Below are 57,671 nucleotides of genomic sequence, written 5' to 3'. Positions count from 1 at the left end.
GCAACAGAAGAAGTCACCAATTTTGCCGAAATTATACCTGCAACTACTATTCATGAAGTGAGTTTTAGTAATGAGACTGAAACAGCAGCTAGCAATGTTGGGTTAAACCAAGAAGAATTGTTTGCCAAATTACAAAACTATAAAAAGCTATTGGATAATGGTTTGATCCTGCAAGGCGAGTACGATGCCTTCAAAAAAGAAATTTTGAGTCAGATGTAATCTATCGAATTAAAATGAAGTGCCCTGTTTTGTTCATGCAAAGCAGGGTTTTTTTATGATTTTTTTGTTGTGTAACATAAGTTACTGTTCGCTAACGGTTTGAAGGCTAACTTTGTAGGGTAATATTAAATTAAATCATTATGACTACAACCGTAATTATTGGTGGAAGTTTTGCTGGAATGACTGCTGCACTTGAAATAAAACGAAAAGGGAAAGACCAACATAAAGTAATTTTAATAGATAAATCACCATTGTTTTTATTCATCCCTTCTTTAATTTGGGTTCCTTTTGGGAGAAGAGATATCAAGGATATTTCATTTAAGAAAGAAGGAATATTGACCAAAAAGGGAATCGATTTTGTAAATGAAGAAGCCACAAAAATTGATGCCACTGCGCAAGTTGTCTATACAGACAAAGGAACTTACCACTACGATAATCTCGTTATAGCAACAGGACCAAAAGTTAAATATGACATAGCTCCTGGAGTTGAAGAGTTTTCGCATTATGTGGGTACACCTAATGGAGCGATGAAAATAAGAACAGCGCTACAAGAATTCAAAAAGAATCCTGGGCCAATCGTTATTGGTGCTACTCAAAATGCGGGTTGTATGGGAGCGGCGTATGAGTTTTTATTCAATATCGAAAAATGGTTGCGAGAAGAAAATATTCGTAAAAAAGTTGATTTGTACTGGATTACACCAGAAGATTATTTGGGACATTTTGGTATAGACGGTATGCCTATGGGCGAATCCATGCTGAAAGGATTTATGAAAATGTTCAATATTCATTATAGAACCGAAGTAGGAGTAAAAGAAGTTCAGAAAAACAAAGTAATCTTGTCTAATGGTGAAGAACTGCCTAGTGATTTCACTATGTTGATGCCGCCTTTTATTGGAGTAGATTTGGTGACCAATTCTCCTGATTTACATGCTACACCGGCGGGTTATATTCCTGTAGGAGACGATTATCGTCATCGTGATTACAAGAATATTTGGGCAGCAGGAATCGCTGTCGATGTGAAATTACCTTTTACACCTAAATCGGTTCCTTTTGGGTCTCCCAAAACGGGGTATCCTTCTGATGAAACGGGGAAAATTGTAGCTGAAAATATTGTTCGAGTAGCCAAAGGTCAAAGCCAATTGGTAAAAAAAGAATGGGGTAGAATTCCTGGACTTTGTATCATGGATGCAGGAAAAAAAGAAGTGATTATTTTTTCAACTTCCTTGTTCAAACCACGATCGTTTGCCATTATGATTCCGAATATTATTTTCGATTTTAATAAAGTGATTTTAGAAAAATATTTTCTTTGGAAAAGTAAAAAAGGGTATGCCTTTTTGCCTTAATTCGTTGTTGGTTAAAAAAAAACGTCCGAAAGGGCGTTTTTTTGTTGAGATTAAAGACTAAGATTACAAAGTACTTTTTTGTTTTTCTACAAAAGTATTCGATTGTAATTCCAGTAGGTCTGTTGCGTTTTTTCGTTGCAATTCATACAATCGTTTGTCTTCTGCAATATCCGCATATACTTTGTCGTGCATGCTGGCGCTGGTTTGTACCAAAAGAGTACGTTGGTATTTATCTTGTTCTATGGTAGCTTTTAGCGCAGTTTCGAGGTCTTCTAGTTTATAATCATATTCGCCTTTGGGAGATAATAATTTGGCAATAATTGGCGAAGTTTCAATTGCCAAAAACAGGAGCATAATAAAAAAAGAAGGCAGCCAAGGCAGACTATTCAAAGCATTGATTCTCGCCATTAGTCCATCAAAACCATCAATGATGGGTTGGGTTTGAGTTACCTTTTTGTCCAAGTCGGCTTCCAGTTTTTTGTTTTCTTTTTCTAACACCGCAATTTTGGCCAGATTGTTTTTTTGTAAGGTATCCAATTCTTTCTTAGACAAATCGTGTTTGGCAATTTTTTCTTTAAACACTGGGCCTTTTCCTAGTTTTTTGGTGCCCGCTGTTCCTTCGGCTTCAGCAATGTAGGTTTCATAAAGGGTATTGACTTCTTTCTCTTTCTTGCTGATTTCGGTTTTCAAATTGGTAATCTCGGCTTTGTTTTTATCCAAATCGGTTTTGAAATAAGCAGCGACTTCTTTTTTGTTCTTCAAGGCCATCGCATTTTTCTCTTTCAAAAGTACCGTGTTGATTTCTTTTTCGAAGATTTTAATTTCTAAGGGTTTTGAAATGACAATTGCAATGATAATTGCTAATAAAATACGAGGAGTGGCTTGCAAAAATTCGGCACTAAGATTATCTCTTTTTCTAATGGTCGATACGATAAATCGATCCAAATTGAAAATAAGTAAACTCCAAACTAGCCCAAAAGCGATTGCTGGATATACACTGTCGAAAACAGTAAATAGGGCATAGGCACTCGCCAAAAAAGCCATCACAGCTGTAAAAAATACGGTGGCTCCAATACCCACAAATTTGGTTTTTTCGCCTTGGGAGCAACCTTCTAGCAGGTTTTTGTCAGCTCCTGAACATAAAATAAAAAAGGATTGTAACATGATTGATTGATTTTTTGATTGATGGGTACAAATTTAACGCCAAAAACAATTCAAACGATAAATTACTGATTGTATTTTAGTTATAGTTTGTGGCTGACTATGATTTTTTTTCAAAAAAAAGAGCTGCTCTTTTCAGAACAACTCTTTTTGGTTTAGGTTGGTTTATTTTGGTTTTGTTTTGGTATGCTTATGCTTTTGGTGCTCCAGCTAAAATTTCTTCGTTGGCGAATTCTTCGAATTTTTCAAAATTTGCTTTGAATTTTTGAGCTAGTTCCACTGCTTTAACGTCATATAATGCTTTGTCTTCCCAAGTATTTCTTGGATTTAAGATTTCAGCTGGTACGTTTGGACATTCTTGTGGAATCGCAATTCCAAATACGTCATGATTTACAAAAGGAACCGCATCCAATTCACCATTTAAGGCTGCAGTAATCATAGCACGAGTGTATTTTAATTTCATTCGACTTCCTGTTCCATAGGCACCACCTGTCCATCCTGTGTTGATCAACCATACGGTAACATTGGCGTCTTTCATTTTTTTGCTCAACATCTCAGCATATTTTGTAGGATGCAATGGCATGAATGGTGCACCAAAACAAGCAGAGAAATTAGGCTGTGGTTCTGTTACTCCAGCTTCAGTTCCTGCTACTTTAGCAGTATAACCCGATATAAAGTGATAAGCCGCTTGGCCAGGAGTTAGTTTTGATATTGGTGGAATAATTCCAAATGAATCAGCCGTTAAAAAGAAAATATTTTTTGGGTTTTTACCAATAGATCCTGGTTGAATATTGTCAATATGCGTAATTGGGTAGCTTACTCGTGTGTTTTGTGTAATAGAAACATCATCAAAATCTACTTCGTTAGTACCTGATTTAAACACAACATTCTCTAAAATTGCCCCTCTAGTGATGGCTCTAAAAATATCGGGTTCATTTTCTTCTGACAAGTTGATTACTTTGGCATAACAACCACCTTCAAAGTTGAAAACAGTGTTCTCGTTCGTCCAACCGTGTTCGTCATCACCAATTAATTTTCTTTCTGGATCGGCAGATAAAGTTGTTTTTCCTGTTCCTGAAAGACCAAAGAAGATAGCAGTATCTCCATTTTTACCTACATTGGCACTGCAGTGCATTGGTAAGGTGTTTTTGTAAACAGGTAAGATGAAGTTTAAGGCAGAGAAAATTCCTTTTTTCATTTCTCCTGTATACCCTGTACCTCCGATAAGTGCTATTTTTTTAGTAAAATCTAAAATAGCAAAATTGCTCTGACGTGTTCCGTCAACTGTTGGATTGGCCTCAAAACTTGGCGCACAAACCACAGTCCATTCTGGAGTAAAGCTTTCTAATTCTTGTTCAGTTGGTCGTAAAAACATATTGTAGCAAAATAAGTTTGCCCAAGGAGTTTCGGTTACTACGCGTACATTCAATTTGTAATTTGAATCGGCACATACATAAGCATCTCTTACAAAAACCTCTTTGTTAGATAAGTGAGCCGTTACTTTTTGGAATAAAGCATCAAAAGCAGCTGGCTCGAAAGGGATATTTACTTTTCCCCACCATACTTTATCTTCAGTGATACTATCTTTTACAATAAAACGGTCTTGTGGAGAGCGACCTGTAAATGTTCCTGTGTTGATGGCTAAGGCTCCTGTGGAGTTTTCTGTCCCTTGACCTGAAGCAATAGTTAAATCGTGTAATTCATCTGGAGTTAATTGATACTGAATTTTGGCATTCTCAATTCCTAATTTTTCTAACGAAATCGATTTCGTAAAAAGGGTGTTAGTGTCCATAAAATGTAGTTAGTTTTTATTTGTTTGGATGTAAAAGTATAAATTAATTTTTAAAGCGATTTTTTGTTTTATATTTTCTTTTTATTGTTTTTAAAAAAGTCAAACAATAAAGCGGCCCAAGCTGAAATGAGAAGGACACCTCCGATGGGAGTAATGAAGCCTATTTTTTTAAAATCAAAAGTTGTTAATGAATTTGTTGCTAAAAAATAGATGGAACCCGAAAATAATAGAACTCCAAAAAGCGTAAGATAATAAATGATTTTTTGTTTTTTTTCAGTAAGCGAAGTACTTAGGCCAATGAATAAAAGGAATAAAGCATGGTACATTTGATAGCGAACACCCGTTTCGAAGGTAAGGAGTTCTTCCGTTGAAAGTACTTTTTTTAAGGCATGGGCGCCAAAAGCACCCAAAATGATAGCTATCATTCCTAAAAGGGCAGCAGTCGTAATTACTTTTTTACTCATAGTTCCTATTTAGAATCTGCTGCAAAAGTATTTATTACATTTCAAACAAAAAGGGGTATTGCTGTTTTATTTTTAATTTTTTCGTGTTTTAACACAATCTATTTGTTATGAATACAACAAAATAGTATGTTTGTGTTAAATAATTATATTTTTATGAGAACAATACTCATTATTGGAGCAGGAAGGTCTGCTTCTTCCTTGATTCAATATTTACTTGCAAAGTCTGAAACAGAGCAATTGCATCTGATCATTGGTGACTTATCACTAGAATTAGCTCAGAAAAAAACCAACAATCATCCCAATGCGACTCCAATAGCTTTAGATATCTTTAATACGCAACAACGACAAGAAGCGATTCAAAATGCCACTATTGTTATCTCTATGTTGCCCGCGCATTTGCATATAGAAGTTGCGAAAGATTGTGTTTTGTTCCAAAAACATATGGTTACGGCTTCTTATATCAGTGAAGCTATGCAAGCTTTGGATGCAGAAGTCAAAGCCAAAGGGCTCATTTTTATGAACGAAATTGGTTTGGATCCTGGTATCGATCATATGAGTGCCATGAAAGTTATTGATGAAATCAAAGAAAAAGGCGGAAAAATGTTGTTGTTCGAGTCCTTTTGTGGTGGATTGGTCGCACCAGAATCGGATACCAATATTTGGAATTACAAATTTACATGGGCACCAAGAAATGTGGTGTTAGCTGGTCAAGGTGGTGCGGCCAAATTCATTCAAGAAGGTGCCTACAAATACATACCGTATTGCAATTTGTTTCGCAGAACCGAATTTTTAGAAGTCGAGGGGTACGGTAGATTCGAAGCTTATTCAAATCGTGATTCTTTAAAATATCGTTCGGTGTACGGATTAGATGATGTGCTTACTTTATATAGAGGTACTATTCGCAGAGTAGGATTTTCTAAGGCTTGGAATATGTTTGTGCAATTAGGAATGACCGATGATAGTTACATAATGGAAGGCTCAGAAGAAATGACCTATCGACAGTTTGTGAATTCCTTTTTGCCTTATCACCCCACCGATTCCGTTGAACTGAAAATGCGACACATTCTCAAAATAGACCAAGACGATATTATGTGGGATAAGTTAGTAGAATTGGATTTATTTAGCCGAATCAAAAAGGTCGGTTTAAAAAATGCTACACCAGCTCAAATTTTAGAAAAAATCCTTTCTGATAGTTGGACCTTACAACCCGAGGATAAAGATATGATAGTTATGTATCACAAATTTGGTTACGAATTGAATGGTATCACTTCTCAAATCGATTCCAAAATGGTATGTATTGGCGATGACCAAATGTATACAGCGATGGCAAAAACAGTTGGGCTTCCTGTTGCAATGGCCGCTTTATTGATTTTAAATGGTAAAATACAAACTAGCGGTGTACAACTTCCTATCCAAAAAGAAGTTTACGAACCCATCCTGAAAGAATTAGAATCATACGGCGTTGTTTTTAATGAACAAGTCATGCCTTATATGGGCTATAACCCAGATAAAGTTTTCAATTAGTTTTCTTTTTAATTATTTTTTTGATTTAATTTGTTAAACGCTTCTCTAAACTTGTGCTTGAAGAGAAGCGGTTTTTTTGGAGCAGTAGCATTAGGCTTTTTTGGACCCGCTTTTTCTGCAGGTTACATCCAAAAAAAAATCCGCTCATTCTGGAGAACGAGCGGATGTTTGTGTGAAAAGAGCTTTTAGTAATCTCATATTGAGTTGAAAACTATGTGGTTTCAGTACATATCGCTTTAGTATCTAAATATCCAAACCGCAGATTCGCAAATTAGTATAATTTTTAAAATTTGCGAATCTGCGGTTTATACTATTTTAACCTCGTAGACTTTCAGTAAATCAAACCAAATCAATTGCCTTTCAGTCTGTAGTATTTATTTACTCAACTCTACAAAATATTTATAGAAAAGTGGAATAGTTTCGATTCCCTTTAGGTAATTGAAAATTCCGAAATGTTCGTTTGGTGAATGAATTGAATCGGAGTCTAAACCAAATCCCATCAGGATCGTTTTGCTTTTCAATTCTTTTTCGAATAATGCAACGATAGGAATGCTTCCACCGGAACGAACCGGAATGGCTGGTACACCAAAGGTTTGTGTATAGGCTTTGTTGGCTGCTTGGTAACCAATGCTGTCGATTGGAGTAACATAACCTTGGCCACCGTGATGCGGTTTTACTACAACACTCACGCCAGCTGGAGCAATACTTATAAAGTGTTTGGTGAACAAATCGGTAATCACTTCCCAATCTTGATTTGGCACTAAGCGCATCGAGATTTTTGCATAGGCTTTGCTTGCAATTACTGTTTTTGCGCCTTCTCCTGTATAACCTCCCCAGATTCCATTCACATCGAGTGTTGGACGGATAGAATTACGCTCATTCGTGGTGTAGCCAGTTTCGCCATAGACATCATTGATGTCAAGTGCTTTTTTGTAGTTTTCCAAGCTAAAAGGGGCTTTGCCCATTTCGGCTCTTTCTTCCAGAGATAATTCTTCGACATTGTCATAGAATCCTGGAATGGTGATATGATTGTTCTCGTCGTGAAGCGAAGCAATCATTTTGGATAAGATATTGATGGGGTTGGCCACCGCACCACCATATAAACCAGAATGTAAATCGCGGTTAGGACCAGTCACTTCTACTTCTACATAACTCAAACCACGTAATCCTGTAGTGATGGAGGGTTGCTGATTAGAAATCATTCCAGTATCTGAAATTAAAATCACATCGTTTTTTAATTTCTCTGTATTGTTTTCTACAAATGTTTTTAAGTTGACACTGCCTACTTCTTCTTCACCCTCAATCATAAATTTTACATTACAAGGTAAAGTATTGCTTTGAATCATGTATTCAAAAGCCTTTACGTGCATGTACATTTGACCTTTGTCATCGCAGGCACCACGAGCAAAAATTGCTCCTTCTGGGTGAATCGCTGTGGGTTTGATTATGGGTTCGAAAGGAGGAGAGGCCCACAATTCGATTGGGTCTGCAGGTTGTACATCGTAATGTCCGTAAACTAAAACCGTTGGTAGGTTTTTGTCTATTATTTTTTCACCATAAACAATTGGATAACCTGCTGTTTCGCAAATTTCAACGAAATCGCAACCTGCTTTTTCTAAACTTACTTTTACGGCTTCTGCTGTGTCTAGTACATCTTGTGAAAAAGCTGTATCGGCACTAACAGAAGGAATTTTCAATAATTCGATTAACTCATTGATAAAGCGTTCTTTATTTTCTTGAACGTAACTTGTTCTGTTTTCCATTTGGATGTTTAATTTTAGCTTTTCAAAAGTACAAAAAATAGAATAACATTTTTTTGTAAATATTACTTTGAAAATAGGAACTTATGCTTATATTTGCACCCACCAACGCGGATATGGCGAAATTGGTAGACGTGCCAGACTTAGGATCTGGTGCCGCAAGGCGTGTAGGTTCGAGTCCTATTATCCGCACATAAAAAAAGCTTCTCATTTGAGAAGCTTTTTTTATGTTTTAAAGTGTACTCAAAAATTGAGTAGTTCGAATCATGTCACTTTCAGTAGCTAAATCAATTTTATTTTCTTTTAAGTAGGATTTGATTTCATTGACATGTGCAGGATATAAAGCCAGTAATTTGGATTTTGAAGTTGGGAATTCAATGATTTTTTTGTCTTTTTGTTCCAATAGATAGGTGCTATTAATGGAAGTAAATCGTGGTTTACTGTTCAATTCAAATGAAGTTTTGGCTACTTTGCCTTCTTTAAAATCGATTTTGTCATGTCGTAACAAAGCGGTTGTTTTGTTATTCATTAATTCAAAAGCATAAATTAAGACTTTTTCATTTGATTTATCATCTATTGTGATTAATCTAAGTTTTTTTCGGTCATAATTCATATAGATAACACCGTACGCTGGGTCTTTTGAAACGGTGTATATTTCTCCTGGAGCTTTTTCTACTTCAACGACATCGTCGTATGCATTATAACGTAAATTCATTTTTGATTGTATTCCTTCTATTTCAGAAGGTACAAAGTCTTTGTAAATATATGGCGTGCCTTCTATATCTTTGAAGAAAGTAGCTCTATAGTCTTTGTTGGCTTGCATCACACCTAAATTATAATAAATTGGTGCAATGTTTTGATCGGTTCCACCCAATGTTTGAGCAAATGAAAAGTTGCCAATCATAATAAGTACATAAATAATTGCCTGATGTTTCATGATTTTTTTTTAATGTTACCAACTGATACACAATATTACACATTTTTTATTTAGGTGATTTATGCTTTTTGATATTTACTCCATGAAAGTTTATTTTAAATTAATAGAGTTTAAATATAAAACAGATAAAGTATGCAATTAGGCCAATTTTTTTTGTGACAATAAAGGATATTGAATTGGTGTTGCTATTCATTCATATGATATGATACAATCTTTTGATAAAACTATTTCTTCATTAAAAAAAAACAGAAGTACCGTATAAGTTTATGATTTGTAAGTAATTAGTGTGGATAATAAAGGGATATTAAAGCATTCAATATCCCTTTATTATTTTTTTTATTGTATGGACTGAACAAATTTTGCTAATTCTATGATGTTTTTTTCGTCATCAAAATCAATTTTTTTGCTTTTGAAGAAATCGTTGATTGCATCTTTTTTGGTAGGAAAGAGTTCAAGAATTCCTCTTTTGTTTCCTGGAATAAGTGTAATTTGATTAGCTGTTAAATTCCAATAATATTCTGGTTTTAATTTTATAAATTGTGCAGGAGAAGGTTCCTGATAAGAACTAGTTGCTTCTTTTGCATTTTGAAGCTTCACTTGATTTTTTCTGTAAACTTCAATTTCTTTGGTTTCCAAAATTTGGATCAAATACCCGAAAATTTCTACTTCATTCTTAATGTATCTTAGCAATTTGATTTTGTTTGCTTTTCCTAGAGGATTGATGGTTAAGTAAGGATCTGCTTTGGTTAGATTATAATTCTTCAAATTGTCAAATTGAACTTCAATTATATCATTTAAAATATTATATCGAATTAAAATTTTTTCTGGAACACCTGAAATTTCAGCAAGAACAAAATCCTCATCAAGATATGGTGATCCTTCAATTTTCTTCAAATCCAATTTATTGTAATCGGGATTTCGAAATAATGCTCCTGGGGATGTTTGTTCTATTCTATGAACTTCTGATTGTGCAGTTGAAATAGAATAAGTCAAGATAGCTAGTACAGTTAAAATTGTTTTTTTCATAATTATTCTATTTTTTATCAATCCAATTATCAATTTTTGTTTCTAGTAATGCCAAAGGCAAGCAACCGGATTCTAATACTTTTTCATGGTATTTTTTAATGTCAAATTGACTTCCCATTTTCTTTTTGGCTTTTTCTCTAAGCTCCATGATTTTCAGTTGACCCATTTTGTAAGAAAGGGCTTGTCCTGGAATGGCCATGTAGCGTTCTATTTCGGCAATAATACTTGCTTCGCTCTCGGCTTCGTTTTCTAGCGAATATTGAATAGCTTGCTCTCTTGTCCAACCTTTGCTGTGCAATCCCGTATCTACTACCAAACGGATGGCGCGATGCATTTCGTTGCCTAACATTCCGAAGTATTGATAAGGATCTTGATACAATCCCAATTCTTTGCCTAAACTTTCGGTGTACAACGCCCAGCCTTCGCCATAGGCACCAAACCAATTGTATTTTCTGAAATCAGGCAAATTCTCATTTTCTTGTTGTAACGAAACCTGAAAATGATGCCCTGGGATGGCTTCATGCAAAAATAAATCTTCGTCACCATATACATTATAGCTTTTAACATCGGGTATAGGTACGTAAAAAATTCCCGGACGACTACCATCTGCTGTGCCTTGATTGTATTCGGCACTAGCTGTTTTTTCTCGAAACGCTTCGGTTCTTCTTACCTCAAATTTGGTTTTGGGTTGCAAGGAAAAGAATTGATTGACTTTCGGTTCAATGATTTTATGTATGCGATTGAAATTAGCAATCACTTCTTCAGGTTGATTAAAAGGCATCAACTCTTTTTTGTTTCGCACTTCTTCAAAAAAAGCCAATAAGCTTCCTTTGAATCCCACTTGTACTTTTACTTTTTCCATTTCCCCTCGAATTCGAGCTACTTCTTTCAATCCTAATTCGTGAATGGCTTCTGGAGTGCTTGTGGTAGTAGTCCATTGTTTGGCATAACTGCTATACAATTTCTTGCCAATAGCAAGACTTCCTATGCCACTTGTAGTTCTGGAAGCGGGTAGGTATTCGGTTTTCAAAAAAGCAGTCATTTTTTGATATTGTGGAACCAGTTTTGTGGTGATTACCGTTTTGTATTTGTTGGCTATATCCTCTTTGGTGTTAGCCGAGAACGAAGCGGGCATGAGTTTTACCGCGGAATAAAATAGATTGTCTTCTACTTTATTGGTAGGCATAGTTTCGAATTGTGGAATCATTTTTAGGGTTAAGGCTTTGGGTAATACCACGCCTTCTTTGATGCCTTTTTTCATGTACACCATTGCCGAATCGATCCATTGGCTGTATAATTCCATTCTTTTTAGGAAATTGGCGTAATCTTTCTCCGTTTTGAACGCCTGTGCTCCAGTACCGCCAGCCATTTGTCCAATAGTTAAATGCGTGCCTTCAAACTGACTAATAGGCATTAAATTAGTAGGGTATTGCAACATTTCTTTGCCCATTGCAATTTCCCATTTCATAATCTCATAGCTGTTGAGTTCTTCTTCGGAAAGAGACGTGGTGTCTATAGTTTGTAATGCCGTTCCGTATTTTGTATAAAAAGCTTCTTGTTTTTTTCGGAACGAATCGGTCATTTCAAATTGCAATTGGTCGTTGTATTCGTTTTGACCGTTTTGAGTAGCGCTTAGTGGATTTAACACATTTTTGTCATCAAAATAACTCTTGGTTAATGCCGTAAAGTCGGTTGACTTCACTTTTTTATTGCAGCTAATTAAAAATATAGATAGTGCAAAAGCAAATAGAAATAGTTTTTTTCTCATTTTGATTAGTTTAGATTATCGTAAAGCTACTTTATTTTTTTTAAAATTTTATCCATGATACACTCTCGAAGCGATAATTTTTTCATTTTTAACTTCTAACACTTCGGCTACTAACAAATCAGTCTCGTTTTCTACCTTTCGGATATACTCCATAAATACTCGATCGCCATTAGCGGTGAGTGATGTTACTTTATAGTGTAAACTAGGAAGTCTCTCAAAAGCTACTTGCCACCAAGATCGTAAGGCCTCTTTACCCGAAATCAAACCTTGGGTTTCAGGTTGACGTACTTTGAGTTTTGGACTAAAATGAACGGCTTCATCATCATAAAGGGAAAGTATTTTTTCTAATTCTTTATTGTTAAAACAATCAAACCATTTGTAGGCTATAGAATTTAGTTTTTCTGAAGTCATAAATTGTTGTAATTAAAAAAATCCCATTGCAACTAGATTGTAATGGGATTGTCTGTTTTAAACGTTTTTCAAATTGATAATTTCTTGATCCGTAAGTAATCGCCAATTGCCTCTCGGTAAATTCTTCTTGGTCAGGCCAGCAAACGAAACACGATCGATGCGCAACACATCATAACTGAATTGTTCAAAAATAGAACGCACCACTTTTACATTCGCAGAACGCAGTTTTAAACCTACTTCGCTTTTGGGTTCATTTTCAATATAAGTCACTTCTTCAACAAAAACGCGGTGCCCATCAATAACAACCCCTTTGCTGATTTTTTCTAAATCTTCAAATTTTAAGTTTTTATCTAAAGAAACTTGGTAGATTTTGGATGATTTCTGATTCGGTAAAGTGAATTTTCGAATCATATCAGTGTCATTGGTAAACAATAACAAACCTGTAGTGTTTTTGTCCATTCTACCAATCGGTGCAATTTTGGAGGTAGTAGATCCTTTTACCAATTCCAATACATTGCGGTATTCTTGACCTTCATCAAGGGCTGTGGTAAAGTTTTTAGGTTTGTTCAACAAGATGTATACTTTCTTCTCTGGAGTCAACACTTTTCCGTCAAAGTTCACCACATCCGTTGGTTTTACTAAGTATCCCATTTCGGTTACAGGAACACCATTTACCTTTACATTACCAGATTGAATGTAAATATCCGCATCACGTCTCGAACAAACGCCCGAGTTCGAAATGTATTTATTCAAACGAATTTCGTCTTTTTCTTTAAGTCTTTTAGCTACTTGATTGGGTTTTTTAACCACTTTGTTGGCCTCTTCTATTTTGGCAGTTGGTTTTGCTTTTTTAGGTCCTTGTGCCCTTTTTTGCATCGCAGGTTTTGGCTTATTCGAATTGGGTCTTGAACCTGCTGGCCTTGCTCCGCCTCGTTTGTTGTTGCCTTCCTTATTATTCATAATAATCTTTAATTTGGTGCAAAGATACTATTTATATCCTTGTGAAACGATTTTCGATAATTAGAAAACGATAACTAACTAATTTATTAGTAGTTAAGTAGTTTTTTTAGTAAGTCGATTTGCTTTAGGAGCTATTTCCTGCTGTCCACTATATCTTTACTGCCGAACCCCGGCAGTAAAGGATGCCGTTCCCATCAGGGCTAGGAATCCTGCACTAAAGAACGTTTTGTTCCAAAGAAATTACTGCTTTAATAACCAGTTTTTACCGTGCCAAAGCACACTTGGGTTAATCAATACAATACAAAAAACGCCCGCTACAATCAAAAATTTTAAGATATTGTGTAATCTAACATACTGAGCCTTGCTATTGGAACGCCATAGAAAACTCAAAAAAAATAGTAGGGCAATCAAACAACTGTAAAAATAACTATCCATATAGCCCACATCATACAATTCAATCAAAATATACACAGGGACCAACGTTAAAACTGTCAATGCTGTGCTGATTTTTTTGGACCAATTTTCTCCATACAACACAGGAATGGTTTGGTAACTATTTACTAAATCGCCTTTCAAATTTTCCAAATCTTTGATTAGTTCCCGAATCAAAATCAATAAAAACAAAAAGGAAGCATGAGCAAAGATTACCGCAAAATGGTCTTTATGCCTTTCCAAATCTTCAATAGAAGTAGGTTTGTAGTAATACAAAAGGATCGCAAAAAATGGCCAAACTGCTAGCAAAGCGGCCGATACATTTCCAATAAAAACCATTTTTTTTAACTTGTGGGAATACAGCCAAATCAAAAAAATGTAAAAAGAAAAAAACAAAAAAGCTCTCCAAGAAATAAATAGCGCCATTAACGCCACGATAAAGTTCAAGGAAAAATACACTTGAAGTTTCGTCTTTTGACTCACAAATCGGTCCAACATCGATTTGTTGGGTCGGTTGATTAAGTCCTTTTGACTGTCGTAGAAGTTATTGATGATGTATCCTGAGGCTATGGCAATCGCTGAAGCAAAAACTAAAATAAAGATGTTATAATCCAATAAAATGCCTAGTGCACGTTGCTCAGGAGCCATAATAAAAATAGCAGACAAATATTGTGCTATAATAATGATGGGAATGTTATATCCTCGAATAACAGAGAACAAACTAACGATTTTTAATAACAATAGCTTTTGCTCTCGTTGCATCATCAATGGCTTCTGAAAGTTTTTTAGAATTGGTATACCACTTCAAGTTTGTAATCTTTTAAAGCTGTTTTAGCGCGTTCCAAGTCTTGTGTAAAACCCAAGATGTAGCCACCCCCTCCTGAACCACAAAGTTTTAAATAGTAGTCATTCGTTTCTATTCCTTGTTGCCAAACTCTGTGAAATTCTTCTGGGATCATTGGTTTAAAATGACTCAACACCACTTTTGATAACTTTTTGGTGTTGGTAAATAAGGATTTGATATCACCTCCCAAGAAATTTTCAACGCAGGCATCGGTATATTTTACAAATTGTGTTTTAAGCATGGTTCTGAAACCTTGATCTTTTAGATTTTCCATGAATATGTTTACCATAGGAGCGGTTTCTCCTACAATGCCAGAATCTAGCAAAAACACAGCGCCTTTGCCGTCAAAACTTTGAGTTGGAATGCCTGTTGCTTCAATATTGTCTTTAGAGTTGATTAAAATCGGAATGCTTAAATAGCTATTTAATGGGTCTAAACCAGAACTTTTTCCATGGAAAAAGCTTTCCATTTGAGAGAAAATGTTTTTCAAGGCTAATAATTTCTCACGCGTTAAGTTTTCTAAAACCGTGATTTTATGTTGTGCGTATTTGTCATAAATAGCCGCTACCAAAGCCCCACTACTGCCTACACCATAGCCTTGCGGAATGCTAGAATCAAAAAACATTCCCTCGTTTACGTCTTTTTGCAAAGTTGCAATATCAAATTGAACCAAATCCGGTTGCTCTGTTTGTAAGGACTCCAAATAGGTTACAAATCGTTTCAAATGACCATTTGACGCTATCGCATCTAGTGAAGGATGCTCCTCTTTTTTAAGGGCACCGTTGTAAAAGTTATAGGGAATAGACAATCCTTTCGAGTCTTGAATAATTCCGTACTCTCCGAAAAGTAATATTTTTGAGTAAAATAAAGGTCCTTTCATACGTATAGTGCTATTATTTTATTTTCTTAATTTTTGTTGGGTCTTGTCTGGTGTCGAACACGGCTACCACAACGATATGTTTATTGTTAAAATGATAAAAAAGAGTAGTTTGCTTAGTAATCACTCCTTTTCGGATTTTTCTATTAAAACGAGAAACAGGAAATAACTCTGGATTATCAACTAGTAGCTGTAAAATATCATTTATTTTGTTAGCAAATTTTATTTTGGTGTTTTCATTCCATTTTGATTGCAAGAAATCAAAAATAGTTTTCATTTCTGATTGCGCTTTTGGCGTGATTACAACCGTTCTTTTCATTACTTCAAATAAGGTTTGATAAATTCATCAAACGAAACGAACTCACCATTTTCATATTCTTTCAATGACGCATTGATTTCAAACTGTTGCTCTTGTGTCAATTCTTCCCAAAAATCTTTATTCGAAGCATTGAAAATCTTTTTTATAGAAGCTATAATAGTCGCATCATTGGTTGCTTCCAATAATTTGATTAATTCCAGTTTTTCTAATTCGATATCCATAACCGTTGCATTAGAGATAGGTTTCAAAGATAGCAAAAAACAGTTTACAATGTTGCGGCACCAAACCCAATTTGGTCACAAAGGTACTGACCATTTTGACAATAGCCAACTAATTCATTCTTAATAAATTGTAAAACCTTTTCTTTGGTATGTTCTGGGTACAAAACATGTACATTCGCCCCGGCATCTAAGGTGAAACAAACGGGTATGTTGGTTTCCTTTCTAAACTTCCAAATGGTGTTGATAATCTGTAGGGTGTTTGGTTTCATCAAAATGAAATACGGCATAGAAGTCATCATCATCGCGTGCAAGGTCAAGGCCTCGCTTTCTACAATTTTGATGAAGGCCTCCAAATCACCTGTTTCGAATATTGGAATCAATTGGTCAATATTCTCATGCGCTTGTTCAAAACGACGTTCAGCAAAAGGATGATTATGCATCAAATCATGACCCACTGTACTCGATACTTGTTTTTCGCCTTTGTCAACCAATAAAATCGTGTCTTGATAGTTTTCAAAAACCGAGTGTACTTTTCCTGAAAAAGGCACTCCAAAAAGGTTGGAACTTCCTTCAATATTCTCTTGATTGCCCCAAACTACCAAATTTCCTTTTATACTTCTACACGCACTACCTGAGCCTAAACGAGCTAAAAAAGACGCTTTTTGATAGAAATATTCTTCAGTCATTTCAGGGTGTAATTCTTTTTCAATACTCATAAAATTCATTGCCAAAGCCGCCATCCCCGAAGCCGAAGAAGCAATTCCAGAACTGTGCGGAAAGGTGTTTTGGGTATTGATGGTGAAATGATAGTCTTTCAAAAAGGGCATATAAGGTGCTATTCGCTCCAAAAATTTCTGAATTTTTGGCTTAAATTCTTCTTTGGGCTGCCCTTCAAAAAGCAAGTCAAAAGACCAATTGTCTTGATTTACTTTTTTTTCAAAAGCTACACTGGTTATAGTTTTACAGTTATTTAGTGTAAAACTTATAGATGGATTGGCCGGTATTTGATGTCCCAAATCGTCTCTTTTTCCCCAATACTTAACTAAAGCAATGTTACTTGGAGCACTCCATTGAAAAATGCCTTTTTCTATGTTGTGTGTATAAGGCGTTGTTGGAATAAAATCGTTGGTAGCAGTCATAGAAGATAAAATTTGCGCAAAGATACTTTTTTTGGCTATTTCTTTATTTGTTTATTGGCTATTCTTTTGAATCCTTTTTCCTATTTTTGGAATCTTTAAAAATCATTCTAATGAATAAAATTACCCGAATTCTTACCGTAGTAGTCACTTGTTTGGTAATAGGTTATTTTTCAAGTACAGTTACCAAAGCCGCTATTTTAGATTGGTATCCTACATTAGTAAAACCTTCTTTTAATCCACCTAATTGGGTTTTTGCGCCCGTTTGGAGTTTGTTGTATGTGATGATGGGTGTTGCCGCGGGTTTGGTTTGGGATAAAATTGAATGGAATCGACCGATTGTCAAAAAAGCTTTGACGCTTTTTGCGATACAATTGGCCTTAAATGCTTTGTGGTCGTATTTGTTTTTTGGATTGCATAATCCTTTTTTAGCAGGAATCGAGATTGTCTTATTGTGGTTGATGATTTATGAAACCTATCTTCAGTTTGCTAAAATCAATAAAATGGCAGGCTATTTATTGTTGCCTTATTTGGCTTGGGTAAGTTTTGCTACTGTATTAAATATAAGTATTTGGTGGTTGAATAAATAATTGTAAAAACAATTACCCCACAGCATTCGCCACAATAAACCCACTCGTCCAAGCATTTTGAAAATTGAATCCGCCTGTGATGGCGTCGATATTGACAATTTCGCCTGCAAAATAAAGGTTGGGGTGGATTTTACTTTCCATGGTTTTAAAGTTGATCTCCTTTAAATCAATGCCGCCAGCAGTAACAAATTCTTCTTTGAAAGTGCTTTTACCATTGATTTGGAAAACACCATTGGTGAGCTGTTGTGCCAAGTGTTGCAATTGCGTTTTGGACAAATCGGCCCATTTGGTTTCAGCGCTGATACCAGCAGCCAATACCAAACTTTCCCACAAACGATTGGTGAGTTCAAACGGTGATTTTTTGGCGACTGTTTTTTTGGCTTGTTCTTGTTTAAGGGTTTTCAATTGCGAGATGGCTTGTTCGGTATCGATAGTATTGAGCCAATTCACCAAAAGGGTAAATTGATAGTTTTTGTCGTGCAAAATGCGGGCACCCCAAGCGGATAGTTTCAAAATAGCGGGGCCGCTCATACCCCAATGGGTAATCAAAAGTGGTCCAGTGGCTTCGAGTTTGGTGTCTTTTACTCTCACGGTTACTTTTGCTGAAACGCCTGGCAATTCTTTGATTCGGGTGTCTTTGCTGTTAAAGGTGAATAAAGAGGGCACGGGTGGAATGATAGCATGACCTAAGGTTTGGAGCATGTCCCAAATTTTGGTATTACTTCCCGTAGCTAAAATCAACTTCTCGGCTTGATAATTTTGATTTTGGGTGTCAATTTTCCAGTAGTTGTCTTTTTTGAAAATGGATTGCACACTCTGGCCCGTGAGTACTTTTATACCTAATTGTTGGGTGGCTTTAAGAAAACAATCAATAATGGTTTGCGATGAGTTCGAAACGGGAAACATTCGACCGTCTTCTTCAATTTTGAGGGCTACACCGTGGCGTTCAAACCACTCGATCGTGTCACCAGAGCAAAATTGATGGAAAGGACCTCGCAATTCTTTTTCGCCTCTTGGGTAAAATTTTACGAGTTCGTTAGGTTCAAAACAAGCGTGGGTTACATTGCAACGACCGCCACCCGAAATGCGCACTTTGCCCAGCACTTCGGCACCACGTTCTAAAATGGCCACTTTGGCTTTTGGATTTCTTTCTACTATGTTGATGGCAGTAAAAAAACCTGCAGCGCCACCCCCCACAATTAAACAGTCGTACATCATCGTAATCTTTCGGGGAAATTACAAAAAATTCCATCGACACCCAATGCGATCATCTTTTTAATGTCCTCAGGGTTGTTTACGGTGTACGTGTTGATTTTAAATCCTTCTTGGTGAATGCGTTTTACATTTTCGGGCGTGAGGGTTTTGAACCAAGGATTGATGGAGGTTGCCTTTAATTGATGTGCTATTGGGAGTGCGTCTAGCGGATTTTCTTCAGTTAAGACGTCGATGGCTATTTTGGAATCGAGTTTTCGATAGGTTGCTAATTCGTTCCAAAGGAAACTGGAGATGATAAAATCTTTTGTCTTCCAACCTTTTTTAATAAAAGCCTTGACGATTTTGTGTGTAGCTTCGGCAGTATTTTTGCCTTTTAATTCGATATTTAAAGGGACTTTTCGGTCGATGGTGGAGATGATTTCTTCTAGCGTTGGAATGTGATGTCCGCCTTTTACGATTACTTTTTGCAAGGCTTCGTAAGTATAGTTTTCTATCGGACCTTTTGCATTGGTGAGGCTGTCCAAAATATCGTCGTGAAACACCATAACTTCACCAGTTTTGATGACAAACACATCAATCTCGATGCGGTCGACGCCCATCGCTACTGCTTTTTTAATCGCGGGAACGGTGTTTTGGGTTTCGTGTCCCATAGCACCTCTATGGCCTATGTTGAGTGGTTTGTGCATGGTTTTACAACTACTTACTAAAATAAAGATAATCAAAAGATAGGCGGGAAGTTTCATTTTTTTTCTTTTGGTCTAAAATAGGAAAAAGCAATTACTTCTTTGATAAATAGTAAGTTATCATTGTTTTATGTTTTTTGTGAAATTAACCGCAAGGTTCGCAAAGATTTACGCAAGGAACGCAAGGTAAAAAGTATTTTCTAGCGTTACTTTGTGGGAAAAGTAACCCCAAGGTGCGCAAAGACTTACCCAAGGAATACAAAGTACAAAAGTATTTTTTCTCTCTCTTTATAAAAAAAATAACCGCAAATTCGCAAATTTATTTTCCTAACAGAGGATTAAAATTTGCGAATTTGCGGTGTTTGAATTCTTATGAAATTTCTATTTTTTAGCCTCTAAAAGCACAAAAGTAAAATTAGAATTGATAGTCACTTTTCCATTGGTCACTTTTGCTTCTTGATTAGAATAGGCATCGCGAAGTAGCGTTCCCTCTGCGAAAATGGTGCCAACGGGTATTTCTTTGGTTCCAAGATTCACATCTAAAGCAATGACCACTTGGTCAGTAAAGTTTCCATTTGAAAAATAACGGCTAAAGGTATAAGGAGTTGCCGCAATTTGTTTGTGAACTCCAGCGCCAATTGCAGGATGGTTTTTTCTGAATTGTCCTAATTTTTGCCAATGTGCCAATGTTTTTTGCGTTTCAGGATTGGTTTTGATGGCTTTCCAATTCATAAACGAGCGCAAAGTGGCATCTCCCTGTGTGCCTTCGATAACCAATGAACGCCCAGATTCATCACCATAATACACTTGCGAAATTCCAGGTGAAAGCAATAGTTTTGTCCCGCTTTCGATAGTTTTTTCTCTTTTCGCATCGAATGGACCACCATCATCGTGAGAGGATAAATAATTCAAAACGCTATACCCTTGCAACTCATTGTTCAGTTTGGAAGAGTATTTAGAAAAGATGAATTCATAGTCTTTTTGAGCATCCCATTTGAACTCAAAATTGATCATATTGTTGAAGCCATTTTGAAAATAATTGATTTTTTTGTCTCCAAAATCAAATTCTTGTCCACCACTAATGCCATAGTTGTACACTTCTGCTATGGTAAAGAAATTGTTGTTGTCTAACACTTTAGATGGGTTGTTTTTCTTCCAAACTTCAGATGCATATTGGCATTCTTTTTGGAATTCGCCCCAAACTTTAGCGTCGGTGTGTTTTACCGTATCAGCACGGTAGCCATCGATTCCAAATTCAACGATATAATCCGTCAACCATTTGATGATGTAATATTTTGGTGCTCTTGGGTAGCCCGTTCTTTTGAAAAATGCATCTAAAGAAGCCATTTCTTTTTCGTAACGGCCTTCTTTTTTCCATTTATCTATTAAGAAAGGAGGTAGCGCTACTTCTTTTTCGCTTTCGGTTTTTACGTCTGGAAGATTGGCTACTAGCGTACAAGCTGTGGTTCCATCGAAAGTTTTGTAATCGCATTGAGGAGATGTTCTTACCCAGTCGCTAGGCCAAACGGGATCCTTGGCTGTTACGGGTCCGGTGTGATTGATCACGCCATCTAACACAATACGGATTCCTTTGGCGTGTGCTTTGCTAACCAAATCTGCTAAGTCTTTTTTGGTGCCATAATTGGGATCTAAAGCCGTCCAATCTTTGGCCCAATACCCGTGAAATCCATAACTTAAACCCGTTCCTTCGTCTACAGCATCGTGAATCTGTTCTACAATTGGCGTAAACCAAATAGCATTGATTCCGAGTTTAGTAAAGTAACCTTCTTCGATTTTTTGGGTAATACCTTTAATAGTTCCTCCTTCAAATCCACGCAATTTTCCTGTAGTTTTGGTTCGGTCGAAATGAATTTCTTTCTTATCGTTGTCGTCATTAAAACGGTCCGTCATCAAGAAATACAAATTGGCTCCTTCCCAAATAAAGGGCGTTGTTTCTTTTTTGGGAGAACTCTTTTTTTGTGCATTAGTATAACCACAAAACAAGGAAGATAGGGCGAGTGTTAGTGCTAAAGCTTTATTTTTCATTATTTATTGAATTTGAATGATGGTTGATTTGTCTTTGTTTACAGGAATTGAAACAGTTATAGTGTTCGATTCTTTTGTGAATGGTGTTGCTACTCCGTTTACTTTTACTTGAGTGATAGTAGTAGCATTGTGCAACACAAGATTGGCTTTTTTGTCTTTTGAACCGAAGGTTTTTCCAATTTGTGTTGCAACGGTTATAGTCGTCACTTTATTTTTAGTTGAGGCTTTGAAAGATAGCATTTCATAATTGCCTTTTTCAAAAGCATTGGCCGTTAGGCCATCATCATTGTAGAGTTTGCCTTCGCTATTTGGTGTTTTCTCATCCATATAATAATGCAAGTCAAAAGTATCCAAGCTGTATTTTGTGGTATTTTGAATGGTTTTAATCCTTGGAATAAAAGCGCCTCCACGAACAAAAACAGGGATATGATCTGTTGCAGTAGCTACTTCGGCAAAAGAACCTCCTATGTATTTGCTGTCGTTGTAAAAATCGAACCAATTGTTGTTTTTTGGAAAGTATACCGTAGCCGATGTTTTTCCAGCATCGGTTATGGGTTGTACCAAGAAATCATTACCCCATAAATAAGTATCAGAGGTAGTTTGTAATTGTTGATTTTCGGGTTCTTCAAAAAACAAAGGACGCATCAATGGAGTACCTTTTTGGTTATTTTCGAAAGCCAAAGTGTAATTGTAAGGCAGCAATTGGTATCTCAATTCTACTTGTTTTTTGGCATTGGCTTTGGTGACAATATCTTTAAAAACAGGTTCAGAAGCCACATCTTCTTGCGCGTGAGGTCTGAAAATAGGCTGAAAAACGCCGTATTGTAGCCATCTAGTATACAATTCATTGTCAAAATAATCGCCAGCAAAACCTCCTAAATCCGAGTGCATATAGCCCATTCCTTGCATTCCCATTTGCAAAGAAATTTCGGTTTGTGGTTTTAATCCACCCCAAGTTCTGCTAACATCACCGGACCATGGCATCATACCAAAACGTTGTGAACCCGAATATCCAGCACGCATTAAGATAAAAGGTCTCGTGTTAGAGAATTCTTTTTGGAAACCTTCTGCAATGAGTTGCGCCCAATTGTGTCCGTAAATATTGTGTACTTCATCTGCCGAGCCACCGCTTGTAATTGCTGCAGAAGGGAAAACTTCGGGTTCACCCAAATCGCCCCACAAACCACCAACACCTTGGTTGATTAACGTTTTGTATAGATTCCAAAACCATTGTTTACCTTCAGGTTTAAAAATATCGACTATTCCGGTGTTGCCAAAATAGAAATCATAAGTAAATGGTTTTCCTTCTTTGTCAACGGCTAAGACTTTTTTATCTGCGGCTTCTTTCCATTTTGAAGAGGTTGTTAAAATAAAGGGTTCAGTAATCACTACTGTTTTAACTCCTTTTTTATTTAAATCCTCCATCATTTTAGTGGGATTAGGAAAATTATCTTTGTCCCAATCCAAGTTACCCATCGTTCCTTGTACCGTTTTTCCAAACCAATACAAATCAAGAATAATGGCGTCTACTGGAATTTCGTCTTTAATGTATTTATCTATAGTTTTATTGACTTCGGCTTCGGTATGGTAACCAAATCGGCTAGAAAAATTACCCAAAGTCCAACGAGCAGGTAATGGTTGTTTTCCCGTTAGATTGGTATAGTTGTCAATCAAATCTATCCAAGAGTCCCCCGCAATTACTTGATAAGTTTTTCTTCCAGAAATGGTTTCGTACGCTAGCGTATTATTTTTTTGGCTGTCCAAATCCAAATAGCCAATAGGCGCATTGTCAAAATGAACCGCATAGATTTTGGATGATAGTACCAAAGGCATAGTGAAATTCATCAATTCAGAATGCGTTTCGTAGCCGTAGTGTGCTCTGTTGTACAATTGAAGGCGATTGCCGCGGCGGTTCATTCCTAAAACTCTAGCGCCGCCTCCATATAATACTTCGGTAGCGTCTAAGTTGAAATCTAGAATTTCATTGTTTTCCTTTTTGAAATAGCCTGTTTTTTCCGAAATCAGTTCTTTGTTTTTGTACAAGTAGCTTATTTTAAAAGGTGTTTTTTCAATAACGACCACAATACCAGCAGTTGCCATTTGAATGGAAGTTGGAGTTGTGGTAATTTTGAGGCTGACCTTTTGGGGCGACGCTACTATGGCATGTGATTTGGAATTGGCTTTTTCTCCATTTGGAACAAATGAAGTAGAAATGATTTTATCAGAATACGGTTGAAAAGTATACACACCATCTGAAGTAGTAACTTCAAGAGATTGATTGGTTTTTTTGAAACTTTCAAACTTTCGATTAGCATTTTGTGCTAATGCTAGTGAGCTGAATAACAGAAATACGATTATTTTTCTCATTTTTTTAAATTTTAAACCCTTTCAAAGCGGACTTTGAAAGGGTTATTGTTATTTGGTGAATTGAACTAGTTGGGTTGCACCACTACTTCTTTTCCGTTGACAAATACAGTCAATGCTTTATCGCCTTCTAATGAAAATTTGGTTTCATTATGAGTGACTTCCATTTTAAGTATTTGGTGTCTAAAGTTGATTTTAAACGAATAGCCTTCCCATTCTTTAGGAATCTTTGGAGCAAAGTGTAAAGTGTCTTCTTTTACACGCATTCCACCAAAACCTTCCACAATGCTCATCCATGTTCCTGCCATAGAAGTGATGTGACACCCTTCTTCAACTTCTTTGTTGTAGTCATCTAAATCAAGACGAGATGTTCTTAGGTAGAACGCATAAGCCATATCCATTTTGTCCAATTTAGCAGCTTGGATAGAGTGAACGCATGGAGAAAGTGAACTTTCGTGAACGGTAAATGATTCGTAAAACTCAAAATTCTTTCTTAATTCTTCGGTAGTAAAATGATCTTCGAAAAAATAGAATCCTTGTAGTACGTCTGCTTGTTTGATGTATGGCGAACGTAATACTCTATCCCAAGACCATTTTTGATTGATAGGTCGTTGTGATTTGTCTAGGTCTTTTACGGGAACTAAATCTTTGTCTAAGAAGCCATCTTGTTGCAGGTAAATTCCCAATGCTTCCGATTTTGGGAAGTACATATTGCCCGAAACTTTTTTCCAATCTTGCAATTCAGCATCGGCAAGATTTACTTTCTCAATCACACGTTTGTGGTCTGATGGGTACTCAGTGGCTACTTTTTGAATTTGTTCGTAGGCATAATCAATACACCATTTGGCAATATAATTGGTATAGAAATTATTATTGATGTTATTCTCGTACTCGTTTGGACCGGTAACTCCTAAGATTACATATTGGTTTTTGTCAGTAGAGAAGGATGCTCTTTGATGCCAGAAACGAGCGATTCCGATTAATACTTCTAATCCTTTTTCTGGTATGTATGAATAATCTCCAGTATATCTGTAATAATTAAAGATGGCAAAAGCAATGGCTCCATTACGGTGAATTTCTTCATGTGTAATTTCCCATTCGTTATGGCATTCTTCTCCATTCATGGTTACCATTGGATATAAGGCTGCACCGTTTTTGAATCCTAAATTGTCTTTGGCATTCTCGATGGCTTTGTCCAATTGGTTGTAACGATACGTCAATAAATTACGCGCCACTTCTTGGTCTTTGGTAGCCATGTAGAATGGAATACAATACGCTTCAGTATCCCAATAGGTTGAACCTCCATATTTCTCACCAGTAAATCCTTTTGGTCCGATGTTCAAACGCGAATCTTTTCCTAGATAGGTTTGATTCAGTTGGAAAATATTAAAACGAATTCCTTGTTGTGCTTTTACATCACCCGCTATTGTAATATCTGACATTTCCCAAATTTTTGCCCAGGCATCAACTTGTTCTTTCAACAAACTTTCATAACCTTTGGCTAAAGCGGCTTGAATTACTTTTTCAGCAGCACTTTGTGTATTGTCATGATTTAAAGAAACGGTATAACCACCTATTTTTTGAAACGTAGAAGTGTCTCCTTTTGCAACTAAGGTTTCGTAAGTGTAGGCTACTTTATCTACCGTTGATTCGATTGATGTTGGAGATATTTGAGAGGGATTGCCATTAACCAAAACACTATTATGCATAAAAGTGGTTACTTTAAAATGCGTTTTGAAGGTTTGTGCGGTTATAAAAGCTTCGTTACTTCCTTTTTTAATGTCTAACGGCTCCCAGAATTTTTCTTCCCAGTTGGCATCTTCATTGGTAATACCAGCGTCAATATAGGGAGTGTAAACAATTTTTGCATCTTTGTTTAATGGAACAATTTCGTAGTTTATATAGCCTACTTCATCGAGATTAAGGCTTAAAAAGCGACGAATATTTACGGCAATTTCGGTTCCATTAGCCAAAGTTGCTTCAAAAGAACGGTTATACCATCCTTCTTTCATATTCAATTCTCTTTTAAATTTTTTGACTTCTGTGCAAGTAAATAAATCAAGTTTCTCCCCGTTGATTACTATGTCTATACCAATCCAGTTAGGAGCATTCAATACTTTAGCAAAGTATTTTGGATATCCATTTTTCCACCACCCCACTTTAGTTTTATCTGGGTAATAAATTCCAGCAATATAGCTTCCCTGAAAAGTTGGTCCTGAGTAACTTTCTTCAAAATTGGCTCTTTGACCCATGGCTCCATTCCCTATACTGAAAAGACTTTCAGAGGATTTTACTCTTTCTACATCAAATTCTTCTTCTATGATGGACCAATTGTCGGCTTTAATATAATCTTGGTTCATTTTGTTTTTATTTTAATTGCTTATTGTTTGTGGTTTAACTGAATGTTCAGTTAAAAAGTGATTTTATCTTTGGATTAGCTCATTTAAAAATGGTGTTCCAATACAAGTAAAATCTTTAAAGTTATAGTGTGCTTCATGAAGTATAGTTGCATCTCCAATTCCAATACTTGTCATGTTTCCTATATTTGCGGCTTGAATTCCAGCTACAGAATCTTCAAAAACGAAGGCAGCAGAGGCAGGAACATTTAAAAGTTTGGCAGCTATCAAAAACACTTCGGGATCAGGTTTGGCATTGGAAACGTCATTTCCGTCTACTATGGCATCAAAGTAGGATAGGATGCCTGTTTTTTCTAAAATAGGTCTTGCATTTTTACTAGCAGAACCTAAGGCGATGAGTTGTTGGTTTTCTTTTAAGTAGTTCAGAACAGGTAGTACTCCAGGAAGTAATTCACTTTCGTCCATATTTACTAAATACGATAAATACTCTTCATTTTTTTGAACTAACCATTGGTCTTTTTGTTCTTGAGTAGCTTGTACATTACCCAATTCCAAAATAATATCCAGAGATCGAACTCGGCTAACTCCTTTCAACAATTCATTATGTTCGTGAGTAAATTCGATAGATAAGCTGTCAGCTATTTGCTTCCAAGCCAAATAATGGTATTTTGCAGTATCCACAATGACACCATCTAAATCGAAAATAAATCCTTTTGTTTTTTTCATTGTATTGTAATTTTAGTGGTTTGTTGTTCTTTCTTTAATGAAAATAACGCCCAAACCGGCAATCAACATTGAGGTTCCTGCGATGACGATAATCGCCATTGGGAAACCTCCAAATAGGGCAATTAAGGTACTTCCCAATAAGCCAGCGGCAATCTGTGGCAAAGTAATAGTGGCATTGAATAAGCCCATGTATACTCCCATTTTGTCGGCTGGTAATGATCCTGAAAGCATGGCATAAGGCATCGCTAATATAGCTGCCCAAGCCAATCCAACACCAGCCATTGATACTAACAAGGTGTTTTTGTCTTCTATTAAAAACATAGATATTAATCCTAGACCTCCAAGTATCAGAGAGAAAGAATAGGTTTTTTTACGGCCTATAGATTTTGCAATAGAAGGAATAAATAACGAGTAAATAGCGGCAACTGCACTGTAAAAGGCAAATAAAACGCCAGTCCAATCTCCTGCTTCATTAAAACCTACTGATTTTGCATCAAGTGCATCGGGTCCCCAAACCTGATTAGCGATGGCTCTTGTGGTATAAACCCACATTAAGAACAAAGCAAACCAAGAAAAGAACTGAATAAATCCTAATTGCCAAAATATTTTTGGAGCAGTCGTTATTAATTTTAAGATGTTTGTTTTTTCTTTTTTTACTTCAGCATCTAAATCAATTTTATTGTATAATGCATGTTCTTTAGGAGCGTATTCTTTGGTTCTAAATACCGTCCATAGCACGCTTATTAATAAAATCGATCCCCCAATATAAAAGGACCAAATTACAGAATCGGCTACTTTTTCACCCGGAGCCGGAACATTGGCAATACCTGATTTTGCAAGTATCCAAGGTAATAACGAACCAAATACAGCACCAAAGTTAATCAAGGCACTTTGCAGTGAGTACCCAAGATTGCGTTGCTCATCATTAACCATATCGCCAACTAAGGCTCGAAAGGGTTGCATGGTTACGTTGAAGGAAGTATCCATCAATAATAACATTAATCCTCCAAAAAACAGGGGAGGCAATAAATATGCAAAATACTCTGCATTAGGCATAAAAAACATGGCCAATGCTGATACTATTGCACCAAAAAAGATGAATGGAATTCTTCGTCCAAGTTTGGTCCAAGTTTTATCACTCGAAAGACCAATTATTGGTTGAACGATTAAACCCGCCAAAGGAGCTGCTAACCAAAAGTATCCAATACTGTGAACATCAGCTCCTAAAGCCTCTAGAATTCTACTAGTATTTCCGTTTTGAAGTGAGTAGCCAATTTGCACGCCTAAAAATCCAAAACTTAGATTCCAAATTTGCCAAAAACTTAATTTTGGTTTTTCCATATGATTCATTTTTAATGTTAATTACTACAAACGTATCGTGTTTGTTTATGCCTAATCTTGTACAGCAAAATGTAATCAAATATTTTTATGGTTATACTAGGCAATTCATTAGTATGGGGTTGTATTTAGTGGGATACTTACATTCTCGGTACTCTACCTAATCTATTAGAAAACAGATAGGTTAGCTCTGAAACGTTAGCTTTACCGCTAGTATACGTAAGGTACTAACTAGTTGACCTAATTATAACAGCACAATTATTTAATTGGTTGTTATTGTGCAAGTTACAAAAAAATAAGTTTGTTTTGCTTTTAAAAGCAAGGTTTGGTTGATTAGAATAGCTTCCTAAAAAGAATCGATTAATTTAGGGCATTAATCATAGTAATAGGAAACAAAAAGGAACAAAACTTTGCTTGATTTTCGAAGTATAAGAAAAAGTTTTGCAGTGTAAATATAGAAAATTATTTACTTGAGGGTTGTTTCTCAAGTAAATAATTAGTACTCTAACGTTTTTTGTTGATAAATTATCAATTAATTGGTAGATTCTCTTTCAATCAAATGGGTTTCTATGATTTCTGTAACATAGTTTTCTTCCTCCTCTTCATGCTCTTCGGATTCAAGCCTGTGAATCAACATTTCTGCGGCTTTTTTACCCATTTTGATGCCACTTTGGCTTACTGTAGTAATGGTTGGTGTGGAGTATTTTGAAATAATACCGTCTGTGAAAGCTATTATGGCGACATCCTTAGGCACAGTAAGGCCCATTTTGTAAGCGGATTTTAGTATAGTAACGGCAAAGAGTTCATTTACTGCAAAAACAGCATCAATACCTTTGTCTTCCAATAATTTATTGATAATTACTTCCGAAGTTTCAACATCTTCAATTTTAATAATAAGATTGGAGTCAAATGGAATATTGTAGTCTAATAAAGCTTTTTCGTATCCTTCTGTTCTAAGTTTTCCAACACTTACATAGTCAACGGTGGTAACCAAAGCAATCTTTTTGCGGCCTTGTTGAATTAAGAATTCTACAGCTTCATAGGCTGCTTTTTTATCATCAATGATGACTTTGTCGCAATCGACTTCCTCAGTTACACGATCAAACATTACCACAGGCATGCCTTGGTCGATGACTTCGGTGATGTGATGAAAATCTTTTTTGAATTGGGTTTCTTTAGATAAAGACATAATAAAGCCATCAGTACTGCCGTGAGCTAACAATTCCATGTTCATCACTTCTTTGTCAAAGGAATCATCCGACAAACATATGATAACACTATAGCCTTTTTCATTGGCTACTTGCTCGATTCCATTGATTACAGTGGAGAAAAAGTAGTGAACGATTTCTGGGATAATGATACCAATGGTTTTAGTGCGTCTGTTTTTTAAACTTAAGGCAATATTATTGGGTTTGTAATTGTAAAATTTGGCAAATGCTTGCACTTTTAGACGTGTTTCTTCGCCAATTTCTAAACTGTTTCTAAGTGATTTTGAAACTGTTGAGATGGAAACATCCAGTTCTTTGGCAATTTGCTTTAGGGTAACTTTTTTTTTCATTAGACTTTTTTTGGGTAAAAACCAATTTGGTATTTAATAGTACTTTTTTTTATTTATCAGATAAATTTTAGTTAAAAATAGTAAATATAATTCAAAGTTTTCAACACTATCACGTTTTCGTAAAGGTATATGATTTATGTCATGTTGTTGGTATCAATATTCTGTTAATTTTGGTACTTCGAAGTATTAAGAAAAAGCAAAACTGAAAACCAAAATTAAACATTAATCTAAACAAAAAGTATGAAAACAATTTATAAAAAGTTGTTATTTTTATTGCTTCTCTTGCCATTAAGCGTATTGGCTCAGACTACGGTTTCGGGCTCTGTTGTTGAAAAAGCAACAGGACAACCTATGCCGGGAGTCAATATTAATATACAAGGGGCGACAACAGGTGTATCAACTGATTTCGATGGTAAATATAAAATACCAAATGTTAAAAAAGGAGATAAGCTTGTATTTTCTTATATCGGGTTCAAAAACGCGATTGTTACCTATACTGGTCAAGCGGATCTAAGTGTTTCGTTAGAAGAAGATGCTAACGAATTAAAAGAGGTAGTGGTTCAAGTAGGGTACGGTTCTGTAAAGAAAAAAGATGCTACAGGATCGGTTGCAGTTTTAGGAACCAAAGATTTTAATAAAGGAGCTATTGTTTCTGTAGATCAATTATTAACTGGTAAAGCGGCTGGGGTTCGTATTACAAACAATGGTGGTCAACCAGATTCTGCTCCAAACATCAGGATTCGTGGTGGGGCTTCTTTAAGTGCTTCTAATGACCCTTTGATCATTATTGATGGGGTGCCTATTAGTAATGATAATCCTGCAGGGGTTAGCAATCCTTTGTCTTTGGTGAATCCAAATGACGTTGAAAGCTTCTCTATCTTAAAAGATGCTTCTGCAACTGCAATTTATGGGGTTAGAGCTTCAAATGGGGTTATCCTTATTACTACTAAGAAAGGAACCTCTGGAGCGCCTCAATTCAATTATTCCGCAAACGTTTCCGTTGGTAATGTTGGTAAAAAAATTAATATCATGAACTCTAGTGAGTTTGTAAAGTTTATCCAAGAGTATCATCCAACTAGAACTAATGGATTAGGAATTGATGATCCAAGTAATACTTTGGTGGATGATTTATCTACGCCAGAAATTGAAGGTCGTATCATTAGTAATACTGATTGGCAAGACCAAGTATACAGAACAGCTATTTCAACTGACCACAATTTTAGTGCAAGAGCCAACCTTTATAAAAAAATTCCTTTTAGAGCATCATTTGGTTACAACCGTACTGAAGGTCTTGTAAAAACGAATGATTATGAAAGATTTGCATATTCAGTTAAAATGACTCCTAAGTTATTGGATGATAATTTGAAAATTGATTTTAATGCAAAAGGAACCATTACCACTAAGAATGCAATTGATGATGGTGGTGCTATTGGTGGAGCAGTTGCAATGGATCCAACAAAACCTGTGTTTTCAAGCAATAGCATTTTTGGTAAGTATTATCAAGAAACTTTATTAAATGGTAATAGAAACCAAATAGAGGGAGCTTCGAATCCTTTGGCTATTTTAGAACAAAGAACAAGACCTGAAAGAGCTATACGTTTCTTAGGAAATGTTGAGTTTGATTATAAGTTGCCTTTCTTGAGAGATTTAAGAGCAGTTGTTAATTTAGGTTTAGACGCCTCAGAATCTAGAATTAGAGAAGTTTTTGCTGATAATTCTATTGCAACCTATAGATTTAACCAAGGTTCTAATCCAGCAACTAATTATGTTTTTAATCCTGGAGAAAATTACTTAGAAAACCAAACTTCAACCAATCAAACTATGGATGCTTATTTAGCGTATTCTAAAACGATGACTGGTTTCGTAACTAGGGTTGATGCACAAGGAGGTTATACTTATCAAAACTTTAAAGTGGATGGTTATAGTGATAGATACCGTTACAATGATCAAACAGGATTAAGAGAATCAGTTATTGATCCGAATAACCAAAATAACAGATACTATAGTCCATTAAATTTACAAGCATATTTTGCTAGAGCAAACTTTGATATTTTAGATAAATATTTATTTACAGCAACATTTAGAGCGGATGGTTCTTCATTGTTCCAGGAGAATAAAAGATGGGGTTATTTCCCTGCAGTTGGTGCCGCTTGGAAGTTAAAAGAAGAGTCTTTCTTGAAAGATTCCAATTTTATTCAAAATTTGAAGTTGCGTTTAGGTTGGGGTAAAACTGGACAACAAAACATCACAGGTTCAGTAGGATATTTCCCGTCAAGCCCATTGTTTCAAATAGGTAATGTGAACAGTCAGTACCTTCCGGGCGTAAATACCTATTCTGCTAGAGCCTTTAATCCAAACATAACTTGGGAAAAGACCGACAATTACAACTTAGGTATGGATTTTGAATTATTCAAAAACGGTATCTTATCTGGAGCATTTGATGTGTACAAACGTAAAACTAATGATTTGTTAGCAGTAGTACCGGTACCTCCTGGACAAGGACTTTCTAGCACGTTTATTGATAATGTAGGATCAATTGATAGTAAAGGTTTTGAGGCTAATTTGGATGTTAAAGTAATTCAATCAGAAGATGCAAATTTTACCATAGGAGGAAATATTGCTTACAACTATAGTGAAGTTAGTGATTTGCGTGGTATTTCAGCCGTTCAAGCATCAGAGAGTGGATTGCCTACAGGTACTGGTTTGTTCTTGGCCAATCACGCCGTAGGATACCAACCTTATTCTGCATGGGTATTCCAACAAATTTATGACGATAAAGGACAACCGATTCCTAATGCTTTTAGAGATTTGAATGGTGATAATCAAATTACAAATGCGGACAGATATTACAAAGCATTACGACCAAATTGGACTTATGGCTTCACGACAACAGTTAACTATAAAAACTTTGATTTAGTAGCTAACTTTAGAGGGCAAATTGGAGGACAAGTGTATAATTCAAGAATTATAACAACTGGTTTTACAGATAGAGCCATTCAAGGTACTTCTAGTGCATTGAACAATGTTCTAAATTTTAACGATGGAACTGCAAATCCTTTATACAAAGATTTTAACGGGAATAATACTTTTTCAGATTATTTGTTAGAAGATGCATCTTTCTTGCGTTTAGATAACATTACGTTAGGTTATAAATTTGCAAAATTCATTAATAGTTCTTCGTTAAGAATTTATGGATCAGTGAATAATGTGTTTATTGTTACAAAGTATTCTGGGCAAGATCCTGAAAATTTTAATGCAATTGACAATAATTTTTATCCAAGACCAAGAACCTATACATTTGGTCTAAGTCTTGATTTTTAATTCATTATAAAAAAGTATGAAAAATTTAAAATTAATTTTAGTAGGATTAGGTTTGGTCCTTCTATCCTTAAATAGCTGTTCAGACGATCTTAACACTGAACCAAAAGTAGAACTTGATCTTGAAACACTATTGAAAAAAGATCCTAATGCAATCAAAGGATTGGTGTCTAAGATTTATGGAGCTTTTGCTTTATCTAGTTCTACAGGACCCGGTGACTCTGATTTGGGTGCTGGTGATAATGCGGGAGAATCACCATTTTTAAGAGGAATTGTAAACCTTCAGGATTTTACAGCAGATGGAATGAAAAATCGCTGGGGAGATAATGGATTAGACCAATTAACCACAACATCTAATTGGGATCAGAACAATAAATTCTTTAAATATTTATACAACCGTGTATATTTTGTGGTTCCTCAAACCAATAATTTACTGAATGTGTTGAATAATGTTACAGTTCCAGATCAAGAATTGTATGTTAGTGAATTACGCTTCTTACGTTCATTAGCTTATTACTACATGATTGACTGCTTTGGAAAAGGAGTTATTGTAACTGAGAAAGAGTTGGGTAATCCTGTCGCTGCAAAAGAATCTTCAAGAATTGAGATGTTTGAATATGTTGAGAAAGAACTTTTAGACATTGAAGCAAAAATACCATTGAACAATGATTATGGTCGTGCTAATAAGTCTGCAGTAAGAATGTTATTGGCGAAATTGTATTTGAATGCACAAGTATATACAGGTGTTGCTAGATACAATGATGCATTAACTTATACCAACAAAATAATTACTGAAGGAGGTTTTACTCTAGCTCCAAAATTTGTTAGTTTGTTTTCAGCAGATAATGACAGAACAGCAGCCAAAAATGAAATCATTTATGCTTTGCTTGCTGATCCTATTGTAAGCCAAAGTTTTGGTAATGCAACTTATATTGTTAATGGTAGTTTAAGTAATGTTACAATGACACTTACTGATTTTGGTGCACTTGAAGGATGGCAAGGACATAGAGCAACTAAAGCTTGGTACGGTTTATTTGGTAATTCGGCTGCAGCATTAACGAACTCTACAGATGATAGAGCTAAATTATTCTGGACTTCAGGACATAATTTTGAAATGGCAGATTATAAAGCTTGGGTAGATGGTTACCCTAGTATTAAATTTAGAAATACTAATTTCCAAGGCTCAACTGTTCCAACTGCCTTTGCCAATACTGACTTCCCTCTTTATAGATTAGCAGATGTTTATTTAATGTATGCAGAATGTGTTTTAAGAGGAGCTACAGGTGGTAATGCAACACAGGCTCTTGACTATGTGAACAGAGTTAGAAATCGTTCCAATGCACCATCGATTAATTCAACAGAGTTGACTTTGAATTTTATTTTAGATGAAAGAGCTAGAGAATTGAACTTGGAAGGACACAGAAGAACGGATTTAATTCGTTTTGGTAAATTCACAGGAGGTACCTATTTATGGCCATGGAAAGGTGGAGTAAAAGATGGGGCAGCTATTCCAGATACCTATAAATTGTTCCCAATTCCTCTTTCTGCTTTACAAGCTAATCCGAACTTAAAACAAAACCCAGGTTATTAACTATCAAAAAAAATCAAAACAATGAAAAATATTTTAAGATCTTCCATTTTTGCCTTCTTGCTAATTGCATTAGGGTCTTGTGAAAATGATATTGAGGCAGTAGCTACTCCTCAATCAGGTGCGAAATTATTAACTCCTGCAACCGGTACAGAGCTTGTTTTAATGCAATCCAAAGAAGATGAAATTGCTACAACTTTAGTATGGGATTATAGTGATTTTGGTGTTGAGACATCAGCAACTTACACTGTAGAAATTGCAGTTGCTGGTACTGATTTTGCTAAACCAATTGCAGCAGGAACAACTCCAAATCGTTTTCTTTCTTGGACTGTTAAAGAATTGAACGGAGTGTTGTCTGCCAATGGTTTTAAACCGTTTATTCAGTCCTCTGTAGATGTTAGAATCTTAGCACAATTGGGTACAGCAGCGAATGCTTTAAAACAGTATTCTAATGTGATTACTTTAAAAGTTACTCCATATACTAGTGAGTTACCACAATTGGCAGTGCCTGGTAATCACCAAGGTTGGAACCCGCCTTCAGCTCCACGTATAGCTTCATCTGCTTTTGGTAAAACGGATTATGAAGGATTTGTTTGGTTAGATGGTGAGCATAAATTTGTAGCTCCTGATGCTACTGGAGTTTTTGATTGGAACAAAGGTCCTGATTATGGAGACGATGGTACTTTTACAGGTAAGCTTATTGAGAAAGATGAAAAAAATGCAAAAGTTACACAAGCAGGATATTACTTAGTTAAAGTAGATACTGGTAAATTGACATATTCAGAAACTTTCACCAATTGGGGAATTATAGGTGATGCTACTCCAGGAGGATGGGACAATAGTACAGCAATGACTTATGATGCAACAGCTAAAGTTTTGAAAATTACTGTTGATTTAGTTGGAGGTAAAGAAATGAAATTTAGAGCAAACAATGCATGGGACATCAACTTTGGTGATGACGGTGCTGATGGTAAACTTGAAGCAGGAGGAAAAAACATTCCTGTCGCTGCATCTGGAAATTACACAATTGTGTTGGATTTTAACAAACCAAGAGATTACAAATACACTATCACTAAAAATTAATTTTGTGTTAGTTATTAAAAAGGGTTGTCCTAAAGACAACCCTTTTTTTTCATTACTCTTTAAAACTCAAAAAGAATGAAGAAAATTTTACTTATACTGCTGCTTTTTGTGGGAAGTTTTGGTTTTGCACAGCAACAAACTGTTACTCATTTCATTACTCCTGCTACTTTTGAAGAGACCACTTCGATTACAGTTACGGTCAACGGTTCAAGCATTAATGAATCAACTTGGGGAGTTACCGGAAATGCATTGTATATGTGGGCTTGGTCCTTTGATATCAATGATACAAATGAAAGGGACTGTCCAACTAATGGGTTTTGGGATAATTCTAACGAAGCCAATCGTTTTACTTATAATTCTGCATCGGACACCTATACTTTGACTTTTGTACCTAGTACATTTTTTAACCGAACCGCAATCGGAAGATTTGGTTTTTTAATAAAAGCTAAAAACGGAACAGGCGACAAAAAATCCCAAAATATTTTAACAGAAGTTGGTTCCTTCCAAGTTACCTTAACTACACCAGCGCAAAACAGTACGACTATTTTAGCTTCTGGTGGAGATTTGTTGATTACAGCAACGAATACCAATAATGTAGCGAATTACAATTTGAAAGCCAATGGAACTTCAATAAATACTGCGACTGCTACTACGAGTTATAATTTTACTCATACAAACATTACTGGCAATCAAAACTACGAGTTGGAAGTAACGCAAGGAACAACTACAATTGTCAAGAAATTTTCAGTTGTAGTCAATCCAACTGTTGGTTCTGAAACCATTCCAGCAGGTTTAGTAGATGGAATCAACTATAATCCAAACGACCCTACCAAAGTAACTTTGGTGTTGGATGCTCCATTGAAAGATTTTGTATATGTAGCGGGAAGCTTTAACAATTGGCAACCTACTTCGGCTTTTGCCATGAAAAAAGACGCTACAGCTGGTTCTACCAAATTTTGGTTAGAATTGACAGGACTTACTGCAGGAACCAATTACACCTATCAATATTGGGTGGGTAAAGAAAACCCGATTGCCAATTCACCAAAACTTGTCAAAACTGCCGATCCTTATTCTACTTTGGTTTTGTCGCCTTTTGATGATGCAGGAATTCCAGCGGCTTCATTCCCTTCTATTCCAGCTTATCCAACGGGTCAGGAAAGAGAAGTCACTTGGTTCAAAACAGGGCAAACGCCTTATGCATGGAGTCAAGAAACGCTCAATTTTGTAAAGCCAGCCAAAGACAAACTCGTTGTGTATGAAGTATTGGTCCGAGATTTTGATGCGAAACGCAATTATCAAGATTTAATTGATAGAATCGATTACTTCAAAAATTTGAAAGTCAATGCCATCCAGTTGATGCCAGTGATGGAATACGAAGGCAATGAAAGTTGGGGGTACAACACTTCCTTTCACATGGCCTTGGATAAGTACTATGGCACTCCAGAAAAATTAAAAGAATTTATTGATTTGTGTCACAAAAACGGAATTGCGGTGATATTGGACATTGCCTTAAATCATGCTTTTGGTCGCAATCCAATGGTGCGCATGTGGATGAATGATCCTGATGGCGACGGTTGGGGCTCTCCAACTGCTGAAAATCCTTATTTTAACACCGTAGCGAAACATACTTATAGTGTAGGGGAAGATTTTAATCATCAACTCCCTCGCACGCAAAACTATGTGAAGCGAGTAGTGGAACATTGGATCAAAGAGTTCAAAATTGACGGTTTTCGTTGGGATTTAACCAAAGGATTTACGCAAGAGTGTACCGCAAGTGATGAATCCTGTACCAATGGTTATAGAGCCGATCGAGTGGCACTTTTAAAATCCTACGCAGATTATTCTTGGTCAGTAGATCCTACCCATTATGTGATTTTTGAACATTTAGGAACCGATACTGAAGAGCGCGAATGGGCCAATTATAAAGATGGCATCATGCTTTGGGGTAAAATGTTAGACGAGTATAGTGAAATTGCTATGGGATGGTCTAACAAAAATATCTCTAGAATGTCTAGTGCAAGCCGAGGTTTTAACAAACTGCGTTTGATGGGCTATCCTGAAAGCCATGATGAAGAGCGCTTAATGTACCGTAATTTGCAATTTGGAAATACTACAAATCCTGCACATAATGTAAAAGATTTAAACACGGCCTTAACGAGAATGTCAGCCATTGGCGCCGTTTCTTTATTAGTGCCTGGGCCCAAAATGATTTGGCATTTTGGAGAATTAGGACACGAAAAATCTATCTTTACTTGCTCGAATGGTACCGTAAATACTCCAAATGATGCCACAAACGGAGATTGTAAATTAGATACGAAACCACAACCACAATGGACAGATAATTGGTTAGGGTATGCCCAACGTAGTAAAATTTATTTGGATTGGGCCAAGATGATTGCACTAAAGGTAAGTGAGCCTGTTTTCTTGGGTGATGTTACAATTGCTAGTACCAATACTGTCACACCAGTTATTAAAATTACCAATAGCACTTTAGCAAGCACTGACTTGAAAGATGTATTGATTGTTGCAAATTTTGATGTGGTAGCTCGAAATGTGCCTACAGGTTTTCCCTATACTGGAACGTGGTCCGATTTGATGGATGCTACTACTTTGACAGTTACGGATGTCAATCAAACCATCTCATTGCAACCAGGAGCGTTTAAAATTTTAGGAAATAAGCAAGCTACTTTAGCTACTGATGATTTTGAGAAAGGGGCTACGATTCGTATGTATCCAAACCCTGCTTCCAATTATTTTACTTTGAATACTGAAATTACTAAAGTAGAACTATATTCTATAACCGGGCAAAAAGTAAAACAATTCAATGGAAATCAGTCTGTAGATCAGCAATTTAGCATTTCAGATTTGCCAAAAGGGCTCTATTTTGTCAAAGCTCAAAATGCAGAAAAGCAAACTCAAGTTTTAAAATTGTTAAAAAACTAGATTTTTAACTTCTAAAAATGAAAAAAAATCGGCTGATTCAAGTGAATCAGCCGATTTTTTATGCTAAACCAAGTCTTTATTAGGAATTTACTTCAAGCAATTTTTAACCTACAGTTGAATTTGGTTTTTATTACTACAAATTAAATCCTTCCGTCTTTGATGCTGTCTACAATTTCAGGATTCAAAAGGGTCGTGGTGTCTCCAAAGTTGCTAAAATCACCTTCTGCTATTTTGCGAAGAATGCGTCGCATGATTTTTCCAGATCGTGTTTTTGGCAAACCTTCAACAAATTGTATTTTATCTAATTTTGCGATAGGACCAATGTGATCGGCAATGTATTGGTTGATTTCTTTGCTCAAATTGTCTCGATCTCTGTATTCTCCTGTTTCTTTCAAAATCACAAAACCATATAGTGCATTGCCTTTTATATCATGTGGGAAACCTACAATTGCTGATTCGGCTACTGCTGGATGTTCGTTGATGGCATCTTCAATAGGTGCTGTGCCTAAGTTATGACCAGAAACAATAATCACATCATCCACACGGCCTGTAATACGGTAATAGCCTACTTCATCTCGTAAGGCACCATCACCGGTAAAATATTTTCCAGGAAATGCTGAAAAGTAGGTCTCTTTATACCGTTGATGATCTCCCCAAATCGTTCTAGCAATTGATGGCCATGGGAATTTGATGCATAAGCTACCGGTAACTTGGTTGTCTTCAATTTCATTTCGTTTTTCATTCATCAAAACAGGTTGAATTCCGGGTAGCGGCAATGTGGCATATGTTGGTTTTGTTGGGGTTACAAAAGCAATAGGTGATAGCAAAATACCACCTGTTTCGGTTTGCCACCAAGTATCTACTAATGGGCAACGTTTTCCTCCAACATGGTCGTTGTACCAGTGCCAAGCTTCTTCATTGATAGGTTCGCCTACCGATCCAATTACTTTTAAGGAGGCGAGTGGGTATTTTTGAACATAGTCTAAACTCTCTTTAGCCAAAGCACGAATGGCAGTTGGTGCCGTGTAAAAATGGGAGACCTTGTGTTTTTCAATTACTTCCCAGAATCGGCTAAAGTTAGGGTAGGAAGGTACTCCTTCAAATAGTACTGTAGTAGCACCATTTAATAAAGGGCCATACAAGATATAGGAATGTCCGGTAATCCAGCCTATATCCGCAGTACACCAAAAAATGTCATTTTCCTGATAATTGAATACATTTTTGAAAGTATAAGCGGTATAGACCATGTATCCTGCTGTGGTGTGTACCATACCTTTTGGTTTTCCAGTAGAACCTGAGGTATACAGTATAAACAAGGGGTCTTCTGCATCCATGATGGTAGCAACATGATTATCGGAAGCAGCCTCTAAAAGAGGTTGTAGCCAAAGATCACGGTCTTCTTGCATAAGTACAGGAGAATTAGTTCTTTTAACAACCAATACCTTGGTTACACTCGGACATTTTTTTAGCGCTTCATCAATTATACTTTTTAGTTCAATAGCTTTATTGCCTCTAAAACCGCCATCTGAAGTGATGACCATTTTACACTCGCTATCATTGATTCTCGCAGCTACTGCTGTATCAGAAAATCCTGCGAACACCACAGAATGAATGGCTCCAATTCTTGCACAAGCTAAAACAGCCACAGCCAATTCAGGGATCATGGGTAAGTAAATACATACTCTATCCCCTTTTTGAATCCCCTGTTCTTGTAAAACATTGGCCATTTTATTTACACGCTCCGATAGTTCATTATAACTAATGTGAAGGGCTGTTTCATTGGGGTCATTGGGTTCAAAAATAATTGCTGTGCGATTGCCATTTTTAGCTAAGTGTCGATCGATACAGTTTTTGGTGATATTTACTTTAGCATTGAGAAACCATTTAATTCTTGCTTCCTCCATATCAAATTCCATTACTTTGTCCCATTGTTGGTACCAAGTAAAATTATCAGCAGCAATTCTGTCCCAAAACTTCTTAGGCTCACGAATGGATTTTTTGTAATGCTTGAAATATTCTTCCAGAGTGTTAATTTTGAAATAGCTCATTTTTTTTATTTTTTAGTTAGTTATAGTAATTCCTGTACTTGTTCAATTAATTTTTTTACGGAAAAAGGTTTTAGTACGTATAAATCTGCACCTAATGCTAATCCTTTTTCGATGTCTTTTTCTTTGTTTTTGGCAGATAAAAAAATCACTTTGCAATGTTGCAGCTTTTCTTCTTTTTTAATTTGTCTTAAGGTTTCATAACCGTCAACCAGGGGCATCATGATATCTAAGATGATGATATCGGGTAATTGAAGCTGTAAAATATCTAAAGCTTCCTGACCATCTCGGGCCACAAAGACCTCAAAGTTGTTTTTTTTGAAAGTATATTCTAATGACATTAAAATATTAGGTTCGTCGTCTACTATGAGTATTTTTTTCATGGTGATACAGGTTCTGAAGTATTGTAATTAGGAAGGGTGAAACAAAAAGAAACGCCTTCGTCTTTGGCATTTTCTGCCCAAATTTTTCCTTTATGATGTTCTATGATCTGTTTGCAGATGGCCAATCCGAGTCCGCTTCCTACGGGTTTTTTTATATTTTGATTTTTAGATTGATAAAATTTATCAAAAATGGCTTCATATTCTTCTTCATTAATTTTGTTGCCATTATTTTGAATACTAACCAGTACTGAATCAGGATGCTCTGAAATGGCAATAGTAATTTTTCCATTTGGGTTTGGACAAAATTTCAGGGCGTTTGAAACCAAATTATGCACTACTTGCAAAATGCGTTCTTCATCATAAAACACCCGAATTTCTGAGGATTTGTTTACAAATTCAACCCTTATGTTTTTATTTTGAATGACATGCTGCAGTGGATGTAAGGTATTGGTAATGGTTTGTACCAAATTGTTTTTGGTTAAATATATTTTTTGTTTACCGGTTTCGAATTTTTCTAAATCTAATATTTTATCAATTAGGCGATTCAATCGATCAGATTCGGAAATGATATTTTGTAAAAATTGTTGCCGCATTGCCGTTGGAATCTCTTCGTCATCAAACAAGATTTCACTGGCAGCTCTTATGGCAGTGATTGGGGTTCGCAATTCATGAGTGACAGTGTCCAAAAACTCGTTTTTTTGTGCATCTTTTTTGAGAAGTTTCATGTTGGCAACCTGTAATTGTTCAGAAGTTTTCTGTAAGGCTTGAGTGGTTTCGGTCAATTTTTTATTAACGATGATGTTTTCTTGCGATTCTTCAAGGATGCGTAATACTTCTGGTAAAGCAATTTTTTCTTCCTTAACAACACTGGCAATTAGTATTTTAGACGATGAAGTCCCGATGTGACCGGTGAGTAAATTTTCGGCAAATTTTATAAATCGAGCATCAGCTGTTACAATGTTTTTGTCAATATTGTATTTTCGATGAAACAATTCCAAGGCTCTTTGTGTTCTAACAACCCCCAAAAAGCGTTCTAAAATTTTTTGGATATCGGCAATGTATGCAGTTCCTTTCCAAACAAATGCGCTTTCTAATTGGCCACTATATTTGTCTATATCTACAAACATTTCGGCATAATTACGTTCTCTATAATTCCCTTTGAAGCTCACAGATGCCGTCAAATACACAATGGCATTAAAAAATAAACTCCAAAATACTGCCTGAGGAATGGGATCAAGGAAGTGTAAACCAAAAAGGGCGAAGGGTTTTAATCGTTCGATTCCCCAAGGTCCATTTTGAATAAAAGAACTGTTGCTTTCATTTAATCCTAAAGCAAATGGAATGATAAGGGTGTAACAGCAAATTAAAAAACCTAGAAGTATCCCTCCTATAGCGCCTTTACTCGATCCTCTTCTCCAAAATAAAGCCCCAAAAAATGCCGGAGCCAATTGGGAAATCACTACAAAAGAAACCAAGCCGATAGAATATAACGAATATTCTAAAATGAAAACTTTATAAATGATATACGATAGCACTGTCAAACTCAGTATCCCAATTTTACGGCTGTTGACGATTCTGCGTGTGTTTTCTCTTTGTTGTTTGTTTTCTAATGAACCGATAAAGCCATAAGGAATCAATAAATTATTACTTACCATGTTGGCCAATGCTATCGATGAAACAATAATCATGGAAATGGCAGCTGAAAATCCGCCAAGAAAAACAAGCACCGTTAAAGTAGTGTTATTGAAATATTGAGGAATCAATAAAGAGTAAGTGTCTGAATTTAAATGCTGTCCCTGAAATAAAATAGTACCACCCCAAGCTATTGGAAAAACAAATACATTAAACAATATCAGATATAATGGGAACAGCCAAATGGCGGTTTTGATATGTTTACTGTGGTTGTTTTCTACAATACTCGTATGAAATTGTCGGGGTAATAAAAACATGGCAAACATCGAAATCAAGCATAAAAAGAACCAATTCAAGGCATTTTCAATGCTTCCAATGGTGTTTTTCTGTTTGAAATCAGCTATGGTTGCTGCTTGCTTGTAGATATCATCAAAACCATTAAAGACAAAATAAGTTACATAAATCCCAAGAATTAAAAAAAAGAGCAATTTTAGAATCGACTCTATTGCAACTGCCAATACAATACCACGTCTTTTTTCTGAAGCATCTACATAACGTGTTCCGTAATAAGAAGCAAAGATCCCTAAGGCCAAACATACATAAGTAGTCGTGTCGAAGAATATATTTTCGGTAGCTTGGGTTCCAGTTACAATATGAAAAGTGTCCGAAATGGATTTTAACTGTAATGCGATGTAGGGCAATATTCCAATGACACAAACTACTGTTACAAGGGCGCCCAAAAATCGGCTATTGCCATAACGTAGAGAAATAAAATCTGCAATACTTGATATTTTATTGACTTTTGAGATTTGTATTATTTTTTTCAAAATCAACATCCAGGCTGGGATGATAATGATGGGACCAATATAAATAGGGAGGTAGCTCAAGCCTGAATTTGCTGCCACTCCAATACTGCCATAATAGGTCCAGGCGGTACAATACACAGCCAATGAAAGCGAATAAATATAGGGATTGTTCGTCCATTTATAATGCTGTCTCTTTTCGGCCCAATGCGCAATAAAAAACAATAAGGAAACATACAATCCTAAAATTATTAGAATACTTAAGCTACTCATCGTATTTTTTTATCAAGAAAAAGCTAATAATAATTGAGAAAAACCAAATTGTGAAAATATACATATAAATAATAGGTATGCCTACCCATGAATCCGAACTGTCAAATAATAACAATAAAGGGAAATTCATGGCTAAGAATAGCACTATACTTAAAATAATGAATTTTTGTTCGTGTCTTTTTTTCATAATTCGGTTACTTTTGATCAAAGGACTTCAAGTAAAAGTGAATCGCAATCTCTGCTGTAAAAGAGATTGCGATACCAACTGATCATTTTAACGTTTAGATTGATCGTATTCGCCCATGAGAGAATAGTAGCCAAATATGCCCATTCCCAATACCACCAGCGGAGTGAGTACACATAAAATGATGATCCCAAAAACTAAATCGTCTTGTTTGCCCGATACAATTTTAGGTAGTCCAAATTCAAATATACAAAAATAGGCGGCTGCTACAGCCAAGGCAATCCATACCATTCCTAAAGCTCTTTTTAACTGATTCATACTATTGATTTTAAACGTGTTTATTGGTTTTTGAATTGTCTAGATATATCATTCCGATCACAAAACTGACCGTGGCGATAATTATTGGATACCATAATCCTTCAAGATAGTAGCTTACATCGCCTGCCTCTTTGGCATTGGTTACTAAGTAAGTGGAAATAGCAGGTAAAAGCCCCCCAAAAATCCCATTTCCTACATGGTAAGGCAAAGACATGGAGGTGTATCGAATTTTAACCGGAAACATTTCTACTAAAAAGGCTGCAATAGGACCATACACCATTGTTACAAAAATGACTTGAGCAAAAATATAAAACACCAACATCCACATATCGTGATTGTTAATCGTTAAGGTCGTTTTAACTTCGGATTTTGGTTTGCCATCTACAATTTTGGCGACACCATTCTCTAAAGGTACGGTTTTGATTTCGACCCACTTTGTGCCATCTTCAAATTCTTTGGTTGTGGTATAAACAGAATCCAAAGCCTGTTTGTTTGTTTTGGTTTCCGCAATGCGTGTGGTTTTATCTACCAGTTCTATTTTGTTTTTGATGTCAGTTGTGTTAAACATGGCTTGATAAATTGGGCGATATAATAGAATTGCGATTAACATTCCTCCCATCATAATGTATTTTCTACCCAATTTGTCACTCAGCCATCCAAAGAATATGAAAAAAGGGGTGCCTAGCACTAAAGCGATTCCAAGTAATGTGTCTACTTGAGAGGAGTCAATAGACATCACGGTTTTCATGAAACTCATGGCGTAGAATTGACCGGTATACCATACTACTCCTTGCCCCATAGTAGCGCCAAACAAGGCTAATAACACAAATTTTAAATTGTATCGATTACCAAAACTTTCTTTTAAAGGGTTGGTACTCGTTTTTCCCTCTGATTTTGCTTTAGCAAAAACAGGTGACTCGTCCATATTTTTTCGAATTAAATACGAAATACCTACCATCACGATGGAAACCCAAAAGGGTACTCTCCAGCCCCAAGCATCAAATTCTTCAGGGGTAAGTACGTTTCTTGTAGCAAGGATAACCATCAGCGAGATAAATAAACCTACAGTAGCAGTAGTTTGAATCCACGAGGTCCAGTAGCCTCGTTGACCAATAGGCGCGTGCTCGGCAACATAAGTTGCGGCTCCTCCATATTCGCCTCCTAACGCAAGCCCTTGAAGCATTCTTAAAATCAGTACCATTAATGGTGCGAAAAACCCAATTGTTTCATAGCTTGGAATACAACCTATTAAAAAAGTGGCACCGCCCATTAATAGTAAGGTGACCATGAAAGTGTACTTTCGCCCGATGATGTCTCCTAATCGTCCGAAGAAGAGTGCGCCAAAAGGGCGTACGACAAAACCAACAGCAAAAGTGGCTAATGTGGCTAGAAAGGCTGCAGTGGGATTGTCTGCTGGAAAGAATTTGGTAGAAATAACTACTGCTAAACTTCCGAAGATGTAAAAATCGTACCATTCAATCATGGTACCCATGGATGAAGCTGAAATGACTTTCCAGATTCCTTTAGTTGATTTGTTGCTCATTTGGTTATTATTTTTGGTTATAAATAGATTTGTAGTTGTACTAAAAATTCTCCTCTGTTGCTTAATCTAGTGTCGGCTGAACTATACACAGGTCGCGTTGAATATTGAGTCGTTATTTTAGAGTGATGTCCATCCAATAAAAAATTGGCACCAAGATCAAATTGTGTACTTGTTTGTGTTAATGCATCAAAGTTTTTATAGGTAAATGCACCAAAGGGTTGGATTCTAAGCTTGGGTTTTTCTGCAGCATTCGGAAGTAAGAAACCTGCTTGCGTATGCCATATGGTACCACTACCTATCGTAGGTTGTGCGTTTCCAGGACCCGCTATAGCTCTGCTGCCCACAAAATTCGGGTCGGCAGTACCAATGTTCATGATGCCGATGTTGCGTAAATAATTTGGCCCAAAATTATAATCATAGTATACACTGTAGGCCGTAATGGCCATTTTTTTCTCTTTTTTTCCAATAGGTAAATCCAAAAACATATCGGCTGAAAATAAATTCATATCGTGTTTACGAAGTTGACTGTTTACAGAAGATTTTGTAGCATCAGGGGCATTATAAAAACCTGCACCAATGTTGAATACTTTTTTTGTACCTACATAAGACCCCACTTTAAAAGGAAGTAAATTGGATTCTTGATCCAAAAATTGGTATTCAAAATATCCTGCGGTAGACCATTTGGCATTGCCATTGTTGTCTACTGCAATAGCGTTTTGGGGCAGGGTAGTATTTATTGGAGTAATATTGGTTGCAAAGGGTTTGTTGTGGCTTAAACGGTATTCTAATTTTCCAAATTTACCTTTTGCAAAAAGGCCAACTTGGCGAGCGAATTGATCCGAATTTTCTATTAATGGCCAATTGTAAATTGGAGCATCTATCAGTAAAAAATTCAAAGTTGAAGCCATGGTTTCTCTTGAAAGTCCCATGTAATAGTGAAGACCACCTCCAAATGTTAAACTGAATTTTTTGTCTTTTTGTGGTAAAACAACGGCATACTCATTCCAAGCATCATGAAAAAACAGCCCTGGTTTTTTACCAGAACCATAACCACCTGTTCCTATGCTACCAGAGGCACCACCATTGGTAAAAGTTTGGTTGTTGATTCCCACATGAGTAACAATCATATAACGAGGGGAGAGTTGTGAATAGGCTAAAATGCGTAATCTTCGGTTGCCAATATCAGTAGCATTCGAGGCAGCTTCGTTGCCTACGAGCGTTCCTGGATTCATTTGTGAAGAACGAAACCAAATTTGGTTCCATATAATAAATCGAAGATACTTTGATCCTCCTTCATTTAAGTTAATTTTCATTCCGCTACCATATTCACTCGAACCTTGAGCGTTCATAGAAAGGGAGACGAAAGTCAAAAGCATTAATAAGATGATTTTTTTCATAAAAAATGGTTTTGGTTGGTTAATTCGATAGCCAAATTCCAAATTAATTTTATGAAAAAAAATAGTTATATATTTTTTTGTAAACTACTATAGTTAATCTTTAAAACGCTCCCATTTTATTAGCATAAACTTATCGCCAAGTTCTGTTATGATCATTCCTGCGCCCGTAAGATCGTTCTTGTTTTTGATATATTCTACTAATTCAGAATGGTTTACAATTTTATAAGTAGGGTGGTAGTTTACTTGTTGAGGTTTTTTGATGTGGTAGGATTTTACCCAATTACTAATGCTAACGTGTGAGACGCCTATAATTCGTTCGATTTCGCGATAACTCAGGCCTTCCAGGTAAAGTTGCAATGCTTTAGTGACATAATAGTCGTTAATTCTTTTGCCTAATTTGTTTACAGTGAAGCTATAGTTGCATTTTTTGCAGGTATATCGTTGCTTTTTAGCGATGATTCCACTTTTAATAACATGATCGCTTTGGCATTTGGGGCAAGTGTTGTTTTCCATATATATTTATTTTGCATAAATATATTAAATTTGCAACATAATTAAAACAGTGATTTTAAAATCATTGGGGTAGTTAAAGCGAATTAGTGTTGAGCCCTTGAAACAAAAGAGTAAATAGAGGATTTTTTTTTCTGAAAACTTAGAAAATCCGAATTTTTGAACCTACTACGGAAATATAGAAAAGTACATAAAACAAAAAACCCGAATAAAGCTATTCGGGTTTTGTGGTACCTCCAGGGATCGAACCAGGGACACATGGATTTTCAGTCCATTGCTCTACCATCTGAGCTAAGGTACCTTTTGCAAAGTAAAGCATTACTGCTTGTTGGTTGCGGGTGCAAATATAGAACCATTTTTAATTTATCCAAAACAAATTTTAAAAAAAATCTATTCGTACCTTCGTTGCCATTAATACAAAAGCATGATTCTAACAGTTGATATTGGAAACACTAGAGTTAAAGCAGCTGTCTTTGAGCAGTATACTCTAGTGGAGTATTTTGTTTTTGAAGCGAAAGAGCTTCAAAATAAAATTGAAATTATTTTGAAAAAATTTCCAAATCTTGCGTATTTGGTTGTTTCATCCGTGGGAAATGTGAAAAAAGAGTCCTTTTTGGCTTTCGAAAACAAGCTAAAAGTGCATTTTGTGTCGCATCAAGATCGATTTCCGTTTGTAAACAAATATACTACACCAACTACCCTTGGGATAGATCGAATGGTCTTAGCTGCTGGAGCGACGCTTCAATTTCCAAATCAAAACCGATTGGTGATTGATGCAGGTACTTGTGTGACCTATGATTGTATCGATGCAAGTAATCAATATTTGGGTGGTGCCATTTCTCCAGGAATCCGATTGCGCTACGAATCCCTACATAAGTATACAGCAAAGTTACCGCTGTTAACAAAGGAAATGCCTTCATCTTTTATAGGAGATGCTACGGCAGCTGCTATTCACTCTGGGGTGGTGAACGGGTTGATCTACGAAATAGACGGTTTTATTGATGAATTCAAAGCAAAATATTCAAAATTTATAATAATTTTAACGGGGGGTGATGCAGATTTTTTGGCGATGCGATTAAAAAATACCATATTTGCCAATTCAAATTTTCTCTTAGAGAGTTTGAACCAAACATTTCAATATACAATCAACAATGATTAAAAAAATCTTTATAGCAACTTGTTTGCTTTTTTCATTAGTATCCATCGCTCAGCAAGGAACTTCCTCACCTTATTCTTATTACGGTATTGGAGATATTAGATACAGAGGAATGCTAGAGAATCGTTCAATGGGAGGTTTGGGAGTAGAGCAAGATAGTATACATGTCAATGTTGATAATCCATCCAGTTATGCTAATTTGAAATTGACTACTTTGACAATGGGAGCTTCGTTTGGAACTAAAAATCTAAAAGATGACGCTAATAGTGCAACTGCTCAAAGAACCACTTTAGACTATATGGTGGTTGCGATTCCGATGGGTAAATTTGGATTTGGTTTTGGGGTACTTCCTTATTCGTCCGTAGGGTATAAAATACAGTCTCTTAGTGCTGATGGTTCACAAAACAATAGGCAATTAGAAGGAAACGGAGGGGTGAATAAAGTGTTTTTCGGTACCGGTTATAAAATTACAAACAATTTCAACATAGGCGTTGATATGCAGTATAATTTTGGGAAAATTGAAACGGATAATCTTGAGTACATCACTGATGTGCCAGTAGGTACTAGAGAAAGAAATCTAGCGTACCTTTCGGGGGTGAATTTCAATATTGGAGCCATGTATCAAGCTAAAGTTACACCTAAAATCAATCTTTATTCTAGTGTAAATTATACCTTTAAAGGGGATATAAACTCTAAGAATACCAGAACAATATCAACAATAGATTATCAAGGCACCTTTGATATTGATCCAGAAGGATTCGATGAAGTCAAGTCTTCTCAAACTATAGAATTACCCAGTAAATTGACCTTAGGGATTGGTTTTGGAGAATCAAGAAAATGGTTGATTGGTGCTGAAGTAGCCATGAGAGAAGCAGGTAGTCTGCATAATAATTACAATAATGTAACTGGAGTAGAATTTAATAAATACAATCGTTACACCCTTGGAGGATATTATATTCCTGATTACAAATCGTTTAATAGTTACGCTAAGCGTATTGTTTACAGAGGTGGATTTCGCTTTGAAAAAACCGGTTTGACAATAAACAATCAAGACATTGATGATAAAGCAGTGACTTTAGGTTTCGGCTTGCCTTCCATTGGTTCTTTTTCAAATTTTAATATCGGATTGGAATATGGAGTGCGAGGTACTACTTCAAAAGGTGTGGTTCAAGAAAACTACTTTAACGCAAGTGTCAGTTTCTCATTAAATGATAAATGGTTTGTGAAAAGAAAATTCTACTAGGGGCTAGTTTAAATACAATAAGATGGCTTTTTTCATAAAAAAAACCTGTTTAGTTTTGGTTTTTGCGACTCTCTTTTTGGGTTTGTACTCCTGCGAAAGTAATTTTAAAGAAGTCCAAAAAATTAATCTTTCTGAATTCAATCCTACCGGTGAGGCCGATACAATTAATGTGAAGTACACCGATTCGGGACGAATTTCAGCAGTGCTTTTAAGTGCTAAAATGCTCGATTATTCAGGGGTTGATTTTCCATTTACTGAATTTCCAAAAGGAATAGATGTCACTTTGTACGATGCCAAAGGAAAAAAAACATTCATAAAATCCAATTATGCTATTTCTTATAAAAAAACAGGAATCATCGATTTACAAGGAAAAGTGAAAATTACTACTGAAGATGGACAGGTTTTAGAAACAGAGCAATTGTACTTTGATCAAAAAAACGAATGGTTTTACACCGAACGCCGATTTGTGTTTACGAGCCCAAAAGGTTCTTCTACCGGTCAAGGAATTGATTTTAGTAAAGATTTTAAAGTGATTCATTCACAAAAAATCTCTGGAGAAGTAGCAACAGACAAATAGAGAGCAACCCTTTTTATTTATAAGTAGTGCCCTAAGGCAAAATGTATGAATTATTGGCGATCGATTGGATTGCCTCAAATAAAAAAAATATGAAATATTTAAAATTTACTTCTTATGCCTATTTAGCATTCGCCTTGTTTTTTGTGTATGATGGCGTAACCAAATGGGGGGAGCCCACTCAGGGACCTTGGTTGAGTTTTGGTATAGCGGCAGTAGCTGTTTTTATGTTCTTTTTTAGAACAAAATATTCCAAACGATTTGAAGATCGCAATGCGAATAAGTAGTTGTGACTACACGCAATACAATGGTACAAAACAGCGAAAAAACAGTTTTATTCTCGAGGAGAAGTTATAAATAATAAGATACAATTCGTTAAAATCGATGCAATACTATCTTTTTTTTAAAACTTTTAAAAAAGTTCTAAAATAAAACCCTCCGATTGTTATTATTAACTAGATAATTGTATTTTCGCAAACTGAATATAAAAATTAACAACAATAGAAATGGCAGTTTTAGCAAAAATTAGACAACGTTCCGCTTTATTGATTGCAGCAATCGCAATTGCATTGTTTGCTTTTATCATACAAGACCTTATTGGAAAAGGGGGTCTTGGTCAAAACACAAAAGATGTTGGAAGTATCAATGATAAGGATATTGCCTTTGAAGATTTTAGACTTAAAGTAAGTAATCTTGAAAAAAGTGGTCAAGGAATTACGCCAACCCAAGCTGCTAATAGAGTTTGGGAGCAAGAAGTTACCTTAGCATTATTGATGGGTGAGTTTGATAAATTGGGCCTTAGAGTAGGGGAGAAACACATCGTTGAAGTTTTGAAAGCAGATCAAAATATTGGGAACAACCCAATGTTTTTAAATGCTGCGGGACTATTTGATTTAGGAAAATTTAAAGACTTTTTCAAATCAAATCCAGAACAAGCGCAATTCTTGAAAGATAGAGAGAAAGATGCTGAAATCAATGCGAAATATCAAATCTACAATACTTTGATCAAGTCTGCTCTTTATACGACAGAAGCTGAAGGTAAATTTAAGTATGAAGCAGAATCGAACAAAGTAAACTTTGCATATGTAGCTGGTTTGTTTTCTACTATTAAAGATAGTGATGTAAAAGTTACTGATGCAGAAATCACTGAGTACATGAAGAAAAACGAAAAGAAATTTAAGGCTGAAGAGTCTCGTGAAATTTCTTATGTTTTAATCGAAGATAAAGCTTCCGCTCAAGATGAAGCTGAAGTGAAAAACAAAATTACAAGTTTGTTGTCAGGAAGTGTGGTATACAATCCAGCTACAGGTAAAAATGATACCGTTCCTGGATTTAAAAATGCCAAAAATGCAATTGATTTTGTAAATGCAAATTCGGATGTTCCTTACGATTCTACTTATATTGCCAAAAAAGATTTGCCAGCGGTAGATGCAGATCGTTTGTTTAGCTTACCAGCAGGTGCTGTTTATGGACCCTATAAGTTTGGAAACTATTATTGCTTGTCAAAATCATTAGGATTTAAATCGGGAGTAAATGCAAAAGCTAGTCATATCTTAATTAGCTACGAAGGAACTCAAGTGCCAAATAAACGAGAAGTAAGAACTAAAGAAGAAGCAAAAGCAAAAGCGGAGTCAATCTTAGCTCAAGTAACAGCCAATCCAGATAGTTTCTTGATGTTGGCATTTACAGCTTCTGATGATTCATCAGCTCAACAAGGCGGAGATTTAGGGTATTTTGGACCTAATGCTATGGTAAAACCTTTTAATGATTTTGTTTTTGGAAATGGTATTGGAAAAGTAGGTTTAGTTGAAACGCCTTTTGGTTTCCATATTATCAAAATTACAGACAAGCAAGACGGAATTCGTCTAGCCACAGTGGCACAAAGAATTGAAGCTTCTGAGGCAACTTCAGATAAGTTATTTGCTCAAGCCACTCAATTCGAAATGGAAGCCGCGGCTAAAGATTTTGACAAATTAGCGAAAGACATGAAATTGACAGTTGCACCAGTAGTAACTGCAAAAGCTTTAGACGAAAACTTTGGTTCTTTGGGTAATCAAAGAGCTATAATAAGATGGGCTTTTGAGGACGATTCAAAGGTGGGTACTGTGAAACGTTTTGAAGTAGCTAATGTGGGTCACGTAATAGCAAAAGTGAAAAGCATTGATAACTCTGGATTAGTTGCGGTGTCTCTAGCAAGACCTTATGTAGAGCCAATTCTTAAGAACAAGAAAAAAGCTGAAATGATAAAAGCTAAAATGACTGGAAGTTCATTAGAAGCAATAGCTAAAACTGTAGGTGCTCCAGTTCAACAAGCCACTGGTTTGACTTTAGAAAATGCTATTCTTCCAGGTGGGGTTGGGCAAGAAGCTAAAGTGGTGGGTAATGCATTAGCATTGGCAGCTAATAAAATTTCTGCTCCAATTGAAGGAAATACAGGGGTTTATGTAGTGAAAAATATCAGTACTGTTAAGGCTCCAGCTTTGAAAAATCATGCAGCTTATGTTACTAAATTGAAAACACAAAGTAGTGGTGATAGCAACAGAGCAATTCCAGCTTTAAAAGCAGCTGCAACAATTGAAGACCATAGAAGTCAATTTGGTTTCTAATTCATACAGATTAATAAATTTTATAAAAAAAACCAGATAACAGTTTTGTGTCTGGTTTTTTTGTTTGTGATACCTGTAAATGCTGTTATAGGTTTCAAGCATGCTCTCTTATGCTAACTATAACGCATTATTACTCTAATGTATTTTGTTAGCATTACAAAGGATTTTATAACGATTGGAAAAGTGTAATTACGTTCTAGTTTGTAAAATCATTTCATGATAAGGAAGTACTGTACGATACCCACGTTGTATAAAATAATCCGTTGGGTTATCTTGAGCAATTGCTAATACAAAATCACCACCCCAAGCGCCTAAACTTTTGATGACTCCATCAAAATCTGGAAATAGTGTTTCTTGTACGGAGGACAGTTCTAATATATGACTCATTTCCGTTTCATGTTGTTCCATGATTCTTGCAAAAGTTCTCAAGTCGGTTGCTTGGCAAGCTAAAGTAGTAAGCTTGTTGATGAGGGTTATGTTTTCGTGTAAGGCTTCATTCTTTTTGTTATAATAAGAAGCAATTGCTGCTTTGCTACTTTGTTTCTGGTTCAAGTACACAAAAAACAAATTAGAAGTAAAGTTTGGTGCAAAAGCCGCTTCCTGAATCAAAGGTTTTTGATCATTCAATTGATAAAGAATGGGAGTGTTGTGTTGTGCACAGGCAATGTCATAGCCGCTACCACCAAAACTTTTATGCAGTAATTCGAATGCATCAACTTTGGCCCATTGTGCAATATTGTTAATCAGGGTTGAAGAAGTGCCAAGTCCCCATTTTTTTGGAAAACTAAGACGAGTGCTGATTTCGGCACCTTGAATTTCCTCTAGCCATGAAGGTTGCATCAAATGCGCTTGAAATAAAATTTGTAGTAAGGTGTCTTTTGTAGACGAGGTAGGCTTAGGTTGATAAGTAAGAATGGAAGTGATTGAGAGGTTTTCTTCAAACCAAAGACTGCCATCTACATCATAGCTCTTCCATTGTAATGTGTTTGAGGTGTTGTGATGAACTTCTAAAGTTTGTCCATATTTAGTTGGCAAAGCCAAGGCAGTGGCACCATCCAAAACTAGGTATTCGCCAGTAAGTAATAGTTTTCCGTTGCTATAAAAAGTCTGCCTCATAGTTGAAATTCTTGTTTTTTATTTTCTTAAATCTTCAATAAAGCTCACAACAGCGCTATGCGAAATAGTGTGGTGCTTGAAGTGTTTTTTGATAGCATGGCGTTCTTCATCGGTGACATTGAATTGATTTAAAATATTGTTCAAATGCATTTTCATGTGGCCTTCTTGTATGCCTGTAGTGGTTAAAGAACGAAGTGCTGCAAAATTTTGTGCTAAACCAGCAACAGCTACAAATTGCATCAATTCTTGTGCAGAAGGTTTTTCAAGCATTTCGAGGCAAAATTTCACTAAAGGATGTAGTGAGGTTAATCCACCTACAGTTCCTAATGCTAATGGAATTTCTAACCAAAAAGTGAATTGTCCGTTTTCTATTTTGGCGTGAGACAAACTGCTATAGTGTCCGTTCCTAGAAGCAAAAGCATGTATTCCAGCTTCTACAGCTCTAAAATCATTTCCTGTAGCTAAAACTACAGCGTCAATGCCATTCATAATGCCTTTGTTGTGTGTAACGGCTCGATAAGGTTCTACTTCTGCAATTCGAACGGCTTGCACAAAACGTTTCGCGAAATCTTCAGGATTAGGGATATGTTTTTCAGCTAAATTTTCTATTGGGCAAGAAACTTCAGCTCGTACTAAGCAATTCGGGACATAATTAGAAAGAATACTCATAATTACTTCAATTTCCTTTTCCTCAGCCGTAAATGATTCGTAGTTTTCTGCTTTCTCTTTTAAGGTTTTAGCAAATTGCTCCAAGCAAGAATTGATGAAGTTCGCTCCCATACTATCTTTAGTTTCAAAAGTAGCGTGCAATTGATAATAATCAGGAATTAATTCTGTTTTATCTCTCAACTCGATGTCCAAAATTCCGCCTCCGCGTTGTCTCATATTTTTGGTCAATGCATCGGTGTCTGAGAAAAAAGCGGTTTTTATTTCGGCGAAAAAATCCTTTAATTTTTTAACATCTCCTTTGTAGATGAAATGTACTTGACCAATTTTTTCGGTGTTGATTATTGTTGCTTTGAACCCACCTCTTGTAGCCCAAAATTTGGCTGATTTAGCTGCTGCTGCCACAACGGAACTTTCTTCAATAGCCATTGGTATTGAGCTATTTTTGCCGTTGATTAAAAAATTTGGGGCAACTCCAAGAGGAATATAAAAGTTAGTGATAGTGTTTTCAATGAATTCGTCGTGTAATTGCTGTAAAATGCTGTCAGAATTCCAGTATTTTTTTAATAAATCAATTGCTTCAGTTGGTGTCGAAAAATAGTTATTGGCAATCCAGTTTATTTTTTCTTCTTTAGATAATTTTGAAAATCCTGCGATGGTATTGTTCATTTTCAATTGATTAATGTTTCTTTTGGCAAATATACGTTTTTGCTTTTTTTTAAACCCAATACTTTTAGTATTCTTCACTTGGGTTCTTGTGTATTATATTGGTAAGTTTTAACACATTTCATGACCGTTTATTGTAATTTTTTCATTAAAATTGGCATCGTTTTAAATATAACTCAATTGAGGTTCTTTTTTTGTTTTTAATGCAAAATTTCTCATTTGATATAAAAAAATTATACATTTTGATTCCTGTTTTTAGTGTAAATAGCAATTGGTATTTCCTTTGAAAATTGGCCTTAAAAATAACTTTTAAATTTTGTATTTATGAATTTAGGAAAATTGGTTGTGTTCTTTTTGTTAGGTGTTTGTTCTGTTTTTGGGCAACAAAAAATAACCGTCGAATCTATTTTTACGGGTGCTTTTAGAACCAAAGGTATGGACGCTTTGCAGGCTATGGCAAAAACTAATCAGTACACCGTCTTGAATCCAAATCAAGCTCGTAATGGTCAACAAATTGATTTGTATGATTATGCTTCATTGAAGAGAGTAGCCACTTTGATCGATACAAAAGATTTTCCTCAATTAGAAGACGGAATTGACAGTTATAGCTTTAGCGAAGACGAAAAACAAATGCTAATTGCGAATAATACACAGCCCATTTTTCGTCATTCCTTTACAGCCGATTATTATTTATACAACATAACTTCTAAGCAATTAGTCAAATTATTTGATTTTCCTGTGCAAGAGCCTACATTTTCGCCAGATGGTAAAAAGATAGCCTATGCAAAAGACAATAATTTGTTTGTTTACGACATTGCTACCAAAGCGACAACCTCAATTACTACAGACGGAAAAAAGAACAGTATCATCAACGGGATTACCGATTGGGTGTACGAAGAAGAATTTGCTTTTGTAAAAGCTTTTGACTGGAGTGCTGATAGCAAAAAAATTGCTTTTATCCGTTTTGATGAATCCGAAGTTCCTGAGTTTTCAATGTCGATTTTTCAAAAGGAATTGTATCCAAAAGTAGAGACATTCAAATATCCTAAAGCAGGAGAGAAAAATGCAGTCGTGTCTTTGCATGTTTATGATGTTGCGTCACAAGCTAAAAAAGAGGTGAATTTAGGTAACTACTCTGATTTTTACATTGCAAGAATGCAATGGACAAACGATGCTAACGTACTTTCCGCTCAAGTGTTGAATCGTCATCAAGATAATTTAGATTTGTTGTTTATTGATGGTACTACAGCTACGGCAAAAGTTGTTTTAAACGAAAAAGACAAAGCCTATATTGATGTTACAGACAATTTGACTTTTCTAAAAGACAACAGCTTTATCTGGACGAGTGAAAAAGATGGTTTCAATCATATTTATTTATACGATAAAACAGGAAAATTAATTAATCAAGTCACCAAAGGCAATTGGGAAGTGACGAATTATTATGGATTTGATGAAAAAACAAAAACTATTTTTTATCAATCGGTAGAAAATGGTGCTATCAACCGTGATATTTATCGCATTGGTTTAGATGGAAAAAACAAAGTGCGTTTGTC

45 protein-coding genes and 2 tRNA genes (2 of these 47 cut by a window edge) are annotated in these 57,671 nt (G+C 35.9%); 15 read left to right on the top strand and 32 right to left on the bottom strand.

The features are described 5' to 3' along the window. Both ACSVH5_RS05710 and ACSVH5_RS05705 read left to right on the top strand, forming a co-directional pair. On the top strand, positions 1 to 219 hold the end of the coding sequence (locus tag ACSVH5_RS05710) for a PH domain-containing protein (RefSeq protein WP_438060494.1). It extends 459 nt beyond the left edge of the window; the window shows 219 of its 678 coding nt (coding positions 460-678); the start codon falls outside the window, past its left edge; its stop codon occupies positions 217 to 219. Between the two features lie 140 nt (positions 220 to 359). After that, positions 360 to 1,562: an NAD(P)/FAD-dependent oxidoreductase gene (locus ACSVH5_RS05705; RefSeq protein WP_438060493.1), complete on the top strand. Its 1,203-nt coding sequence runs from the start codon at positions 360 to 362 to the stop codon at positions 1,560 to 1,562. A gap of 63 nt (positions 1,563 to 1,625) precedes the next feature. Here the strand turns inward: ACSVH5_RS05705 and ACSVH5_RS05700 are convergent, their stop codons facing one another. The 3 genes from ACSVH5_RS05700 to ACSVH5_RS05690 form a co-directional block, all read right to left on the bottom strand. After that, entirely contained in the window at positions 1,626 to 2,726 is a 1,101-nt protein-coding gene (locus ACSVH5_RS05700; protein ID WP_438060492.1) for a DUF4407 domain-containing protein, read from the bottom strand. A 187-nt stretch (positions 2,727 to 2,913) separates the two neighbouring features. Next, positions 2,914 to 4,515, bottom strand: coding sequence for a phosphoenolpyruvate carboxykinase (ATP) (gene pckA, locus ACSVH5_RS05695; protein ID WP_438060491.1), 1,602 nt, complete (start codon positions 4,513 to 4,515; stop codon positions 2,914 to 2,916). Between the two features lie 68 nt (positions 4,516 to 4,583). Further along, positions 4,584 to 4,979, bottom strand: a complete 396-nt coding sequence (locus ACSVH5_RS05690; protein ID WP_438060490.1) for a DUF423 domain-containing protein — start codon at positions 4,977 to 4,979, stop codon at positions 4,584 to 4,586. A gap of 153 nt (positions 4,980 to 5,132) precedes the next feature. Between ACSVH5_RS05690 and ACSVH5_RS05685 the strand changes: the two genes are divergently transcribed. After that, the gene (locus tag ACSVH5_RS05685) at positions 5,133 to 6,503 is read left to right on the top strand and encodes a saccharopine dehydrogenase family protein (protein ID WP_438060489.1); all 1,371 of its coding nucleotides are present in this window, start codon (positions 5,133 to 5,135) and stop codon (positions 6,501 to 6,503) included. A gap of 374 nt (positions 6,504 to 6,877) precedes the next feature. On the opposite strand, the gene ACSVH5_RS05680 is transcribed toward ACSVH5_RS05685, so the two are convergent. Then, positions 6,878 to 8,266, bottom strand: a complete 1,389-nt coding sequence (locus ACSVH5_RS05680; RefSeq protein WP_438060488.1) for a dipeptidase — start codon at positions 8,264 to 8,266, stop codon at positions 6,878 to 6,880. A gap of 107 nt (positions 8,267 to 8,373) precedes the next feature. Between ACSVH5_RS05680 and ACSVH5_RS05675 the strand changes: the two genes are divergently transcribed. Beyond that, positions 8,374 to 8,455: transfer RNA gene (locus ACSVH5_RS05675), tRNA-Leu, on the top strand. A gap of 40 nt (positions 8,456 to 8,495) precedes the next feature. On the opposite strand, the gene ACSVH5_RS05670 is transcribed toward ACSVH5_RS05675, so the two are convergent. The 10 genes from ACSVH5_RS05670 to mvaD form a co-directional block, all read right to left on the bottom strand. Continuing rightward, on the bottom strand, positions 8,496 to 9,200 hold the full coding sequence (locus tag ACSVH5_RS05670; RefSeq protein ID WP_438060487.1) for a hypothetical protein: 705 nt from the start codon (positions 9,198 to 9,200) through the stop codon (positions 8,496 to 8,498). A gap of 336 nt (positions 9,201 to 9,536) precedes the next feature. Continuing rightward, positions 9,537 to 10,226, bottom strand: coding sequence for a hypothetical protein (locus ACSVH5_RS05665; protein WP_438060486.1), 690 nt, complete (start codon positions 10,224 to 10,226; stop codon positions 9,537 to 9,539). 7 nt (positions 10,227 to 10,233) lie between these two features. Then, the gene (locus ACSVH5_RS05660; RefSeq protein WP_438060485.1) at positions 10,234 to 11,994 is read right to left on the bottom strand and encodes a DUF885 domain-containing protein; all 1,761 of its coding nucleotides are present in this window, start codon (positions 11,992 to 11,994) and stop codon (positions 10,234 to 10,236) included. Between the two features lie 48 nt (positions 11,995 to 12,042). Then, complete coding sequence (locus tag ACSVH5_RS05655) at positions 12,043 to 12,405, bottom strand: nuclear transport factor 2 family protein (RefSeq protein ID WP_438060484.1); 363 nt, start codon at positions 12,403 to 12,405, stop codon at positions 12,043 to 12,045. Between the two features lie 57 nt (positions 12,406 to 12,462). Further along, entirely contained in the window at positions 12,463 to 13,365 is a 903-nt protein-coding gene (locus ACSVH5_RS05650) for a pseudouridine synthase (protein ID WP_438060483.1), read from the bottom strand. Positions 13,366 to 13,605: 240 nt separating this feature from the next. Beyond that, positions 13,606 to 14,562, bottom strand: coding sequence for a geranylgeranylglycerol-phosphate geranylgeranyltransferase (locus ACSVH5_RS05645; RefSeq protein ID WP_438060482.1), 957 nt, complete (start codon positions 14,560 to 14,562; stop codon positions 13,606 to 13,608). A gap of 20 nt (positions 14,563 to 14,582) precedes the next feature. Next, positions 14,583 to 15,521 carry a mevalonate kinase family protein gene (locus ACSVH5_RS05640; protein ID WP_438060481.1) on the bottom strand — a complete coding sequence of 313 codons (939 nt, stop codon included), beginning with the start codon at positions 15,519 to 15,521 and terminating at the stop codon, positions 14,583 to 14,585. Between the two features lie 13 nt (positions 15,522 to 15,534). Continuing rightward, the gene (locus tag ACSVH5_RS05635; protein ID WP_438060480.1) at positions 15,535 to 15,837 is read right to left on the bottom strand and encodes a type II toxin-antitoxin system RelE/ParE family toxin; all 303 of its coding nucleotides are present in this window, start codon (positions 15,835 to 15,837) and stop codon (positions 15,535 to 15,537) included. Continuing rightward, a complete protein-coding gene (locus tag ACSVH5_RS05630) occupies positions 15,837 to 16,058 on the bottom strand; it encodes a hypothetical protein (protein ID WP_438060479.1) in 222 nt (73 codons plus the stop codon). Before ACSVH5_RS05630 ends, ACSVH5_RS05635 begins: the two co-directional genes overlap by 1 nt. A gap of 44 nt (positions 16,059 to 16,102) precedes the next feature. Continuing rightward, on the bottom strand, positions 16,103 to 17,197 hold the full coding sequence (mvaD, locus tag ACSVH5_RS05625) for a diphosphomevalonate decarboxylase (RefSeq protein WP_438060478.1): 1,095 nt from the start codon (positions 17,195 to 17,197) through the stop codon (positions 16,103 to 16,105). Positions 17,198 to 17,307: 110 nt separating this feature from the next. Here mvaD and ACSVH5_RS05620 point away from each other — a divergent pair, with 110 nt between their 5' ends. Next, the gene (locus ACSVH5_RS05620) at positions 17,308 to 17,784 is read left to right on the top strand and encodes a TspO/MBR family protein (protein WP_438060477.1); all 477 of its coding nucleotides are present in this window, start codon (positions 17,308 to 17,310) and stop codon (positions 17,782 to 17,784) included. Positions 17,785 to 17,796: 12 nt separating this feature from the next. On the opposite strand, the gene ACSVH5_RS05615 is transcribed toward ACSVH5_RS05620, so the two are convergent. From ACSVH5_RS05615 to ACSVH5_RS05580, 8 genes are all read right to left on the bottom strand, one after another. Then, on the bottom strand, positions 17,797 to 19,002 hold the full coding sequence (locus ACSVH5_RS05615) for an NAD(P)/FAD-dependent oxidoreductase (protein WP_438060476.1): 1,206 nt from the start codon (positions 19,000 to 19,002) through the stop codon (positions 17,797 to 17,799). Further along, the gene (locus ACSVH5_RS05610; RefSeq protein ID WP_438060475.1) at positions 18,999 to 19,742 is read right to left on the bottom strand and encodes a glycerophosphodiester phosphodiesterase; all 744 of its coding nucleotides are present in this window, start codon (positions 19,740 to 19,742) and stop codon (positions 18,999 to 19,001) included. Before ACSVH5_RS05610 ends, ACSVH5_RS05615 begins: the two co-directional genes overlap by 4 nt. A 321-nt stretch (positions 19,743 to 20,063) precedes the next feature. Continuing rightward, a complete protein-coding gene (locus ACSVH5_RS05605) occupies positions 20,064 to 21,728 on the bottom strand; it encodes an alpha-amylase family glycosyl hydrolase (RefSeq protein WP_438060474.1) in 1,665 nt (554 codons plus the stop codon). Positions 21,729 to 21,731: 3 nt separating this feature from the next. Beyond that, positions 21,732 to 24,095, bottom strand: coding sequence for a TIM-barrel domain-containing protein (locus ACSVH5_RS05600; RefSeq protein WP_438060473.1), 2,364 nt, complete (start codon positions 24,093 to 24,095; stop codon positions 21,732 to 21,734). A 65-nt stretch (positions 24,096 to 24,160) separates the two neighbouring features. Further along, positions 24,161 to 26,452, bottom strand: coding sequence for a glycoside hydrolase family 65 protein (locus ACSVH5_RS05595; protein ID WP_438060472.1), 2,292 nt, complete (start codon positions 26,450 to 26,452; stop codon positions 24,161 to 24,163). Between the two features lie 63 nt (positions 26,453 to 26,515). After that, positions 26,516 to 27,175 carry a beta-phosphoglucomutase gene (pgmB, locus tag ACSVH5_RS05590; RefSeq protein WP_438060471.1) on the bottom strand — a complete coding sequence of 220 codons (660 nt, stop codon included), beginning with the start codon at positions 27,173 to 27,175 and terminating at the stop codon, positions 26,516 to 26,518. 12 nt (positions 27,176 to 27,187) lie between these two features. Then, on the bottom strand, positions 27,188 to 28,516 hold the full coding sequence (locus ACSVH5_RS05585) for an MFS transporter (RefSeq protein ID WP_438060470.1): 1,329 nt from the start codon (positions 28,514 to 28,516) through the stop codon (positions 27,188 to 27,190). 529 nt (positions 28,517 to 29,045) lie between these two features. Next, positions 29,046 to 30,071 (bottom strand): LacI family DNA-binding transcriptional regulator, encoded by a 1,026-nt coding sequence (locus tag ACSVH5_RS05580; protein WP_438060469.1) that lies wholly within the window; start codon positions 30,069 to 30,071, stop codon positions 29,046 to 29,048. Positions 30,072 to 30,311: 240 nt separating this feature from the next. On the opposite strand from ACSVH5_RS05580, the gene ACSVH5_RS05575 reads away from it, so the two are divergent. The 4 genes from ACSVH5_RS05575 (at position 30,312) to ACSVH5_RS05560 (ending at position 39,003) form a co-directional block, all read left to right on the top strand. Next, positions 30,312 to 33,392, top strand: a complete 3,081-nt coding sequence (locus tag ACSVH5_RS05575; RefSeq protein WP_438060468.1) for a SusC/RagA family TonB-linked outer membrane protein — start codon at positions 30,312 to 30,314, stop codon at positions 33,390 to 33,392. Positions 33,393 to 33,408: 16 nt separating this feature from the next. Then, positions 33,409 to 34,980 (top strand): RagB/SusD family nutrient uptake outer membrane protein, encoded by a 1,572-nt coding sequence (locus ACSVH5_RS05570; protein ID WP_438060467.1) that lies wholly within the window; start codon positions 33,409 to 33,411, stop codon positions 34,978 to 34,980. Between the two features lie 21 nt (positions 34,981 to 35,001). Then, positions 35,002 to 36,060, top strand: a complete 1,059-nt coding sequence (locus ACSVH5_RS05565; RefSeq protein ID WP_438060466.1) for a SusE domain-containing protein — start codon at positions 35,002 to 35,004, stop codon at positions 36,058 to 36,060. A gap of 75 nt (positions 36,061 to 36,135) precedes the next feature. After that, positions 36,136 to 39,003 carry an alpha-amylase family glycosyl hydrolase gene (locus tag ACSVH5_RS05560; RefSeq protein ID WP_438060465.1) on the top strand — a complete coding sequence of 956 codons (2,868 nt, stop codon included), beginning with the start codon at positions 36,136 to 36,138 and terminating at the stop codon, positions 39,001 to 39,003. A 140-nt stretch (positions 39,004 to 39,143) separates the two neighbouring features. Here ACSVH5_RS05560 and acs read toward each other — a convergent pair whose 3' ends face one another. From acs to ACSVH5_RS05520, 8 genes are all read right to left on the bottom strand, one after another. Further along, positions 39,144 to 41,051, bottom strand: a complete 1,908-nt coding sequence (acs, locus tag ACSVH5_RS05555; RefSeq protein ID WP_438060464.1) for an acetate--CoA ligase — start codon at positions 41,049 to 41,051, stop codon at positions 39,144 to 39,146. Positions 41,052 to 41,071: 20 nt separating this feature from the next. Continuing rightward, positions 41,072 to 41,431, bottom strand: coding sequence for a response regulator transcription factor (locus ACSVH5_RS05550; RefSeq protein WP_438060463.1), 360 nt, complete (start codon positions 41,429 to 41,431; stop codon positions 41,072 to 41,074). Then, positions 41,428 to 44,139 carry an ATP-binding protein gene (locus ACSVH5_RS05545; protein ID WP_438060462.1) on the bottom strand — a complete coding sequence of 904 codons (2,712 nt, stop codon included), beginning with the start codon at positions 44,137 to 44,139 and terminating at the stop codon, positions 41,428 to 41,430. The genes ACSVH5_RS05550 and ACSVH5_RS05545 overlap by 4 nt, the downstream gene beginning before the upstream one ends. A gap of 274 nt (positions 44,140 to 44,413) precedes the next feature. Next, positions 44,414 to 44,641, bottom strand: coding sequence for a DUF6814 family protein (locus ACSVH5_RS05540; RefSeq protein WP_438060461.1), 228 nt, complete (start codon positions 44,639 to 44,641; stop codon positions 44,414 to 44,416). A gap of 10 nt (positions 44,642 to 44,651) precedes the next feature. Next, the gene (locus tag ACSVH5_RS05535; RefSeq protein WP_438060460.1) at positions 44,652 to 46,184 is read right to left on the bottom strand and encodes an MFS transporter; all 1,533 of its coding nucleotides are present in this window, start codon (positions 46,182 to 46,184) and stop codon (positions 44,652 to 44,654) included. A 17-nt stretch (positions 46,185 to 46,201) separates the two neighbouring features. Continuing rightward, positions 46,202 to 47,581, bottom strand: a complete 1,380-nt coding sequence (locus ACSVH5_RS05530; protein WP_438060459.1) for a porin — start codon at positions 47,579 to 47,581, stop codon at positions 46,202 to 46,204. A 93-nt stretch (positions 47,582 to 47,674) separates the two neighbouring features. Further along, the gene (locus ACSVH5_RS05525; protein WP_438060458.1) at positions 47,675 to 48,094 is read right to left on the bottom strand and encodes an IS1/IS1595 family N-terminal zinc-binding domain-containing protein; all 420 of its coding nucleotides are present in this window, start codon (positions 48,092 to 48,094) and stop codon (positions 47,675 to 47,677) included. A 225-nt stretch (positions 48,095 to 48,319) separates the two neighbouring features. Next, a tRNA-Phe gene (locus tag ACSVH5_RS05520) sits at positions 48,320 to 48,392 on the bottom strand. Between the two features lie 123 nt (positions 48,393 to 48,515). Between ACSVH5_RS05520 and ACSVH5_RS05515 the strand changes: the two genes are divergently transcribed. The 5 genes from ACSVH5_RS05515 (at position 48,516) to ACSVH5_RS05495 (ending at position 53,670) form a co-directional block, all read left to right on the top strand. Beyond that, a complete protein-coding gene (locus ACSVH5_RS05515; RefSeq protein ID WP_438060457.1) occupies positions 48,516 to 49,250 on the top strand; it encodes a type III pantothenate kinase in 735 nt (244 codons plus the stop codon). Then, positions 49,243 to 50,490 carry a hypothetical protein gene (locus tag ACSVH5_RS05510; protein ID WP_438060456.1) on the top strand — a complete coding sequence of 416 codons (1,248 nt, stop codon included), beginning with the start codon at positions 49,243 to 49,245 and terminating at the stop codon, positions 50,488 to 50,490. The genes ACSVH5_RS05515 and ACSVH5_RS05510 overlap by 8 nt, the downstream gene beginning before the upstream one ends. A 22-nt stretch (positions 50,491 to 50,512) precedes the next feature. Next, positions 50,513 to 51,067, top strand: coding sequence for an LPS export ABC transporter periplasmic protein LptC (gene lptC / locus ACSVH5_RS05505; protein WP_438060455.1), 555 nt, complete (start codon positions 50,513 to 50,515; stop codon positions 51,065 to 51,067). A gap of 89 nt (positions 51,068 to 51,156) precedes the next feature. Beyond that, positions 51,157 to 51,351: a hypothetical protein gene (locus ACSVH5_RS05500; RefSeq protein ID WP_438060454.1), complete on the top strand. Its 195-nt coding sequence runs from the start codon at positions 51,157 to 51,159 to the stop codon at positions 51,349 to 51,351. Positions 51,352 to 51,570: 219 nt separating this feature from the next. Continuing rightward, positions 51,571 to 53,670, top strand: a complete 2,100-nt coding sequence (locus tag ACSVH5_RS05495; RefSeq protein WP_438060453.1) for a peptidylprolyl isomerase — start codon at positions 51,571 to 51,573, stop codon at positions 53,668 to 53,670. A gap of 189 nt (positions 53,671 to 53,859) precedes the next feature. Here the strand turns inward: ACSVH5_RS05495 and ACSVH5_RS05490 are convergent, their stop codons facing one another. Beyond that, positions 53,860 to 54,786: a GYDIA family GHMP kinase gene (locus ACSVH5_RS05490; protein WP_438060452.1), complete on the bottom strand. Its 927-nt coding sequence runs from the start codon at positions 54,784 to 54,786 to the stop codon at positions 53,860 to 53,862. A gap of 18 nt (positions 54,787 to 54,804) precedes the next feature. Beyond that, positions 54,805 to 56,136, bottom strand: a complete 1,332-nt coding sequence (locus ACSVH5_RS05485; protein ID WP_438060619.1) for a hydroxymethylglutaryl-CoA reductase, degradative — start codon at positions 56,134 to 56,136, stop codon at positions 54,805 to 54,807. 306 nt (positions 56,137 to 56,442) lie between these two features. Between ACSVH5_RS05485 and ACSVH5_RS05480 the strand changes: the two genes are divergently transcribed. Beyond that, positions 56,443 to 57,671 carry the 5' portion of a S9 family peptidase gene (locus ACSVH5_RS05480; RefSeq protein WP_438060451.1) on the top strand. It continues 943 nt past the right edge of the window, so the window shows 1,229 of its 2,172 coding nt (coding positions 1-1,229); the start codon lies at positions 56,443 to 56,445; its stop codon lies off the right edge, out of view.

The organism is Flavobacterium sp. RSSA_27, assembly GCF_051547125.1.
GTDB lineage: Bacteria > Bacteroidota > Bacteroidia > Flavobacteriales > Flavobacteriaceae > Flavobacterium.
The sequence above is the reverse complement of the archived record's forward strand: the minus strand, read 5'-3'. Positions and strand labels throughout refer to the sequence as shown.

What these genes read in the sequence shown, in the direction of transcription:
- ACSVH5_RS05705 (WP_438060493.1), top strand. Translation starts at nt 360, where the DNA reads ATGACTACAACCGTAATTATTGGTGGAAGTTTTGCTGGAATGACTGCT.
- ACSVH5_RS05700 (WP_438060492.1), bottom strand. Translation starts at nt 2,726, where the DNA reads ATGTTACAATCCTTTTTTATTTTATGTTCAGGAGCTGACAAAAACCTG.
- pckA (WP_438060491.1), bottom strand. Translation starts at nt 4,515, where the DNA reads ATGGACACTAACACCCTTTTTACGAAATCGATTTCGTTAGAAAAATTA.
- ACSVH5_RS05690 (WP_438060490.1), bottom strand. Translation starts at nt 4,979, where the DNA reads ATGAGTAAAAAAGTAATTACGACTGCTGCCCTTTTAGGAATGATAGCT.
- ACSVH5_RS05685 (WP_438060489.1), top strand. Translation starts at nt 5,133, where the DNA reads ATGAGAACAATACTCATTATTGGAGCAGGAAGGTCTGCTTCTTCCTTG.
- ACSVH5_RS05680 (WP_438060488.1), bottom strand. Translation starts at nt 8,266, where the DNA reads ATGGAAAACAGAACAAGTTACGTTCAAGAAAATAAAGAACGCTTTATC.
- ACSVH5_RS05670 (WP_438060487.1), bottom strand. Translation starts at nt 9,200, where the DNA reads ATGAAACATCAGGCAATTATTTATGTACTTATTATGATTGGCAACTTT.
- ACSVH5_RS05665 (WP_438060486.1), bottom strand. Translation starts at nt 10,226, where the DNA reads ATGAAAAAAACAATTTTAACTGTACTAGCTATCTTGACTTATTCTATT.
- ACSVH5_RS05660 (WP_438060485.1), bottom strand. Translation starts at nt 11,994, where the DNA reads ATGAGAAAAAAACTATTTCTATTTGCTTTTGCACTATCTATATTTTTA.
- ACSVH5_RS05655 (WP_438060484.1), bottom strand. Translation starts at nt 12,405, where the DNA reads ATGACTTCAGAAAAACTAAATTCTATAGCCTACAAATGGTTTGATTGT.
- ACSVH5_RS05650 (WP_438060483.1), bottom strand. Translation starts at nt 13,365, where the DNA reads ATGAATAATAAGGAAGGCAACAACAAACGAGGCGGAGCAAGGCCAGCA.
- ACSVH5_RS05645 (WP_438060482.1), bottom strand. Translation starts at nt 14,562, where the DNA reads ATGATGCAACGAGAGCAAAAGCTATTGTTATTAAAAATCGTTAGTTTG.
- ACSVH5_RS05640 (WP_438060481.1), bottom strand. Translation starts at nt 15,521, where the DNA reads ATGAAAGGACCTTTATTTTACTCAAAAATATTACTTTTCGGAGAGTAC.
- ACSVH5_RS05635 (WP_438060480.1), bottom strand. Translation starts at nt 15,837, where the DNA reads ATGAAAAGAACGGTTGTAATCACGCCAAAAGCGCAATCAGAAATGAAA.
- ACSVH5_RS05630 (WP_438060479.1), bottom strand. Translation starts at nt 16,058, where the DNA reads ATGGATATCGAATTAGAAAAACTGGAATTAATCAAATTATTGGAAGCA.
- mvaD (WP_438060478.1), bottom strand. Translation starts at nt 17,197, where the DNA reads ATGACTGCTACCAACGATTTTATTCCAACAACGCCTTATACACACAAC.
- ACSVH5_RS05620 (WP_438060477.1), top strand. Translation starts at nt 17,308, where the DNA reads ATGAATAAAATTACCCGAATTCTTACCGTAGTAGTCACTTGTTTGGTA.
- ACSVH5_RS05615 (WP_438060476.1), bottom strand. Translation starts at nt 19,002, where the DNA reads ATGATGTACGACTGTTTAATTGTGGGGGGTGGCGCTGCAGGTTTTTTT.
- ACSVH5_RS05610 (WP_438060475.1), bottom strand. Translation starts at nt 19,742, where the DNA reads ATGAAACTTCCCGCCTATCTTTTGATTATCTTTATTTTAGTAAGTAGT.
- ACSVH5_RS05605 (WP_438060474.1), bottom strand. Translation starts at nt 21,728, where the DNA reads ATGAAAAATAAAGCTTTAGCACTAACACTCGCCCTATCTTCCTTGTTT.
- ACSVH5_RS05600 (WP_438060473.1), bottom strand. Translation starts at nt 24,095, where the DNA reads ATGAGAAAAATAATCGTATTTCTGTTATTCAGCTCACTAGCATTAGCA.
- ACSVH5_RS05595 (WP_438060472.1), bottom strand. Translation starts at nt 26,452, where the DNA reads ATGAACCAAGATTATATTAAAGCCGACAATTGGTCCATCATAGAAGAA.
- pgmB (WP_438060471.1), bottom strand. Translation starts at nt 27,175, where the DNA reads ATGAAAAAAACAAAAGGATTTATTTTCGATTTAGATGGTGTCATTGTG.
- ACSVH5_RS05585 (WP_438060470.1), bottom strand. Translation starts at nt 28,516, where the DNA reads ATGGAAAAACCAAAATTAAGTTTTTGGCAAATTTGGAATCTAAGTTTT.
- ACSVH5_RS05580 (WP_438060469.1), bottom strand. Translation starts at nt 30,071, where the DNA reads ATGAAAAAAAAAGTTACCCTAAAGCAAATTGCCAAAGAACTGGATGTT.
- ACSVH5_RS05575 (WP_438060468.1), top strand. Translation starts at nt 30,312, where the DNA reads ATGAAAACAATTTATAAAAAGTTGTTATTTTTATTGCTTCTCTTGCCA.
- ACSVH5_RS05570 (WP_438060467.1), top strand. Translation starts at nt 33,409, where the DNA reads ATGAAAAATTTAAAATTAATTTTAGTAGGATTAGGTTTGGTCCTTCTA.
- ACSVH5_RS05565 (WP_438060466.1), top strand. Translation starts at nt 35,002, where the DNA reads ATGAAAAATATTTTAAGATCTTCCATTTTTGCCTTCTTGCTAATTGCA.
- ACSVH5_RS05560 (WP_438060465.1), top strand. Translation starts at nt 36,136, where the DNA reads ATGAAGAAAATTTTACTTATACTGCTGCTTTTTGTGGGAAGTTTTGGT.
- acs (WP_438060464.1), bottom strand. Translation starts at nt 41,051, where the DNA reads ATGAGCTATTTCAAAATTAACACTCTGGAAGAATATTTCAAGCATTAC.
- ACSVH5_RS05550 (WP_438060463.1), bottom strand. Translation starts at nt 41,431, where the DNA reads ATGAAAAAAATACTCATAGTAGACGACGAACCTAATATTTTAATGTCA.
- ACSVH5_RS05545 (WP_438060462.1), bottom strand. Translation starts at nt 44,139, where the DNA reads ATGAGTAGCTTAAGTATTCTAATAATTTTAGGATTGTATGTTTCCTTA.
- ACSVH5_RS05540 (WP_438060461.1), bottom strand. Translation starts at nt 44,641, where the DNA reads ATGAATCAGTTAAAAAGAGCTTTAGGAATGGTATGGATTGCCTTGGCT.
- ACSVH5_RS05535 (WP_438060460.1), bottom strand. Translation starts at nt 46,184, where the DNA reads ATGAGCAACAAATCAACTAAAGGAATCTGGAAAGTCATTTCAGCTTCA.
- ACSVH5_RS05530 (WP_438060459.1), bottom strand. Translation starts at nt 47,581, where the DNA reads ATGAAAAAAATCATCTTATTAATGCTTTTGACTTTCGTCTCCCTTTCT.
- ACSVH5_RS05525 (WP_438060458.1), bottom strand. Translation starts at nt 48,094, where the DNA reads ATGGAAAACAACACTTGCCCCAAATGCCAAAGCGATCATGTTATTAAA.
- ACSVH5_RS05515 (WP_438060457.1), top strand. Translation starts at nt 48,516, where the DNA reads ATGATTCTAACAGTTGATATTGGAAACACTAGAGTTAAAGCAGCTGTC.
- ACSVH5_RS05510 (WP_438060456.1), top strand. Translation starts at nt 49,243, where the DNA reads ATGATTAAAAAAATCTTTATAGCAACTTGTTTGCTTTTTTCATTAGTA.
- lptC (WP_438060455.1), top strand. Translation starts at nt 50,513, where the DNA reads ATGGCTTTTTTCATAAAAAAAACCTGTTTAGTTTTGGTTTTTGCGACT.
- ACSVH5_RS05500 (WP_438060454.1), top strand. Translation starts at nt 51,157, where the DNA reads ATGAAATATTTAAAATTTACTTCTTATGCCTATTTAGCATTCGCCTTG.
- ACSVH5_RS05495 (WP_438060453.1), top strand. Translation starts at nt 51,571, where the DNA reads ATGGCAGTTTTAGCAAAAATTAGACAACGTTCCGCTTTATTGATTGCA.
- ACSVH5_RS05490 (WP_438060452.1), bottom strand. Translation starts at nt 54,786, where the DNA reads ATGAGGCAGACTTTTTATAGCAACGGAAAACTATTACTTACTGGCGAA.